Source organism: Neisseria chenwenguii (assembly GCF_002216145.1).
GTDB lineage: Bacteria > Pseudomonadota > Gammaproteobacteria > Burkholderiales > Neisseriaceae > Neisseria > Neisseria chenwenguii.
Genome location: NZ_CP022278.1, coordinates 1012202 through 1069872, shown reverse-complemented (window position 1 = coordinate 1069872; position 57671 = coordinate 1012202). Strand labels below are relative to the sequence as shown.

Sequence of the window (57671 nt, the reverse complement as noted above, 5' to 3'; positions counted from 1 at the left end):
CTGAAAAAATTATTTGGCGTTTAGGGCTTTAATCACGCTGTCGGTAATGTCGTACTGACGGTTGATGTAGATAACGTCTTGCAGAATAACGTCGTAACCTTCGCGTTTGGCCAATTCGAGAATCACGCGGTTGGCGTTTTGCTGGAGGGCGGCAAATTCTTCGTTGCGGCGCAGGTTGTAGTCTTCGGCGTAGGCGGCTTGGGCACGGCGGAAGCTTTGAATCAGTTCGCTCATGCGTTTGGCTGTTTTTTCCCGGTCTTTTTCTTTCAATCGGGTGTCGGCAAGTCTGCTTTCCAGGCTTTTGCCTTCTTTTTTCAGGGTTTCCAGCGCTTTTTGACGTTTGCCGAACTCTTTTTCAAGCTTGGCTTGGATGCCCTGCGCCTGCTTGGATTCAAGATACACGCGTTCGGTGTTGACGAAGCCGATTTTCTGCTCGGCATGGGCTTGTGCGGTTAAGCCCAGCGCTAATGCGGCGGCGAGTATGCGGGTATAGTTCATTTTTGTCCTTTATGCCCTTTGTGTTGCTTGGTAAAGCGTGAGGCCGTCTGAAAATGTGTGTAGGTATCCAATCGGCAGGATTGTAAATTATCCGACAGTAAACGCCAAAACCTTTTCGAATTTCAGACGGCCTTGTGCTTAGAACGTGGTGCCCAATTGGAATTGGAAGCGTTGGATTTCGTCGCCTTCTTTTTTCTTAATCGGGTATGCGTAGCTGAACTTCATCGGACCCAGCGGCGAGAGCCAGGTAACGGCCGCACCGGCAGAATAGCGCAGTTCGTTTTTAAAGGTGGATTTGTGGGTTTTGCCCAACCCGTAAACGTTTTGCGTTTGGCCGCCGTTGTAGTATGCGTCGCTGCTGCTGTCGTTGTAGGTTTTGCCGTCCCATACGCTGCCCGCGTCGGCAAACAGGCTCAGGCGCACGGTGCGCGAGTCTTTGATGCCGGGCATCGGGAATAAGAGTTCGGTGGACAGGTTGGCTTTTTTGTTGCCGCCGTAGCTGACTTTGTCGCCGTATTCGTCATAAACTTTCGGGCCCAAAGTGCCGCTTTCAAAACCGCGTACGGAGCCCAAACCGCCGCCGTAGAAGTTTTCGAAGAACGGCATGGTTTTGCCGCCGTAGCCGTTGGCATAGCCGACTTCGCCGCCCAGCATCAGGGTGAAGTTTTTACTTAAGGGGAAGAACCAGGTTTGGTTGTGGGTGGCACTGTAATATTTCAGATCACTGCCGGGCAGGGCGATTTCGCCGTTGATGTTGGTCTGGTAGCCGCGCGTCGGCCACAGGGCGTTGTCGGTTTTGTTACGACCCCAGCCGATGGTGCCTTTGTACAGCCAGCCTTTGAATTTGCCGATTTCGTTACCGGTATGCTCCTGCATGAATTCGCGGTAGCGTTTCGGCGCGCCGTTGTAGGTGTTGACGGTCAGGTGTTCGCCGGCCAAACCTAAGTTGATGCGGTCGTATTCGGTAATCGGGATGCCCATGCGCAGGCCGCCGCCGACCGTGGTGGTTTTATACTGCTTGGAATCGGAAGAGGATTTGCGCGGGTCGTAGGATTTGCCGTACACGTCGTAACCGAGACTTACGCCGTCGGGCGTGAAGTAGGGAGCGGTAAACGACAGCGAGCCGTTGAGGGTGGTTTTACTGCGGGAAAGTCGTGCGGATGCGGATTTGCCTGTGCCGAACAGATTGTCTTGGGAGACGCCTGCGGAAACGACGATACCGGTATCCTGTACCCAACCCGCGCTCATGTCGAGCGAGCCGGTGGAGCGCTCGGTGACTTTCATATCCAAATCGACTTGGTCGGGCGTACCTTCCACGGGTTTGGCGTCGAATTGGACGTTATCGAAGTAGCCCAACAGTTCGACACGCTCTTTGGAGCGTTGCAGCTTGGAAGTGTCGTAGGGCGCGGCTTCCATTTGGCGCAGCTCGCGGCGCACGACTTCGTCACGGGTTTTGTTGTTGCCCGTGATGTTGATTTCGTTTACATAAACTTTGCGGCCGGGTTCGACGTTGAGGACGAAATCCACGGCGCCGGTTTGCGGATTGGGCATGGGTTGGACGCTGATTTCGCTGAACGCGTAACCCGCCGTACCCATACGGTTCTGCATGGTTTCAAGGGCGGCGGCAAGCTGTTGGCGTTCGTACCAGCGGCCTTCTTTGATTTTTTTCAGCGATTGGTACAGCTCTTCTTTCGGCACTTCGCGGGTGTCGCCTTCGATGCGGATTTTGCCCCAACGGAAGCGTTGGCCTTCGTCAACGGTAACCTTGATGGTCTGCTTGGTTTTGTCCGGATTGCTTTGGATGTCGGTATTCAGAATACGGAAATTGAGGTAGCCGTTGTTTTGGTAAAACTCGTTGATCCGCTCCATGTCTTTGGTAAATTTTTCTTCGTTGAAGCGGTCGCTGCGGGTCAGCCAAGTCATCGCGCCTTTTTCGCTCAGTGACATTTGATGACGCAGTTTGCGGTCGGAATAATGGGTGTTGCCTTCGAATTCGATGTCGGTAATTTTGGTGGCTTTGCCTTCTTCGATGGCAATGTTGACATCGACGCGGTTACGCGTGAGTTTGGTTAAGGTCGGGGTGATTTTGACCGATTGGCGGCCGCGGCTTTGGTATTCCTGCTGAAGGCCGGCAATGGCTTGGTTCAGCGTGGCAGGGTTGAAATATTGCGATTGCGCCAGGCCGAAGTTGGCGAAGTTTTTCTTGATGGCATCGGCTTGCAGCGTTTTGGCGCCGGTAATGTTGAGACTGCCGATGGTGGGGCGCTCGATGACGGTAAGCAAAACCTGGTTGCCCATGGTTTCGACGCGCACGTCGTCGAAGAAACCGGTAGCGTAGAGTTTTTTGATGATTTCTTCGCTGCGCGCATCGGTGAACGTGTCGCCGACTTTGACGGGCAGGTAGCTGAATACGGTGCTCGGTTCGGTGCGTTGCAAACCTTCGACGCGGATGTCTTGGATGATGAAGTCGGCCAATGCCAGCGGTGAGAGGCCGAGTACCATCAATGCGGAAGAAATCTGTTTTAGTTTCATGCTCTTATCCAAACAAACAGTTAATATCATTAAAGAAAGCCACCAGCATCAGCATCAGCATGGCTGCGAGGCCGAAGCGCAGGCCGACGGCCTGAATGCGCTCGCTCAAAGGCTTTCCGCGTATCCATTCGGCGGTATAGTACACTAAATGACCGCCGTCTAAAACGGGTATCGGCAGCAGGTTGAGAACGCCCAAACTGATGCTGACCAATGCCAAAAATTCCAAATAACTCTGAACGCCGTGTTCCGCCGATTTTCCGGCGATGTCGGCAATCGTCAACGGGCCGGAAACGTGGCTCAGCGATGCCTGCCCCGTTACCAGCTTGCCGAAAAACTTCAGCGTCATGGTCGAATAGCCGACGGTTTTGTCCCAACCCATTTTAAAGGCTTCGGGAACAGAGGGCGTGTATTCGCGGCGGATTTGTTTGTCCCAAGCCTCGTCGGTTTGGGGCGCCAAACCGGCACGTCCGATTAACGTGCCGTCTGAAAGCTCTTTGGTATCGGGGCGCAGGCCGGCGGTAAAGGTTTTGCCGCCGCGTTCGTAAACAATGTCGATTTTCTGGCCGGGGCTCTTGCGGAACAGGTTTGCCCATTCCATCCAGTCTTTTAAAGCCTTGCCGTTGGCGGCCAGCAGCGTGTCGCCCGCTTTCAAACCTGCGGCTTTGGCGGGGCTGCCTTTTTCGACCAGCTCGAGGCGGTTGGTGATTTTAAAAGGCACAAGGCCGATGTTGCCTTTGTTTTGCGCAATTTTACCTGCTTCAGGCGTTCCCGCCGCGTCGATAATCCTGACCGCAGCCTCGCCTGAGGCCGTCTGAACAGCGACGTTCACCTTGCCCGCTTCCAGCGCCAAAACCATTTCGGTTTGCGCAGCCGGCCAGTCTTTGACCGCTTCGCCGTTGACCGAAAGGATTTTATCACCGCTTTGGAAACCCGCCTTCGCCGCAATGCTGGACGGCTCAACCGTACCGACGAACGGTTTGATTTCGGTGACGCCGAAGGAAAAACTCAGGCCATAGAGCAAAACCGCCAGCACAAGATTGGTCAGTGGGCCCGCCGCTACGATGGCAATGCGCTTGGCCGGATGCTGTTTGTCGAACGCGTAGGGCAGGTCGGCTTTCGACACGTTCCCTTCGCGGGTATCGACCATTTTCACATAACCGCCCAGCGGTATCGGCGAGAAACACCATTCCGTATCGCCGCGTTTTTTCGTGAAAAACGGCTTGCCGAAGCCGACGGAAAATCGCAGCACTTTCACACCGCACCAGCGCGCGACGATGTAGTGGCCGAATTCGTGCAGGCTCACCAGAATCAGAATGGCAACGATAAAGGCAATAAAGGTTTGCAAGGTAAAACTCCTGAGTGTGTTTTTCAGACGGCCTGTGATGAAAAGGCGGTCTTGTCCGTAAATGTGTCGGCAGACGGCATTGGTTTGATTTGAGGCCGTCTGAAAGTGATAAAGGGATTATAAATTGAGAAACGGCTGCTGATTGATTTTTTTCACTTTATTTGTATTGAGGACGGCGGGGTGGACAGGTTAGGCCGTCTGAAAAACCGTGTGTGGTGGCGGTTTTCAGACGGCCTCACAACCCCGCCATAAACGCCTGCGCCCAAGCGCGGCTTTCTTTGTCTTGCGCCAAGAGGCTGTCGGTATCGCTGAGGCAGTCTGAAAAATCCTGTTCCAAACAATGGGTGACGACGCGGGGAATGTCGGTAAACTTAATCCGTTTGTCTAAAAAGGCGGTGACGGCTTCTTCGTTGGCGGCGTTGAGGACGCACGGGGCGCTGCCGCCGGCGTGCATGGCGTCGTAGGCGAGTTTCAGGCAGGGGAAACGGTTGAAGTCGGGCACGGTAAAGGTCAACGCGGCGAGGCTGCCGAAATCCAATGCGCCGACGCCGGATTCGATGCGCTCGGGCAGACCGAGGCAGTAGGCGATGGGGGTGCGCATATCGGGGTTGCCCATTTGGGCGAGCACGGAACCGTCGCGGTAGCGCACCATACTGTGAATCACGGATTGGGGGTGGATGACGACTTCGAGCTTGTCGGGCGGACAGTTGAACAGCCAATGCGCTTCGATTAATTCCAACCCTTTGTTCATCATGCTGGCGGAATCGACGGAGATTTTCCGCCCCATGCTCCAATTCGGGTGTTTCACCGCTTGGGCGGGGGTAATGCTGTCGAACGCGGCCAAATCGGTGTGGAGAAACGGCCCGCCCGAAGCGGTGAGGATGATGGAGGCGATGCCGTGCTCGTTCAGACGGCCTGTGTAGTCGCGCGGCAATACTTGGAAAATGGCGTTGTGTTCGCTGTCGATGGGCAACACGGTGGCGCCGTTGGCTTTGGCGGTCTGCATAAACAGCGCGCCGGCGACGACCAGCGTTTCTTTGTTGGCCAAATAAATGGTTTTGCCCGCTTTGGCGGCGGCCAGCGCAGAGGGCAGGCCGGCGGCGCCGACGATGGCGCACATCACACCCGTTACCTCCGCCGCCGAAGCCACGTCAATCAGGGCCTGCGTACCGTGAAGCACTTCGGTGGCGCAGCCCGCGGCTTTCAGACGGCCTGCTAAATCCGCTGCGCATTCCGCATCGGCAACCACGGCAAACTGGGGCTGGAACTGCACGCATTGCGCCGCCAGCTTCTCAGTTTGGCGGTGTCCGGCCAGCGCGAAGATTTGGAAGGTGTCGGGATGGCGGGCGACGACATCGAGCGTGGACACGCCGATGCTGCCGGTACTGCCGAGGATAGTGAGGGTTTGTCTGGTCATGGTATTTGGGGCAGGCCGTCTGAAAGGTTTTTTCAGACGGCCTTTGGTTTCGATTGGGGTGTTGTGATGGTTGACGGCAGTAGCATGGTTTTACTGGGCTGAAGCCCAGCCTACAATGACTGCGCATTTGTTTCCCTGTTGTGTGACGATGCACCGAGGCGCATCCTATTTCGGTTTGGCAGAATATTCAGACGGCCTATGCCAGTGCCAGCACCGCCGCATACACACTCAAGACGGCGATCAGCGAATCGACGCGGTCGAATACGCCGCCGTGGCCGGGGAGCAGTTTGCTGCTGTCTTTGATGCCGGCGGCGCGTTTGAGCCAGCTTTCGAGCAGGTCGCCGCAGACGCTGACGACGGTCAGAACGAGGCCGATGAGGAGGGTGTTGGGCCAGCCGGTGTCAAACGCCAGCCAGCCGGCCTGACGGACGATGATTAGGTAAACGGCCACGCACAATGCGCCGCCGATTGCGCCTTCCCAGCTTTTTCCCGGGCTGATGGCGGGGGCGAGTTTGTGTTTGCCGAAGGCTTTGCCGCTGAAGTAGGCGGAAATGTCGGCGACCCACACCAAGCCCATGACGGCGAGCAGGGAGACGGCGGATTCGGGTGCGGGGCGCAGGGAGACGAGGGCGAACCAAAACGGCATCATCAAGAGCCAGCCGACGGTATAAGCCTGCCAGCTGCCTTTGAGCGTCCATTTTTTCACGAGCCACATCGGCATGACAATCAGCCAGAACGCCAAAACGGCGTACCAAACCAAGTTCGGCAGCGTCCAGCCGCCTGCGTAGGCGATGATGCCGAAAATCAGGCTGGCGGCGAGGTAGTGGTTGGTGCGGCGGGCGTCCAAACCCGCCATGCGGGAATATTCCCACAGCGCCAAGAGGGCGATCAGGCCGGCAAACGCCGCCCACAGCCCGTTTGGCGCGTAAAACAGCATGCCCAGCATTAAGGGCAGAAGCCACAGGGCGGTCAGGATTCGTTGCTTGAGCATGGCGTCAGCTCCGCTGCTGGTCGGCGGGAAGTTGTTCGGAAGTGCGGCCGAAGCGGCGTTCGCGTTTTTGGAACGAGGCAACGGCGTCGTTGAGGGACTGCCCGTTGAAATCCGGCCACAACGTGTCGGTGAAATAAAGTTCGGCGTAGGCGCTTTGCCAGAGCAGGAAATTGCTGATGCGGGTTTCGCCGCCGGTGCGGATAAACAGGTCGGGCTCGGGTGCGTCGCCCAGCATCAGGTGGCGGGCGATGGCTGCTTCGGTGATTTCGGTTTCGCCCTCGGCGATGAGTTTGTTGACGGCTTGAAGGATGTCCCAACGGCCGCCGTAGTCGGCGGCGATGCTGAGGGTCAGGCCGGTGTTGGCGGCGGTGAGCGCTTCGGCGGCTTCGATGCCTTTGATAATGTCGGCGTTAAACCGCTCGCGGCTGCCGATGACTTTCAGGCGGATGTTGTTTTTGTGAAGCTGCTCGACTTTCTTTTGCAGGGCTTGTAAAAACAGCCCCATCAGAAAGGAAACTTCGTCTTCGGGACGGCGCCAGTTTTCGGTGGAAAAGGCGAACACGGTCAGGTATTCCACGCCTTTTGAGGCGCAGTTGCCGACCATGTTTTCCAACGCGTCCAAACCGTGCTTGTGCCCCATCACGCGGGGCAGGAAGCGCTTTTTCGCCCAACGGCCGTTGCCGTCCATGATGACGGCGATGTGGCGCGGGATTTGGGTGTGCGCGGGGATGTTTTGCGTACTGCTGTTCATGTCTGCCTCGTGGAAGAAGGGGTTTTCAGACGGCTTGAGACCGTTGCAAAAATCAAAATGGCCGTCTGAAATTTTCACGGATGTCATTCCCGCGCAGGTGGGAATCCACGGTTAAAAACAGGCAATGCGTTGTTTTAACACAGTATCAGAAAATCGACTGTGGATTTCCGCCTGTGCGGGAATGACGGCGCTTGAAGGATTAACCGTTTCGGACGGCCTGCAAGCGCTTAAATGCCGCCTGAAAAATTTGCCGTTTCACCAATCCGTTTCCTCTCCCGCAGGAAGGGAGTAGGAGAGGGCTGTTCGGGCTTCGGCGATGTTGCCGCATTGCCCTGAGAACGGCCGAAACCTGTGCGGTAATGGCGTCCGCAAAATTTTCAGACGGCCTTCTTGATTGCACAACAGCCTCAGCCCGCCGTTTAAATCGCCATCAAATCTTCTTCTTTAGCCGCCAGAATTTTGTCGGCTTCGGCGATGTATTTGTCGGTCAGTTTCTGAACCGCTTCTTCGCCGCGGCGTGCATCGTCTTCGGAGACTTCTTTGTCTTTCAACAGTTTTTTGATGTGGTCGTTGGCATCGCGGCGGACGTTGCGGATGGAAACGCGGCCGTCTTCGGCTTCGCCGCGCACGACTTTGATCAAATCTTTGCGGCGCTCTTCGGTCAGCATCGGCATCGGCACGCGGATCACGTCGCCCATGGCGGCAGGGTTCAGGCCGAGGTTGGAATCGCGGATGGCTTTTTCCACGGCGGCGGACATATTGCTTTCATAGACTTTCACGCCGATGGTGCGCGCGTCGAGCAGGGTGACGTTGGCGACTTGGCTGACGGGCACGGGGCTGCCGTAGTATTCGACTTCCACTTGGTCGAGCAGGCCGGTGTGGGCGCGGCCGGTGCGCACTTTGGCGAGGTTTTCTTTCAACACTTCCAGCGAGCGCTGCATTTTGCTTTCGGCGGTTTTTTGAATATCGTTGATCATGGGGTTTCCAGTCGTTTGGGTTTTCGGATTCAAAGGCCGTCTGAAACACTTCGACTGCGCTTAGTGCAAGTGCTTCGGCTACGCTCGGCAGCCGAATTTCAAACGGTCAGGATAATTGTCGAATAGTACCGTTAATAGCGGTTTCCGACAAGGTAAGGGTTTCAGACGGCCTTGTTTTTAAAATAAAAACTGATGGAATAAAATACGCTCGGACACATTTTGACGGCGTTGTTTGCGGAGCGTAAGATAAAGTCTTTACAGCCGGTGCCGTTTGTTTTCAGACGGCCAATCATCAGAGAAGGAGTTTCACCATGCCAATTCCCGTTAAAGCCTATGCCGCACAATCCCCCACTTCGCCGCTCGCGCCGTATGATTTCAGCCGCCGCGATTTGCGCGAAGATGATGTTGAAATCGACATCCTTTATTGCGGCGTCTGCCATTCCGACCTGCACACCGCCCGCGCCGACTGGGGCGAGGCGTTTTCGATTTACCCCGTCGTGCCCGGCCACGAAATCATCGGCCGCGTGCGCAACGTCGGTAAAAACGTGACCAAACACAAAGTCGGCGACCTCGTCGGCGTCGGCTGCATGGTCGATTCCTGCCGCGAATGCAGCCCGTGCCAACACGGTTTGGAACAGTATTGCGAAAACGGCATGACCGGCACTTATTCCTCCCGAGACCGCCGCGACGGCAGCGTGACGCAGGGCGGTTACAGCACCGCGGTCGTCGTGTGTGAAGATTTTGTCTTGCGCGTTCCCGAAAACCTCGACACCAAAGCCGTTGCGCCCCTGCTTTGCGCCGGCATCACCACCTACTCGCCGCTGCGCCACTGGGGCGTGAAAGCAGGCAGCAAAGTCGCCGTTGTCGGCTTGGGCGGTTTGGGACACATGGCCATCAAACTCGCCAAAGCAATGGGCGCGGAAGTTTCCCTGTTTACCCGCAGCCCGGGCAAAGAGGCCGACGCGCACCGCTTAGGCGCCGACCGCGTGATTTTGTCCACCGACGAAGCGCAGATGCAGGCCGCGGGCAACCAGTTTGACCTGATTATCGACACTGTTCCCTACGACCACGACCTCAAGCCCTACGTCCCCACCCTCGCGCTCGACGGCACGCTGGTGTTGGTCGGTCTCGTCGGCGACATCGGCAATACGGTCAGCACCGTTCCGCTGATTATGGGCCGCCGCAGCATCGCCGGTTCGGTTATCGGCGGCATTCCCGAAACGCAGGAAATGCTGGACTTCTGCGGTAAACACAATATCGTGCCCGACGTGGAAATGATTGATATGCAAACCATCAACGAAGCGTATGAGCGGATGCTGAAAAGCGATGTGAAATACCGTTTCGTGATTGATTTGGCGAGCTTGAAAGGCTGATGCCGTAAAGAAGAACGGCCGTCTGAAAATTTCAGACGGCCGTTTTGTTTCCCAAACTACTCTTCCGCGGAGGCGGAGCCTTTCGGGGCGGGTGGTTCGATTTGTTCTTTCCAGCCGCATTCTTTCTGCGGGCAGACTTTTTCGACGCCCCAGCGTTTGGTGGTTTTGATGGTCAAGACCGGCCAATGGCATTTCGGGCATTCTTCGGCGACGGGCGGATTCCAGGTGGCGTAGTTACAGTCGGGGTAGGTGCTGCAACTGTAAAAGAGTTTGCCATAACGGGATTTGCGCTCGACCAGATTGCCTTTTTTGCATTGCGGGCATTCGACGCCGGTGTCTTTGGGTTTTTCCAGCGGCTCGATGTGTTTGCATTTGGGGTAGTTGGCGCAGCCGATGAATTTGCTGCCGGTGCGGCTGTATTTATACACGAGCTGTCCGCCGCATTTGGGGCATTGGCGGCCTTCGAGTTCGGCTTGTTCTTCGGCTTCTTTGGCAACGCGTTCGGCGGCTTCTTCGGCGCTTTCGTTGGCGTTGCGGGTGTAGCTGCACTCGGGGTAGCCGGCGCAGGCGATGAAGCGGCCGTTGCGCCCGAATTTGATTTGCAGCTTGTGGTTGCCGCATTTGGGGCAGGTTTCGTCCAGCTCTTCGGTAGTGAATTTGGCGCGTTCGATGCCTTCTTTTTCTTCGACCTTTTTGCTGAAGCCTTTCCAAAACTGGCTCATCACGGGCACCCATTGGCGTTTGCCGTTGGCGATTTCGTCGAGCTGGTCTTCGAGCTTGGCGGTGAAGTGGTAGTCGACGTATTGGGCGAAGTGTTCGGTCAGGAATTTGTTGACGATTTCGCCGGTGTCGGTGGGCATGAAGCGTTTTTGGTCAACGGTAACGTATTCGCGGTCTTTGAGCGTGGAGATGATGCTGGCGTAGGTGGAGGGGCGGCCGATGCCGAATTCTTCCAAGGCTTTGACCAGCGTGGCTTCATTGAAGCGCGGAGGCGGGGTGGTAAAGTGCTGCTCGCCGTAGATGTTGCCGACGGGCAGAGCGTCGCCTTCTGCCATTTCGGGCAGTTTTTTGTTGTTTTCGCCCTCTTCGTCGTCGCTGCTTTCTTCGTAAACGCTCAGGAAGCCGGCAAAGGTCTGTACTTGGCCGGTAACGCGGAAAACGCCTTTGCCGACGGTAATGTCAACGGTGGTTTGGTCGAATTTGGCGGGCGCCATCTGGCAGGCGACGGTGCGCTGCCAAATCATTTGGTAGAGTTTGAACTGGTCGGCGGTCAGAAACGGCTTGACGCTCTCGGGCGTGTGGTACACGGAAGTCGGGCGGATGGCTTCGTGCGCTTCCTGCGCGTTTTTGGATTTGGTTTTGTACTGTTTGGCCGCAGACGGCAGATAATCTTTGCCGATTTTGTTTTCGATGTAGTGGCGGATTTCGGTCAGCGCTTCTTCGGAGAGAGTGACGCTGTCGGTACGCATATAGGTAATCAGGCCGATGGCGCCCTGGCCGACGTCGATGCCCTCGTAGAGCTGCTGGGCGGTGCGCATGGTGCGGTCGGTGGTCATGCCGAGTTTGCGCACGGCGTCCTGCTGCATGGTGGAGGTGGTGAACGGCGCGGCGGGGTTGCGGCTGCGTTTTTTCTTTTCAACGGCGGATACGGCGGCTTCTTTGCCGGAAAGCGCGTTTAAAACGTCGGCTTGGGATTTTTCAGACGGCAGGGAAAACTGCTCGAGTTTTTCGCCGTCAAACTGCACCAGCTTGGCGGTAAATTTGCTGCGGCCTTTGTGGCTGTCGAGATGCACCGTCCAATATTCCTGCGCTTCGAAGGAGCGGATTTCGTTTTCGCGCTCGCAAATCAGGCGCAGGGCGGGGCTTTGCACGCGGCCGGCGGAGAGGCCGCGGCGGATTTTTTTCCACAACAGCGGCGAGAGGTTGAAACCGACCAGATAATCAAGCGCACGGCGCGCTTGCTGGGCATCGACCAGATTGATTTCCAGCTCGCGCGGGTGGGCGATGGCGTCGAGGACGGCGTTTTTGGTGATTTCGTGAAACACGACGCGCTGCGGCTTGAGGTTTTTCAGGCCGCGTTTGGATTTGAGGATTTCCTGCAAGTGCCATGAAATGGCTTCGCCTTCCCTGTCCGGGTCGGTTGCAAGATAGAGGTTTTCCGCTTCTTTGGCGGCGGTGACGATGGCATCGACGTGTTTGCTGTTGCGCGAGACCAGCTGGTATTTCATGGCAAAGTCGTTGTCGGGATCGACCGCGCCGTTTTTCGGAACGAGGTCGCGGACGTGACCGTAGGAAGCGAGGATTTCAAATTCGCTGCCGAGATATTTTTTCAGAGTCTTGGCTTTGGAGGGGGATTCGACAATCAACAGGTTTTTCGCCATCGTTGTTCTCTTCTCTATCGTGTTTCAAACTTATGTTTTCAGACGGCCTTTCAACATTTCAGGCCGTCTGAAAAATACGGTATAAAAGGTTAGTGCATGGTGGCTTTGCCGGTCAGCGCGGCCATCAGTTCGTCGCCGATTAAGACGGGCAATTCGCTTTTGTGTGCCCACAAAATCAGCAGGGTCAAGACTTTTGCCGTGTCCAGCGTGATTTCCTCGGCGGGAATGTGCATCAACGCGTGAACGACGATTTCGCGCTGTTCGTAAGTAATCGCGCGGGCATCGGTCAGATAGTGCAGCAGTCCCATCACTTCCTGCGGCAGCGTTTCGGCCTCGTCGGCGGTGTAAACGCGCAGCGCGCGGCTGTCGGTCGGATCGACGGCAAATTCGGAGCTGGTCAGCAAAACTTCCATCATCATCAATGTATTGCCGATTTCCGCCGCATCAAAACCCGCGTCTTCGAGCAGCGGGCCCAAGTCTTCCGGCGGCGGGCAGGTATCGAAATCCTGAAAGTGTTCGATTAAAAAAGCAATGACTTCGGCCATGCAGGTTCCTTAAAAATCAATACGGGGATGCCGTTGCGCGGCATCACGAAATTCTCTGATAACGCCCGCCCGGCAACGAAGCGACGATGCCGTCAAGCTCTAATTCCATCAGCACGGCGTAAACGTCGGCGGCGGGCTGCCCCGTCTGCTGCGCCAGCGTATCGGGGTGGACGGGGTCGTAACCCATCGCGTCAAGCAGCGGGTGCGCCACATTTTCAGACGGCATCGCAACGGGCGCGGGCGTTTCGGGGCGGGGCGGCGTTTCGTTTTGCACCTTTTCCCGACGTTTATTTATAGAATATGATGGATTTGCCGTGTTTTGCAATAGCTGCGGACATTCTTGGACAATATCGTCCAAACATTCCGTCAGTTTTGCGCCCTCTTTAATCAGCTTGTGGCAGCCTTTGCTGTGCGGATTGTCAATCGAACCGGGCACTGCCATCACCTCGCGCCCCATTTCCGCCGCCAGCTTCGCGGTAATCAGCGAACCCGATTCCACCGCCGCTTCCACCACCAGTGTGGCGCACGACAGCGCGGCAATCAGGCGGTTGCGGCGCGGAAAATTGCCCGCCAGCGGGCGCGTGTCGAGCGGAAACTCGCTGACAATCAGGCCGCGTTCGGCGATCTCGTAAGCCAGTTGCCTGTTGGACGGCGGATAGATGCGGTCTATCCCCGTTCCCCAAACCGTAACCGTGCCGCCCGAAGCCTGCAACGCTCCCTGATGTGCGGCGGTGTCGATGCCCGCCGCCATGCCCGAAACCACGGGAATCCCTTTTTCACTCAAAGCCTTGCCGAAATCTTTGGCAATCCGCATCGCCTGCGGCGTGGCATGGCGGCTGCCGACGATGGCGACGGCGGGTTTGTGCAGCAGCGCAACATCGCCGCGCAAAAACAGCAAAGGCGGCGGCGTGATGCCCTCGGTCAGCATCGTCGGAAAATCGTCGTCGTCCAACAGCATCAGACGGCATCCCGCCTGCGTTTCCCATTGCAGCGCCGCTTCCGCCGCCTTTTGCGCCAGCGCGCGCTTTTCCCCGTCGCGCCAAGCCGTCGCGGCCTGATTGTGGGCGGCCAGCTTGGCAATGGTGTCCGCCGGCGCGTTCAACGCGGCCGATGCGCTGCCGAAATGTTTGAGCAAAACCAAAAAACGCTCCGCGCCGATATAGGGCGTGAGCGCGAGTTGCAGCCACGCAAGACGTTCGTTGGTATCCATGATGCGTTGTTCCATTTAATTTTATATAGAGTGAGTAAAACGGTTTTTCAGACAGCCTGTTGCGTTCTGATGCCGTCTGAAAGTAATTACAAACGAAATATTTGTTTTTAAAATTGTTTGGATTCTACGCGGTTTTAAAATTGTTTTGAAACCGTGTTTGCGGGAAAGTTCAGACGGCCTTTAAACGGCATCTGTGGTTTTTACAAAAATTTCAGGCCGTCTGAAAGTTTTGTTTCGGCAGGGTATTTCTGCCAAACATAGTGGAATAACCGCAAATTGCGTAGGCTGGGCTTCAGCCCAGCAAAGGCAAGCTGACATGCTGTGCTGAGGCCCAGCCTACAAGAGACTGCCCGCCCTGCAAATATTTGCCCGGATCCGCAGTCGTTTTCCCATATCCGCCCGACCAACATCAAGGCCGTCTGAAAAATGTTCCGAACCCTGTTCGTTTGATTTTTCAGACGGCCTTTGTGCGCCAACCGGCTCAGTCGCAGCCGCGGTCCGCGGGGCGGCGGGTAACGCCGATGCCGAGCTGTTTGAGTTTGCGGTAGAGGTGGGTGCGCTCGAGGCCGACTTTTTGGGCGACGCGGCTCATATTGGAACCCTCTTGGGCGATGTGGTACTCGAAATAGCGGCGTTCCAGCTCTTCGCGCAGTTCGCGCAGCGGCATGTTGAAGTTGAAGCCGCCGATAAGTTCGGAAGAGGAGGCGTTGCCGCCTTGTCCCAGTTCGGAGGCGACGTCCTGTTCCTGCACTTCTTCGCCGTCAACGGCGAGCATCAGGTTTTTAACGGTGTTGCGCAGTTGGTCGTAGTTGCCCGGCCAGTCGTATTGGCGTAAAACGGTCAGGGCGCCGGCGCTGAATGTGACGGGCGGGATTTTCTGGCTGTCGGCCAGTTCGGTTGAAAGCCGGTTGGCCAGAAAACCGATGTCGTCGGGTTGGCTGCGCAGTGGGGGGATGTTGACAACGACACGGGAGAGTAGGGCGGGCAGTTTGTTGTCGGTACCGGCGTTTTCGGTCAGGCTTTCGACGCTTTTGCTGCTGGCGGCAATAATGCGCACACTATAACGGTCGGCTTTGCTCAGCAGGAAGGCGATGCCTTTTTGGATGTTTTTGCTGTATTGGGAAATGTCGCCGACGTATAAAACGCCGTTGGTGGCTTTTTGCAGCAGCTCGAGCGGAGTATCGACGATGTGTTCGATTTTGGCAGGCTCGACCCATGGGGTGCCGGTCTTGCGCAGGTATTGTGCGACCAGCTCGAAAGGGGAGCCGGCTTCGCCGGTCAGCAGAATCGGGCCGTTTTGTTTGGAGGCGATGTCGAGTTTGTGGTTTAAATCCTGTATCGCGGGGCTGTTGCCGAGTTTGTCGACGGTAAGGCCGGATGCGGCCTGCATTTCGCCGTGTTTGAGGGCACGGTCGACGGCGGCAAGGAGTTTTTGCAGGGCAATCGGTTTTTCGAGGAAGTCGAGTGCGCCGATGCGGGTAGCTTCGACGGCGGTATCGATGCTGGCGTGTCCGCTCATCATAACGACGGGCATGTTGAGCTGGCCGTTTTTCGCCCATTCTTTTAAGAGGGTGATGCCGTCGCAGTCGGGCATCCAGATGTCCAGCAAAACCATTGCGGGACGCGCTTGGTGGCGCAATCGGCGGGCTTCTTCGGCGTTTTCGGCCAAAGCGACCGTGTAGCCTTCGTCTTGGAGGATTTCCGAGAGGAGGTCGCGGATACCCATTTCGTCATCTACAATCAAAATATCAGTATTGCGCATCGGTTTCTACCATTCCGGGTAAGGTTATCTTAATACACGCGCCGCCGCCGCTTCGGTTGCTGATGCTGATGCGGCCGCCGTGTTCCTCAATAATTTTTTTGACTACCGGCAGACCTAAGCCGGTGCCGGTCGGTTTGTCGGTTACATAAGGCTCGAAAGCGTTATGCAGCATTTCTTTGCTGAAACTCTTGCCGTTGTTGCAGACGGTCAGGACGACCTGTCCTTCCGCCGCTTTCTGCGCCGCCACTTCCACACGCGGCGTGTCGTCGCTCTCGGCGGCTTCGGCGGCGTTTTTCAGCAGGTTGTGCAATACTTGGCGCATGGCAGTTTCGTCTATCGACACCCACAGGGCTTCGGGTGCGCCCTTAAAGTCGAATTTGCATTTGGTGCCCTCATAGAGCAGCAGCACTTCTTCGGTAAAGCGGTTCAAATCGTGTTTGACCAGATTCAGCGACGGGGCGCGGGCGTAGTTTCGGAATGCTCCGACCATTTCTTTCAGCGCAGATACCTGCTTGATGATGGTATCGGTGGAGCGCGTCAGAATCTGGGCGTGTTGTTCATCCAGTTTATCATGCAATTTCCATGCCAATCTTTCGGCGGAGAGCTGGATCGGTGTCAGCGGGTTGCGGATTTCGTGTGCCAGACGTTTGGCAACTTCGCCCCACGCGGCATCTTTCTGCGCTCTGACCAGCGCGGTAACGTCGTCGATGACCATCACGACGCCGTTGTCGTTGTCGTCGGGTAAAACGGTCGCTTTGCCGAGCAGAATCCGCGCGTCGTCAGGCGCGGCATATTCGATTTGGACGGGTTTGTTTTTGGCGGCGGCGGCGACAATTTCGGTCAGCGCATCTGTCAATACGGCGTGTTGCGGCGATTGGGCGGACCATTCCTGCAGGGTAATGCCCGAAAGCGTGTCGAGCGCCATTCCCAAAATCCGTTCGGCTGCTTTATTGTAGGTAATCAGACGGCCTTTGGCATCCAATGTAATCACGCCGGCGTTTAGGCTGACCAACACGCATTCGAGGTAGTGGCGCGCGGCTTCAAGCTGGAGGCGGCTGTGCTCGTCGGCTTCTTTTGCCAGCGCGAGCTGCTCGGTCATGTGGTTGAACAGCTGGGTCAGACGGCCGAATTCGTCGTTGCGGAACACGGGGCGTTTGCGCGAAAAGTCGCCCTGCGCCACGGCGCGCGCGCCTTCTGCCAGCGATAACACGGGTTCGACGAAGCGGCGGGCGAAAAACAGCGCCGTGACCAAAGCCAGAAAAACCGCCAGCAGCGTTGCCACCAGCAAAGTGACGAAGAAGAAAGTTTGAAGACCCTGTTTGGTGTAACTTAGTTCCGCATATTTTGCGCGGGCAGACTCAATCAGCGTGGCGTCTTGGGCAACCTCTTCGGGAATCGGCTGGCGAAAAAACAGCGCGTATTCCTGATCTTTCTGGTTACCCAGCGACAGCCAGCCCTGCGCATACAGGACATTATTGATGTTTTCCAGGCTGCGCACCGAGCCGGATTGCTGCAAAGATTCTTTGATTTGGGCGTCGGGGGAAGGCTGGTCGAGTTTTTTCGGATTGATGGATTTTTCAAACTTGCCCGTAGAGAGATTGTAAACCGCAAGCTGAGAAAATTCATTGATATTGGGTGCGGCTTCGAGCGCTTTGCCCAAGTCGGTATCGAGAGAAGAGGCGCCGAGCAGGTCGATCTGAATCGGCATGGCGTTGCTGACGGCGGTATCGACCGCCAGATTCAGCGCGGATTTGCTCAAGTTCAAGCTGCGCTCGAGTGCTTCGTAGGTGTCGTTGCCGAACCAGGAATTAATCGTGCCGGTAATAAACTGCGCCGAAATTACAAACAGAAACAGCCCGGGCAGCAGCGCCACCAGCGTAAACATGCCCGACAGCCGTTTGGCAATCTGCGAACCGAAAATCCCGCCGCGCGAATCGCGCATCAGCATCATCACATAGCGCACCAAAGCGGTTGCCAGCATCGCCAGCAAAACGGCGCAGAGCGCGATAATCCACCAAAAATAATCGGCCAGACGGCTGCTGCTGTCGGTCGCCACGGTCAGGCCGTAAAGCAGAATGACAGCCGTTGCGGCTGCCAGAATAAGGAAACGCCGCATGGTTTATTCCTGAGTAATCGTAAGAGATTTCCAGCCTGAGTCCAAATTCCAGTTTTTAGAGTTTAACGAATTGATTTGGAACGGTTTCGGGAGTTTTTCTGCAGAGAGGCGCAGGCGGATTTCGGCTTTGGTGTCTTTGGCCGAAACACCGTTCAAATCGCCTTTGGCCAGCACTCTCCAGCCCACAACCGCGCCCACCGCGCGTAGAGCGTTTTCCAGCGTGTCGTATTCAGTGGAAAACGTGCCGACGGTCACGCGGTAGCGGTTGGTCAGCGGGTGGAACGTGAGCTTGTACTGAATACTGCCGTCGTCGCCGATAAGCTGAGACAGGCGCGCTTTATAGGCGGCAACGGTCGGCTCGGAGAGCTGCCAGTTCAACACGAAATTCAGCGTCACGCCCTGCCGCAGCGCCTGTTTGAGCTGCTCGGGCAGGTCGGTTTTGAAACGGCTGCTGACGGAAAGCTGTCCGGCGCCCGTTATGGCCGCATTGGCACGGGTCGCGGCGATGCCTTCCGCCGCAGCGTTGAACGACACGGCAAGCAGAATCGGGAGCAGCAGAAGTTTATAGCTTCTGAATAAGCGCGTAATAAAAGCCATCTTGGTATTTGTTCGGTAAGAGAATATGCTGTCCGACCAATTCTGCATCGGCGTGGCGGTTGAGAAATTTTTGTAATTGCTGTTCGTTTTCTTCGACAAAAACCGAGCAGGTTGCCAACAGCATTCTGCCGTTTTTTGTCAGGGTTTGCCATAAAGCGTCCAAAAGCGACTCTTGCTGGCGGGCGGTTTTGACCGCGTCGGTCGGGCGGCGCAGCCATTTGATGTCGGGATTGCGCCGCGCTACGCCAGAAGCGGTGCAGGGCACGTCGGCCAATATCGCGTCAAACGGCCGTCCGTCATACCATTTCGCCAAATCGCGCGCATCGGCGCAATGCAGCGAGGCCGTCTGAAAACCCAAACGCTCAAGATTGCTGCGCACGCGTTCCAGCCGCGTTTCATCAATGTCCAGCGCCGTTATGTCGCAGTCGGCCAATTCAAGCAGATGGCCGGTTTTCCCACCCGGCGCCGCGCAGGCATCTAAAATGCGTTCGCCGTCTTTCGGTGTGAGCAGATAGGCCGCTTGTTGCGCACCAAAATCCTGTACCGACACTAGGCCGTCTGAAAAACCGGGCAGGCGGGCAACGGGTACGGCTTCTTCCAGCGTCACCGCATAATCGTCCAACGCCTTCGCCGCAATCCCTTCTGCCGCCAGCGTTTCCACATATTCCGCAGCCGTCGCGCGGCGGCGGTTGACGCGCAGGGTCAGCGGCGGATGGATCTGAAACGCCGCCGCAATGTTGTGCCAGTATTTCGGATAATGGTTTTGCAGATAAGCAATCCACCAACGCGGCAGATTGTGTTTCGCCACATCGTCTTTTTTGCACGAAGCCGCGAGCTTGTCGCGCTCGCGCAGAAAACGGCGCAACACCGCATTGGCAAACGAGCGGTATTGCCCGCGCCCGATTTTCGCAATCTGTTCCACCGCTTCGTTGACCACCGCGTGCGGCGCATTGCGCGTGTAATGAAGCTGGTAAATGGCTGCCAGAAGCAGGCTTTCGAGCTGCGGATTGTCGATCGGCTTTTTCAAAAGCTGCCCGAGCATATGTTTCAAACTGCCCAGATAACGCTGGCAGCCGTAAGCGATGTCTTGCAGCGCACCGCCTTCCTGTGCGCTCAATTCCGGATGGCGCGCACGAATCTGCGCCAAAACGTCTTGCAGGTTTTGGCCTTCGGCAACGGCAGCAATACTCTGTGCCGCAAGTTTTTGGGCAAGCGCCATGCTCATGGTCGGGCTTTCTTGATAGGGGTGGGATGCCGTCTGAAACTGCGTTCAGCCACATCAGACGGCCTGTTTCAAAACTTAAACGGTTTGGCACAAGGTTTGCATATTTAATTTAAAGACGGGCAAACTGTAATACCGTCTGAAAAATTCAACCTGTCGCGGCTTAAAACAGTTTTTTCAGACGGCCTCTTAGCGAACTTCTCACTCAGCCGTCTGAAAATATTTACAGTAGCGACATGCCTTTTTCCAGCGCATGACCCGCCGCAAAAGCCGCTGCCGTCATGCGTTTGCTGCCGGCGGGCTGAAGCTCGGTAATGTTCAGCGCGTTTTCGCCGCAGGCCACGGTCAGGCCGTCTGAACCGCAGGCCAAAACTTCGCCCGCCATGCCCGATTGGTTCACGACTTCGGCGCGCCAAATTTTCATCGGTTTGCCCTGATATTCCGTCCATGCGGCTGGCACGGGATTGAATGCGCGGATTTTACGCGCAAGCGTTTCGGCGGGTTCGTTCCAGTTGATTTTGGCTTCTTCTTTGCTCAATTTTTGTGCATAGGTTACACCGTCTTCGGGCTGAACCGTAGATTTCAGACGGCCTTCGCGCGCGAGAAGTTGCAAATCGGCAACAACGGCTTGTGCGCCCAAATTCATCAATGCGTCATGCACTTCGTTGGCGGTATCGGTCGGTTTGATGGCGTAACGGTGTTCGCTGACTACATTGCCCGTGTCCAAACCGATGTCCATCTGCATAATACAGACGCCGGTTTCCGCATCGCCCGCTTCGATGGCGCGCTGAATCGGCGCGGCACCGCGCCATCGCGGTAGCAGCGAGGCGTGAATATTGAGGCAGCCGTGTTTCGGCGCATCTAAAACGTCTTGCGGCAGAATCAGCCCGTAAGCCGCAACCACCATCACGTCGGCTTGCGCGTCTTTCAGCATCTGCAAGGCTTCGGCGTTGTTGCGCAGTTTTTCCGGCTGCACCACGCGTAAACCGAGTGCCAATGCGGCCTGTTTGACGGGCGATGCCTGAAGTTGCATTCCGCGTCCTTTCGGGCGGTCGGGCTGGGTCAGTACCAGCGGAATTTCAAAACCCGCCAGTGCCATGGCTTTGAGTGCGGCGGCGGCAAAATCGGGTGTGCCGGCAAAAATAACTTTCATGTCGGGGCTTTCTGTGGGTCGGATGGTTTCCCAGACGGCCCGTTTGGTTTGCTATAGTGAATTAAAATAAAAAATCTACTTCGTTGGCAGCGGCTTGGCTCAAAGAGGACGATTCACTAAGGCGCTGAAGCGCCAAGTTCATCTGTCCCGTACTGCCCGTACTGTCTGCGCCTTGCCGCCTCGTATTTTTTTATTTTAATTCACTATATTTAATAGTTAGCTATATTTAATAGTTAGAAGTATGGCGTTTGGGTGAAACGGATTTTATCGAGGCCGTCTGAAAATAATTAGTGTCGGACTAGATTATAAAGAAAAAAATCAGGTAGTCCAAAAGATTCAGACGGCCAAACAGCCTAATTATGGTGCGGTTTCGGCGCTGGAAAACGGTCAAAACCGCAAGGGATAAAGAGCAGCTGAAAATGGAAAATTTTTCAAAATTTGACAAAAATACAACGCTTTATGCGTTTAAGCTTATATTTTAAGCGATATGGATTTTCGGGGTGGAAAATACCGCGCAAGTGATTGGGTGGCGGGCATCATTTTAATCGGGTGGATGCTATAATCAGGCCGTCTGAAAATCGGAATGCCGTCTGAGAAAGTTTCAGACGGCATTTGTTGTGAGCGATATGGGAAAAAACAGTAATACCAAGCGTAATAATCAAGTCCGCATTATCGGCGGCACTCATCGCGGCAGGAAAATCGCGTTTGCCGATGCCGAAGGATTGCGGCCGACGCCGGATATGGTGCGCGAAAAACTGTTCAACTGGCTGGGGCAGAATTTGACGGGGCAGAAGGTTTTGGATCTGTTTTCCGGTAGCGGTGCGCTTGGTTTTGAGGCCGCCTCGCGCCACGCGCAACGTGTTGTGATGGTCGAAAACAACCGCGCGACGCTGCAAACGCTGCGTAACGGTGTGCGGGATTTGGGTTTGGCGCAGATAGAAACCGTGGGTTCGGACGGCCTTCTGTATCTGAAAAACCATACGGAACAATTTGATGTTGTGTTTCTCGATCCGCCGTTTGCATGGTGGCAATGGGCTGAACTGTTCCAATATCTGCAAGCGCGGCTGGCGGATGGCGCGGCAGTTTATATTGAAGCGGGTGCGCTGCCCGAGACGCCGGCATGGTTGCAGCCCTACCGTTCGGGCGCGGTGGGGAAAAGCAGGTTTGAGCTGTTTGTTTATACGCAAGTTGCTGAATAGTATAAAATTTAAGAATCATTTCTGCGGTGTAAACATTCATGCAGACAGACGGATTGGCGATTTGTTTGTGATATAATCCGCGCCGATTCGGTTTTGAATGTTTTAAGCAAAAAGGAAAAACAATGTCGCTCTTTATTACGGATGAGTGCATCAACTGCGACGTCTGCGAGCCGGAATGCCCGAACGACGCCATTTCTCAAGGCGAAGAAATTTACGAGATTAATCCTAATCTCTGCACGCAGTGTGTCGGCCACTACGATGAGCCGCAATGCCAGCAGGTCTGCCCTGTCGATTGTATTTTGATTGACGAGGAAAATCCTGAAACGCCCGAGCAGTTGATGGCGAAGTATGAGAAAATTATTCAGTTTAAGTAAGTGTGTTTAAAAATCAAACAATAAGCAGTTTTTAAGAAAATATTAAAAAAATTTCTTGACTGATATTTTAGATACAAATAGAATGACGTTCTCTTTTGGAGGGATTCCCGAGCGGTCAAAGGGGGCAGACTGTAAATCTGTTGCGTAAGCTTCGAAGGTTCGAATCCTTCTCCCTCCACCAAAATTTCTTACTTGGAGCATCGAAGTATGCGGGTGTAGCTCAATGGTAGAGCAGAAGCCTTCCAAGCTTACGGTGAGGGTTCGATTCCCTTCACCCGCTCCAAAAAATTCGCCCATGTAGCTCAGGGGTAGAGCACTCCCTTGGTAAGGGAGAGGCCGGCAGTTCAAATCTGCCCATGGGCACCATCTTCCATTTTCCTATTAATTTCCAATTTTTAGTTTAGAAGGATTCTTGCCATGGCTAAGGAAAAATTCGAACGTAGCAAACCGCACGTAAACGTTGGCACCATCGGTCACGTTGACCATGGTAAAACCACGCTGACTGCTGCATTGACTACTATTCTGTCAAAAAAATTCGGTGGTGCGGCTAAAGCCTACGACCAAATTGACAATGCGCCGGAAGAAAAAGCCCGCGGTATTACCATTAATACCTCTCACGTAGAATACGAAACCGAAACCCGCCACTATGCCCACGTGGACTGCCCGGGTCACGCCGACTACGTTAAAAACATGATTACCGGGGCCGCACAAATGGACGGCGCAATTTTGGTTGTGTCTGCTGCCGACGGTCCTATGCCGCAAACCCGTGAACACATCCTGCTGGCCCGCCAAGTAGGTGTTCCTTACATCCTCGTGTTTATGAACAAATGCGACATGGTTGATGATGAAGAGCTGCTGGAGCTGGTTGAGATGGAAATCCGCGACCTGCTGTCAAGCTACGACTTCCCGGGTGATGACTGCCCGATCGTTCAAGGTTCCGCATTGAAAGCTTTGGAAGGTGATGCTGCTTACGAAGAAAAAATCTTCGAACTGGCTGCTGCATTGGACAGCTACATCCCGACTCCGGAGCGCGCTGTTGACAAACCGTTCCTGTTGCCGATTGAAGACGTGTTCTCTATTTCAGGCCGCGGTACTGTAGTAACCGGTCGTGTAGAGCGCGGTATCATTCACGTTGGCGATGAAATCGAAATCGTTGGTCTGAAAGACACTCAAAAAACAACTTGTACCGGTGTGGAGATGTTCCGCAAACTGCTGGACGAAGGTCAGGCAGGTGATAACGTGGGCGTATTGCTGCGCGGTACCAAACGTGAAGAAGTTGAGCGTGGTCAGGTATTGGCTAAACCCGGTACCATCACTCCGCACACTAAATTCAAAGCAGAAGTGTACGTATTGAGCAAAGAAGAGGGTGGTCGTCATACTCCGTTCTTCGCCAACTACCGTCCGCAATTCTACTTCCGTACTACCGACGTTACCGGTGCGGTAACTTTGGAAGAGGGTGTTGAAATGGTAATGCCGGGTGAAAACGTAGCCATTACTGTTGAACTGATTGCCCCGATTGCAATGGAAGAAGGCCTGCGCTTTGCGATTCGCGAAGGTGGCCGTACAGTAGGTGCCGGTGTTGTATCTTCTGTTATCGCTTAAGTTTTAGAGGCCAATAGCTCAATTGGTAGAGTATCGGTCTCCAAAACCGAGGGTTGGGGGTTCGAGACCCTCTTGGCCTGCCAAATAAAAAATTAACCGGCCTTAGGTCGGTTAATTTTTTTGTATTTTTAAAATGATTTCAAAGATTGTATCTGAATCATTCTGTTTGCAATATAAGTGAGTGATAGAATGGCTGGACGAATGCCCGAAAATGAGGTGAAAAAGTCAGGTGGTTTGGTTAAGCATGAGGGGCCTGATTTGAAGCGAGAGGGATTGTTTTCCTATTTTCGCAACTCATGGATTGAGTTTAAAAAGGTTGTTTGGCCTGAACGGGCTGATGCTGTCAGAATGACTATTTTTGTCGTTATTTTTGTGGCGATATTGGCGGCATTCATTTATGTAGTGGATAGTTCGATTTCTTGGCTGTTTTTTGATGTGTTATTGAAGAGAGGGTAAGAATGTCAAAACGCTGGTATGTTGTGCAGGCTTATTCTGGTTTTGAAAAGAATGTGCAAAAAACATTGAAAGAGCGCATCGTTCGTGAAGGCATGGAGAGCTATTTCGGGCAGATCTTGGTTCCTGTTGAAGAAGTTGTGGATATCAAGAATGGACGGAAAACAATCAGCGAGCGAAAGTTTTATCCGGGATATGTGCTGGTAGAAATGGAAATGTCGGATGATTCTTGGCATCTGGTAAAGAGTACGCCTCGAGTTTCCGGTTTTATCGGTGGTACAGCAAACCGTCCTGCGCCTATCAGTCAACGAGAAGCTGATGCGATTATGCAGCAAGTGCGCACCGGTGTTGAGAAACCTAAGCCTAAAATTGAATTTGAGGTTGGGCAGCAAGTTCGCGTGAATGAAGGACCGTTTGCTGATTTTAACGGGCTTGTTGAAGAAGTAAATTATGAACGTAACAAGTTGCGTGTATTGGTTCAGATTTTTGGTCGTGAGACTCCTGTTGAATTGGATTTTGGCCAGGTTGAGAAAATTTAAGCTGTTGATTGCTTGAAAGTAAGAGGAAGAGCTTCTATAATACAGAGTTCTTTATTTTGGGGAGCAGATTTTCTGCGTTATACCCGTTTATTTAGGAGTCCTTAAGTGGCAAAGAAAATTATCGGCTACATCAAACTGCAAATTCCTGCAGGTAAAGCCAATCCTTCTCCTCCTGTTGGCCCTGCTTTGGGTCAGCGTGGTTTGAATATTATGGAATTTTGTAAAGCATTTAATGCTGCAACTCAAGGCATGGAGCCTGGTTTGCCGATTCCGGTTGTTATTACTGCATTTGCGGATAAGTCATTCACTTTTGTGATGAAAACGCCTCCTGCTTCTATTCTTTTGAAAAAAGCAGCTGGTTTGCAAAAAGGCAGTGCTAATCCTTTGACAAATAAAGTGGGTAAAATTACCCGCACTCAATTGGAAGAAATTGCAACCACCAAAGAGCCTGATTTGACAGGTGCTGATTTGGATGCGCGTGTGCGTACGATTGCTGGTTCTGCCCGTTCTATGGGCTTGGATGTGGAGGGTGTATAATGGCTAAAGTATCTAAACGCTTGAAAGCTTTGCGCTCTTCTGTTGAAGCAAATAAGTTGTATGCAATCGATGAGGCAATTTCATTGGTAAAAAAGGCTGCCACTGCAAAATTTGATGAATCCGTTGATGTTTCATTTAATTTGGGCGTGGATCCTCGTAAATCTGATCAAGTTATCCGCGGTTCGGTTGTGCTGCCTAAAGGTACCGGTAAAACGACTCGTGTTGCGGTCTTTGCTCAAGGTGCAAATGCCGATGCTGCTAAAGAAGCCGGTGCTGATGTAGTCGGATTTGAAGATTTGGCTGCTGACATCAAAGCAGGTAATTTGAATTTTGATGTTGTGATTGCGTCTCCTGATGCGATGCGTATTGTTGGCCAGCTGGGTACTATTCTTGGACCGCGTGGTTTGATGCCGAACCCGAAAGTCGGTACAGTTACGCCTAATGTTGCTGAGGCAGTTAAAAATGCGAAGGCCGGTCAGGTTCAATATCGTACCGACAAAGCAGGTATCGTTCACGCAACAATTGGTCGCGCTTCTTTTGTGGAAGCTGATTTGAAAGCAAATTTCGATGCTTTGTTAGATGCTATCGTAAAAGCAAAACCTGCTGCGTCTAAAGGTCAGTATCTGCGCAAAGTTGCAGTATCAAGCACTATGGGTTTGGGTGTCCGCGTTGACACTTCGAGTGTGAACAGCTAACAGAGCTGAATGGAATTTTCAGGTGGTTCTCGTGAGTGTTTTCTTGTGAACCACGTGAATTGGGCTACTTAAAATATTAAGTAGATGTCCAAGACCGTAGGGATCGCAAGATTTAATCCGAGAGGCCCTACGCAGACGGTAGTCCTGAAAAATTGACAAAGTAGTTTTAGATGTCTTTTTAGGTTACCGCGCTGGTGGAATGCTGTATGGCATTCTGTTTTAAAACAGTGGGAGGTAGACCTTGAGTCTCAATATTGAAACCAAGAAAGTAGCCGTTGAAGAGATTGGTGCTGCGATTGCAAACGCACAAACTCTCGTGGTTGCAGAGTATCGCGGTATCAGTGTTGCCAGCATGACCGAGTTGCGTGCAAATGCACGTAAAGAAGGCGTATATTTGCGCGTTCTGAAAAATACTTTGGCCCGTCGTGCAGTAGAAGGTACTTCATTTGCAGGTTTGGCAGATCAAATGGTGGGTCCATTGGTCTATGCTGCTTCTGAAGATGCTGTTGCTGCCGCGAAAGTGCTGCATCAATTCGCGAAAAAAGATGACAAAATCGTTGTTAAGGCCGGTTCTTATAATGGTGAAGTAATGAATGCTGCTCAGGTAGGTGAGTTGGCTTCCATTCCGAGCCGTGAAGATCTGTTGTCCAAACTGTTGTACGTTATGCAGGCTCCTTTGGCCGGTTTTGCGCGCGGTTTGGCTGCATTGGCAGAGAAAAAAGCAGGCGAAGAGGCCGCTTAACCGATTTTGTTTCATTTGAAAATTTATTTTTAATACAATACTTGGAGTTTAAATAGCATGGCTATTACTAAAGAAGACATCTTGAACGCAGTTGAACAACTGACCGTTATGGAATTGAACGAGCTGGTTAAAGCTTTTGAAGAAAAATTCGGTGTTTCTGCTGCTGCCGTTGCTGTTGCCGGTCCTGCTGGTGCGGGCGCTGCTGCTGCAGAAGAGAAAACTGAATTTGACGTAGTATTGGCTTCTGCCGGTGATCAAAAAGTTGGCGTGATTAAAGTTGTTCGTGCCATTACCGGTCTGGGTTTGAAAGAAGCTAAAGACATCGTTGACGGTGCACCTAAAACACTTAAAGAAGGTGTTTCTAAAGCCGAAGCTGAAGACATCCAAAAACAATTGGAAGAGGCTGGTGCTAAAGTCGAAATCAAATAATTTTTTGATTTTCAGGTTAAGGCTGGCAGTTTTCTGCCAGCCTTATTTTGCTTTTGTATTGCTTTAAATTTAAATATTTACATTTATTTTCTCTTGTATTGGCATTTAAGTTTAAATAAATGTAAATCATCTTTTGCAAATTCTAATAGCCGTTATCGATGTTTTCAGACGGCCTCATCTCTCAAAATCACCCTTTCGGAGTGTAGTGTATATGAACTATTCGTTTACCGAGAAAAAACGTATCCGTAAAAGTTTTGCCAAACGGGCGAATGTATTGGACGTTCCTTTTCTGCTGGCAACCCAGCTGGATTCTTACTCGAAATTTCTGCAATTGGAAAATGCCTATGACAAGCGCACCGACGATGGCTTGCAGGCGGCATTTAATTCGATTTTCCCGATTGTCAGCCATAACGGTTATGCCCGTTTGGAATTTGTACATTACACCTTAGGCGAGCCGCTGTTTGATATTCCGGAGTGTCAGTTGCGCGGAATTACTTATGCAGCCCCTTTGCGTGCCCGTATCCGTTTGGTAATTTTGGATAAAGAATCCTCTAAGCCGACGGTTAAAGAGGTTCGTGAAAACGAAGTGTATATGGGCGAAATTCCGCTGATGACACCCAGCGGTTCGTTCGTGATTAACGGTACCGAGCGCGTGATTGTTTCCCAGTTGCACCGCTCTCCCGGTGTATTCTTCGAGCATGACCGCGGTAAAACCCATTCTTCCGGTAAATTACTGTTTTCTGCGCGCATTATTCCTTATCGCGGCTCATGGCTGGATTTTGAGTTTGACCCGAAAGACCTGCTGTATTTCCGTATCGACCGCCGCCGCAAAATGCCGGTCACGATTCTGCTGAAAGCGTTGGGCTACAGCAACGAACAAATCTTAGACACTTTCTACGATAAAGAGACGTTTTATCTGTCGAAAGACGGCGTTCAAACCGATTTGGTTGCAGGCCGTCTGAAAGGTGAAACAGCTAAAGCGGATATCGTCGATAAAGACGGCAATGTGCTGGTTGCACAAGGTAAACGCATTACTGCCAAAAATATCCGTGATATTACCAACGCAGGTTTGACCCGGTTGGATGTTGATCCGGAAAGCCTGCTGGGCAAAGTATTGGCTGCGGATTTGATCGTGCCGGATACCGGAGAAGTTTTGGCTGTTGCCAATGACGAGATTACCGAAGAATTGCTGGCGAAACTCGACATCCACGGCGTTGAGCAATTTTCTACTTTGTACATCAATGAATTGGATCAGGGCGGTTATATTTCCAGCACCTTGCGTACCGATGAAACTGTTGACCAACAGGCTGCGCGCGTGGCGATTTACCGCATGATGCGTCCGGGCGAACCGCCTACCGAAGAAGCGGTGGAAATGTTGTTCAACCGGCTCTTCTTCAATGAAGACAGCTATGATTTGTCACGTGTAGGCCGTATGAAATTCAATACCCGTACCTACGAGCAGAAACTGACGGAAGTGCAGCAAAACTCTTGGTACGGCCGCTTGCTGAACGAAACTTTTGCCGGTGCGGCCGAAAAAGGTGGCTATGTATTGAGCATCGAAGACATCGTGGCTTCGATTGCAACTTTGGTGGAACTGCGTAACGGTCACGGCGAAGTGGACGATATCGACCACTTGGGTAACCGTCGCGTGCGTTCGGTTGGTGAGTTGACCGAAAACCAATTCCGCAGCGGTTTGTCCCGTGTGGAACGTGCCGTAAAAGAACGTCTCAATCAGGCGGAATCCGAAAACCTGATGCCGCACGATTTGATTAACGCCAAGCCCGTTTCGGCAGCGATTAAAGAGTTTTTCGGTTCAAGCCAGCTGAGCCAGTTTATGGATCAGACCAACCCGTTGTCCGAAGTAACCCACAAACGCCGCGTATCGGCTTTGGGCCCGGGCGGTTTGACCCGCGAGCGAGCCGGCTTTGAGGTGCGCGACGTACACCCGACCCACTATGGCCGCGTATGTCCGATTGAAACGCCTGAAGGTCCGAACATCGGCCTGATTAACTCATTGTCCGTTTATGCGCGCACCAATGATTACGGCTTCTTGGAAACGCCGTACCGCCGCGTGGTTGACGGTAAAGTAACTGATGAAATCGACTATCTGTCTGCCATTGAAGAAGGCCGTTATGTGATTGCGCAGGCGAATGCCGAGTTGGATGACGAAGGCCGTCTGATTGACGAGTTGGTCACCTGTCGCGAAAAAGGCGAAACCATTATGGCGACGCCCGACCGCGTTCAATACATGGACGTGGCGACCGGTCAGGTGGTGTCTGTTGCCGCTTCGCTGATTCCGTTCTTGGAACACGATGACGCGAACCGCGCATTGATGGGTGCCAACATGCAGCGTCAGGCCGTTCCTTGCCTGCGCCCTGAAAAACCGATGGTCGGTACCGGTATCGAGCGTTCGGTAGCCGTTGACTCAGCAACTGCCATCGTGGCCCGCCGCGGCGGTGTGGTGGAATATGTCGATGCCAACCGCGTGGTGGTGCGTGTGCACGATGATGAAGCAACTGCGGGCGAAGTGGGTGTCGATATTTACAACTTGGTGAAATTCACCCGCTCCAACCAATCAACCAACATCAATCAACGTCCGGCAGTCAAAGCAGGCGATGTTCTGCAGCGCGGCGATTTGGTAGCCGACGGCGCCTCTACCGATTTGGGCGAACTGGCATTGGGTCAGAATATGACTATCGCCTTCATGCCGTGGAACGGTTACAACTACGAAGACTCGATTCTGATTTCCGAGAAAGTGGCCGCAGACGATCGCTACACCTCTATCCACATCGAAGAATTGAACGTGGTTGCCCGCGACACCAAGCTGGGCGCGGAAGATATTACCCGCGATATTCCGAACCTTTCCGAGCGTATGCAAAACCGTTTGGACGAGTCCGGTATCGTGTATATCGGTGCGGAAGTCGAAGCCGGTGACGTTCTGGTGGGCAAAGTAACGCCTAAAGGCGAAACCCAGCTGACGCCGGAAGAAAAATTGCTGCGCGCTATTTTCGGCGAAAAAGCGTCCGACGTGAAGGACACCTCGCTGCGTATGCCGACCGGCATGAGCGGTACTGTTATCGACGTGCAAGTCTTTACCCGTGAGGGCATCCAGCGCGACAAACGTGCCCAGTCGATTATCGATTCTGAATTGAAACGCTACCGCCAAGATTTGAGCGACCAACTGCGTATTTTTGACAACGACGCATTCGACCGTATCGAGCGCATGATTGTCGGCCAAAAAGCCAATGGCGGCCCGATGAAGCTGGCAAAAGGCAAAGAAGTCACCGCCGAATATCTGGCCGGTCTGCCGAGCAAACACGACTGGTTCGACATCCGTTTGAGCGACGAAGAATTGGCCAAACAGCTCGAGCTGATTAAATTGAGCCTGCAGCAAAAACGCGAAGAAGCGGACGAACTGTATGAAATCAAAAAGAAAAAACTGACTCAGGGCGACGAGCTGCAACCCGGCGTACAAAAAATGGTGAAAGTATTCATCGCCATCAAACGCCGTCTGCAAGCGGGTGACAAAATGGCCGGCCGCCACGGTAACAAAGGCGTGGTATCGCGCATTCTGCCGGTGGAAGATATGCCTTACATGGCAGACGGACGTCCTGTCGACATCGTTCTGAACCCGCTGGGTGTACCGTCGCGTATGAACATCGGTCAGATTTTGGAAGTTCACTTGGGCTGGGCGGCAAAAGGTATTGGCGAACGCATCGACCGTATGCTGAAAGAGCAACGCAAAGTCAGCGAATTGCGTGCCTTCCTGAACAAACTCTACAACAGCAGCGGCAAACCGGAAGATTTGGACAGCCTGACCGACGACGAAATCATCGAACTGGCATCCAACCTGCGCAAAGGCGCGTCTTTCGCCTCACCGGTATTTGACGGTGCGAAAGAAGCCGAAATCCGCGAAATGCTGAACCTGGCTTATCCGGGCGACGATCCTGAAGTGGAAAAACTCGGCTTTAACGACAGCAAAACCCAAATTACACTGTACGACGGACGTTCCGGCGAAGCATTCGACCGCCGCGTAACAGTCGGCGTGATGCACTACCTCAAGCTGCACCACTTGGTTGACGAGAAAATGCACGCCCGTTCGACCGGCCCGTACTCGCTCGTTACCCAGCAGCCGTTGGGCGGTAAAGCCCAGTTCGGCGGCCAGCGTTTCGGTGAGATGGAGGTCTGGGCGCTGGAAGCCTATGGTGCCGCCTACACGCTGCAAGAGATGCTGACCGTGAAGTCCGACGACGTAACAGGCCGTACCAAAATGTACGAAAATATCGTCAAAGGCGAACACAAAATCGACGCCGGTATGCCGGAATCCTTCAACGTATTGGTTAAAGAGATTCGCTCATTGGGCTTGGATATTGATTTGGAACGCTACTGATAAAAAGTTTTCAGACGGCCTCAAAATATCAGGCCGTCTGAAACCGCTGTCAAAGCCACTGAATCCACTATCCGCCAAGCGGTAAAAAATACTTCCTTTAAGGAGCAGAAATGAATTTGTTGAACTTGTTTAATCCCTTGCAAACCGCAGGCATGGAAGAAGAGTTTGATGCCATCAAAATCGGTATTGCCTCTCCTGAAACCATCCGTTCATGGTCTTACGGCGAAGTTAAGAAACCCGAAACCATCAACTACCGCACCTTCAAGCCCGAGCGCGACGGCCTGTTTTGTGCCAAAATTTTCGGCCCGGTCAAAGATTACGAATGTTTGTGCGGCAAATACAAACGCTTGAAATTCAAAGGCGTAACCTGTGAAAAATGCGGTGTGGAAGTTACTTTGTCCAAAGTGCGCCGCGAACGCATGGGGCATATCGAATTGGCCGCGCCTGTTGCGCACATCTGGTTCTTGAAATCCCTGCCGTCCCGTCTGGGCATGGTATTGGACATGACCCTGCGCGACATCGAGCGCGTGCTGTATTTTGAAGCCTTCGTTGTCACCGACCCCGGCATGACGCCGCTGCAACGCCGTCAATTGCTGACCGAAGACGATTACTACAACAAATTGGACGAATACGGCGACGATTTCGATGCCAAAATGGGTGCCGAAGGTATCCGCGAACTGCTGCGTACCTTAGACATTACCGGCGAAATCGAAATCCTGCGTCAGGAATTGGAATCCACCGGTTCCGATACCAAAATCAAAAAAATCGCCAAACGCTTGAAAGTTTTGGAAGCATTTCACCGCAGCGGCATGAAGCTGGAATGGATGATTATGGACGTCCTGCCTGTTCTTCCGCCCGATTTGCGTCCGCTGGTACCGCTGGACGGCGGCCGTTTTGCGACTTCCGATTTGAACGACCTGTACCGCCGCGTCATCAACCGTAACAACCGTCTGAAACGCCTGCTCGAGCTGCACGCGCCCGACATTATCGTGCGCAACGAAAAACGTATGCTTCAGGAAGCCGTAGATTCCCTGCTGGACAACGGTCGCCGCGGCAAAGCCATGACCGGCGCCAATAAGCGTCCGCTGAAATCGCTGGCCGACATGATTAAAGGTAAAGGCGGCCGTTTCCGTCAAAACCTCTTGGGTAAACGTGTGGATTACTCAGGCCGTTCCGTAATTACCGTCGGCCCTTACCTGCGCCTGCACCAATGCGGTCTGCCGAAAAAAATGGCGCTGGAGCTGTTCAAACCGTTTATTTTCCACAAGCTGGAAAAACAGGGTTTGGCCTCTACCGTCAAAGCTGCAAAAAAGCTGGTCGAGCAGGAAGTACCCGAAGTATGGGACATCTTGGAAGAAGTCATCCGCGAACACCCGATCATGCTCAACCGTGCGCCGACGTTGCACCGCTTGGGTATTCAGGCGTTCGAACCGATTCTGATCGAAGGCAAAGCCATCCAGCTTCACCCGCTGGTTTGTGCCGCGTTCAACGCCGACTTCGACGGTGACCAAATGGCCGTTCACGTTCCGTTGAGTCTGGAAGCGCAAATGGAAGCGCGCACGTTGATGTTGGCATCAAACAACGTGCTGTCGCCCGCCAACGGCGAGCCGATTATCGTACCTTCTCAAGACATTGTCTTGGGTCTCTATTATATGACCCGCGACCGCATCAATGCGAAAGGCGAAGGCAGCCTGTTTGCCGACGTGAAAGAAGTACACCGCGCCTACCACACCAAACAGGTCGAGCTGGGTACCAAAATCACCGTGCGCCTGCGTGAATGGGTAAAAAACGAAGCCGGCGAATTCGAGCCTGTGGTCAACCGTTACGAAACGACCGTCGGCCGTGCGCTGCTGTCTGAAATTCTGCCCAAAGGCCTGCCGTTTGAATACGTCAACAAAGCCTTGAAGAAAAAAGAAATTTCCCGACTGATCAACGCATCGTTCCGCCTCTGCGGCCTGCGCGATACCGTGATTTTCGCCGACCACCTGATGTACACCGGTTTCGGTTTTGCAGCCAAAGGCGGTATCTCGATTGCGGTGGATGACATGGAAATCCCGAAAGAGAAAGCCACATTGCTGGCCGAAGCCAACGCCGAAGTGAAAGAAATCGAAGACCAATACCGTCAGGGCCTGGTGACCAACGGCGAACGCTACAACAAAGTCGTGGATATTTGGGGCCGTGCCGGCGACCGCATCGCCAAAGCGATGATGGATAATCTGTCCAAACAAAAAGTTATTGACCGCGACGGCAACGAAGTCGAGCAAGAGTCGTTCAACTCCATCTACATGATGGCCGACTCCGGTGCGCGTGGTTCGGCGGCGCAGATCAAACAGCTCTCCGGTATGCGCGGTCTGATGGCCAAACCGGACGGCTCGATTATCGAAACCCCGATTACCTCAAACTTCCGTGAAGGCTTGACTGTATTGCAATACTTTATTGCAACCCACGGTGCCCGTAAGGGTCTGGCCGATACCGCCCTGAAAACCGCCAACTCCGGTTACCTGACCCGCCGTCTGGTGGATGTTACCCAAGACTTGGTTGTGGTCGAAGACGACTGCGGCACTTCAGACGGCTTCGTCATGAAAGCCGTGGTACAGGGCGGCGATGTGATCGAGCCGCTGCGTGACCGTATCTTGGGCCGTGTTACCGCAGCCGACGTGGTTGACCCGTCCGGTGGCGAGACGCTGGTGGAAGCCGGTACTCTGCTGAACGAGCAACTGGTTGATCTGATTGACCAATCCGGCGTTGACGAAGTCAAAGTCCGCACTCCGATTACCTGTAAAACCCGCCACGGCCTATGCGCCCACTGTTACGGCCGCGACTTGGCGCGCGGTAAACTGGTCAACACAGGCGAAGCCGTCGGCGTGATTGCCGCCCAGTCCATCGGCGAACCGGGTACCCAGCTGACCATGCGTACCTTCCACATCGGTGGTGCCGCATCGCGTGCCGCCGCCGCCAGCCAAGTGGAAGCCAAATCCAACGGTACTGCCCGTTTCAGCAGCCAGATGCGCTATGTTGCCAACAACAAAGGCGAGCTGGTCGTCATCGGCCGTTCTTGCGAAGTCGTGATTCACGACGACATCGGCCGCGAACGCGAACGCCACAAAGTACCTTACGGCGCGATCCTGCTGATTCAGGACGGCGCAGCGGTCAAAGCCGGCCAAACCCTGGCCACTTGGGATCCGCATACCCGCCCGATGATTACCGAACACGCCGGTTTGGTGAAATTCGAGAACGTCGAAGAGGGCGTCACCGTTGCCAAGCAAACCGACGACGTAACCGGCCTGTCTACCCTCGTGGTCATCGACGGCAAACGCCGCACCGCGTCCGCATCCAAACTGCTGCGCCCGACCGTCAAACTTCTTGACGAAAACGGCTTGGAAATCTGCATTCCCGGCACCACAACGCCCGTTTCCATGGCCTTCCCCGTCGGCGCCGTGATTACCGTGCGCGAAGGTCAGGAAGTCGGCAAAGGCGACGTATTGGCGCGTATCCCGCAGGCTTCTTCCAAAACCCGCGACATTACCGGCGGTCTGCCGCGCGTAGCCGAACTGTTTGAAGCCCGCGTACCCAAAGATGCCGGCATGCTGGCCGAAATCACCGGTACCGTTTCCTTCGGTAAAGAAACCAAAGGCAAACAGCGCCTGATCATCACCGATGCCGATGGCGTGGCTTACGAAACCCTGATTTCCAAAGAGAAACAGATTCTTGTCCACGACGGTCAAGTCGTAAACCGCGGCGAAACCATCGTTGACGGCGCCGTCGATCCGCACGACATCCTGCGCCTGCAAGGCATCGAAGCGCTGGCACGCTACATCGTCCAAGAAGTGCAGGAGGTTTACCGCCTGCAAGGTGTGAAGATTTCCGACAAACACATCGAAGTCATCATCCGTCAGATGCTGCGCCGCGTGAACATTGCCGACTCTGGCGAAACCGGCTTCATTACCGGCGAGCAGGTCGAGCGCAGCGACGTCATGCAGGCCAACGAAAAAGCACTTGCCGAAGGCAAAGAGCCGGCACGTTTCGAAAACGTCCTCTTGGGCATTACCAAAGCCTCGCTTTCGACCGACAGCTTCATTTCCGCCGCATCGTTCCAAGAAACCACCCGCGTGCTGACCGAAGCCGCGATTATGGGCAAACAGGACGAACTGCGCGGTCTGAAAGAAAACGTCATCGTCGGCCGTCTGATTCCTGCCGGTACAGGTCTGACCTACCACCGCAGCCGCCATCAGAACGAGCAGGACGGCGCCGAATCTGCCGCACAGGAAAATGCAGCCGAATAAAGGCTGATGCAAAAACCGCTGCAACAGAAGTTGCGGCGGTTTTATTTTGGCTTGGCGGATTGGGTGATTTGAATTACAGCAAGAGGCCGTCTGAAAAACGTTACCAAGCATTTTTCAGATGGCCTCAACGTTTCCTCAACATTTGTTTTACGCCTCTTCCTCAAACCGTATCCGCCGCAGCCATTTCGACAAATCGTGGTCAGGGTCGAGCAGGCCGTAGCGCAGGAACGCGTCGAGCGTCACCAGTTGCGCGTCGTGCATCATTTCGCAGTTCTGCATCGCCGCCAAAAGTTCGTCCACGCCCATCAGCATAAATTCCGCCACTTCGCCGTCGCGGTTTTTCGGGCGCACGGTTGCGGGCAGGACGACATCGAAAATGTGCAGAACTTCATTGTGCAGGCCGCGCGAAACGGGACGCAGGCTGCGGATTTTGTTTTGCAGGCCCATCCCGCCGAGCAGGGCGGCGTTTAAGCCCGCTTCTTCCTCGCTCTCGCGCAAAACCGCATTGGTCGAGGTTTCCCCGCTGGCGATGCCGCCGCCGACCATATTGTCCAAGCGGTTGGGGGCGACGGCTTTATCGGGGCTGCGGCGGCCGATCCAAAACTTCCATTCGCCGTCTCTGTGGACGAGGCCGTTGAGGTGGACAGCGTGGCTCATCAGTCCGAGCGGGCGGAAGGCCGAGCGTTCCAGCGGGAAAAGCGATTGGCCGTCGGCGCTGTACACGTCGAACAGTTCGTTGCGCCAGCCGGGCAGCAGGCCGCTGTCGCGCCAGCCGGCGGCGGTTTGTTGCAGGTTTTCGCCCAGCTCGCGCCAGTTTTTGCCGTCTAAATGCAGGCCGTCTGAATTTTCGCGCAGAAAATCGGGCCAGCCGCGCAACAGCAAATCGCGCCATTTGTCGTTCAGACGGCCTAGAGGCAGGCCGTTGAGCCAAAGCGGCTGCCAAACGCCTTTGAGGCCGTAGGTTTCCTGCGCCCACTGCCACAGGCTGTCGTGTATGCCGTCGTCGAGCGGCTGGGAAAAATGGGGGCGTTCGGACATATCGTTGCCTGTTTGCAAATTAACTTTGTGATTGTAACGCCTTTAATTCAGTTTGTAACCGCAAGACTACAAAGCGTCTTTTTTTGCGATACGCGGCTGTTTGAATGATGCAACATGGGTTTGGGAGGACTGGCTAGGTACGGTTAGCCGCAGCAAGCGGCGTAACCGTACACCGCGATTTTGGGAAAACCTGTTGATGCCGTCTGAAAAAAAGAACGGTTTGCACGGGTTTGCACGGTTACGCCGCTTGCGGCGGCTAACCGTACCTACGGCTTGCTCAATCTTTCAGACGGCCTGAACCCCGCCGCAAAACCCCGCAACGAATCTCCCCCAAAGCAAGCCCGCCGCATGCGGAAAACGCTATAATGAAACTGTTTCAGACGGCTTCAATCCCATACCGTCTGAAAAATTCCCAAATTTTCCCGAGCAGCGCACCATGAACAATATCGGACTTTTCGGCGGCACGTTCGACCCGCCCCACAACGGACACCTCCACATCGCCCGCGCCTTTGCCGACGAAACCGGCCTCGACGCCGTCGTTTTCCTGCCCGCAGGCGACCCCTACCACAAAACGCAATCCACCCGAACCCCCGCACGCCACCGTTTTGCCATGACCGAGCTGGCCACCGCCGACGAGCCGCGTTTTGCCCTCAGCGATTGCGATATGGTGCGCGAAGGTGCGACTTATACCTTTGATACCGTTCAGATTTTCCGCCAGCAATTTCCGCAGGCGCAGCTTTGGTGGCTGCTGGGCAGCGACAGTCTGATGAAGCTGCACACTTGGAAAAAATGGCAGACGCTCGTGCGCCAAACCAATATCGCCGTCGCCATGCGCGAAGGCGGCAGTCTCAGCCAAGCGCCGCGCGAGCTGCACGGCTGGCTCGGCGAAGCCCTGCAAAACGGCAGCGTCAAAATCCTGCAAACCCCGCAGATCGACATCAGCTCCACCCAAATCCGCAGGCAAATCCGCAACGGCAGCCTTTCAGACGGCCTCGTTCCGCAGGCGGTCGAACGCTACATCCGCAACCACGGGCTTTACCGCCAGGCCGTCTGAAAACTACCTTAAATTCAGCCTGATAAGCTATAATGCCGCCTGAAAAAACAATTGGAAACATTATGAACGAACAAGAACTCAGCGACCTGCAAAAAATGGTCGAAGTCGCCGTCAACGCGCTTGAAGACATCAAAGCCAAAGACATTTCCGTATTGGAAACCCAAGACAAAACCTCGCTGTTTGCCCGCATGGTCATCGCCAGCGGCGATTCCACCCGCCAAGTCAAAGCGCTGGCAAACAACGTCGCCGTCGATTTGAAAGAAGCCGGTTTTGAAATTTTGGGCACTGAAGGCGACAGCGGCGAATGGACGCTGGTCGATGCCGGCGACTTGGTCGTCCACGTCATGCTCCCTGCCGTGCGCGATTTTTACGACATCGACACCCTCTGGGGCGGCGAAAAACCCGGCTTCCACGCCGGCGCCGCCAAGCCGTGGCACGCGGCGGATTGAAGATCCGACAATCCCGCAAATGCCGTTCAAGCCTTTGCAGGACTGATTCAATTTTTTGCAAATATCAGGCCGTCTGAAACTTTCAGACGGCCTTTCCGCCGGGAACCTACATGAACATCACCGTATTGGCCGTCGGCACCAAAATGCCGCGCTGGGTCGACGAAGCCGTCGCCGAATACGCCAAACGCTTCGGGCGCGACGTCGCCTACACCCTCAAAGAAATCAAACCCGAAAAACGCGGCGCCGGCGTCAATGCCGCGCAGGGTATGGCGGCAGAGGAAAAACGCATCTTCGAAGCCGTTCCGCAGGGCGCGTTTCTGGTCGTGCTCGACGAACGCGGCAAAGCCCCGACATCGGTCGAGTTGGCTGCCCACCTGCAACAATGGCAGCAAAACGGCGAACACGTCTGCTTCGTCATCGGTGGTGCCGACGGCATGACCGACGCGCTCAAGCAGAAAGCCCACCTGATGCTGCGTCTCTCCAGCCTGACCCTGCCGCACGGCATGGTGCGCGTGCTCCTGACCGAACAGCTCTACCGCGCCGTGTCGATTCTGCATAATCATCCGTATCATCGGGAGTAGGGGAATTGGGCAAACCTCTGGAAATGATATTTATAAACAACATGTTGCACTGATTTTGTGGATTAAAAGTACGCAATCGGATATAATTTCACAATTGAGTTTTTATATAGGCCGTCTGAAAACCCGATAGTGTCCGGTAAGCGTTTTTCAGACGGCATCAAAGGAGCAAAATAACATGATGACTTTATATTCGGGCATTACCTGCCCGTTCAGCCAACGCTGCCGTTTTGTCTTGTTTGAAAAAGGTATGGACTTTGAAATCAAAGATATCGACGTTTTCAACAAACCCGAAGATTTGGCGGTGATGAACCCCTACAACCAAGTGCCGGTTTTGGTTGAGCGCGATTTGATTCTCTACGAATCCAACATCATCAACGAATACATCGACGAACGTTTCCCCCACCCGCAGCTGATGCCGGGTGATCCCGTTATGCGCGGGCGCGGCCGTTTGGTGTTGCACCGCATGGAAAAAGAGCTGTTCAGCCTGGTGCAGATTATGGAAAACCCCGCCGCAACCAACAAAGAGCAGTCCAAAGCCCGCGAAGCCATCGCCAACGGCCTGACCATGCTCGCCCCCGCGTTCACCAAAAACAAATATATCTTGGGCGACGATTTCTCCATGATCGACGTTGCCCTGTCGCCGCTGCTGTGGCGTTTGGACCACTACGACATCAAGCTGGGCAAATCCGCCGCGCCGATTTTGAAATACGCCGAACGTATTTTCCAGCGCGAAGCCTTCATCGAAGCCCTGACGCCGGCCGAAAAAGCCATGCGCCGCTAAACCGCCGAAAGGAAAACCGATGACCGCCAGTACCAAGCCCTATCTGCTCCGTGCCCTTTACGAATGGTGTTTGGACAACAACCAAACGCCGCATATCGTCGTTTGGGTCAACGAACACACCCGTGTGCCCGCGCAATATGTGCGCGACAACGAAATTGTGTTGAACATCGGCCAAACCGCCAGCCACAACCTGAGCATAGACGACGAATGGGTACATTTTTCCGCCCGTTTCAGCGGCGTTGCCCACGATATTTGGATTCCCGTCGGCCACGTTATCAGCATTTTCGGGCGCGAAAGCGGCGAGGGCATGGGTTTTGAAGTCGAACCTTATCAGCCTGAAAATACGGACACGCAAGCAGACAAACCGCAGGCCGCAGCGGATAAACCTGCCGAAGCTGCGAAGCCGAAAAAAGGTTTGAAACTGGTGAAATAAATCGAAAAGCCGTCTGAAATATAATTCAGACGGCTTTTCGTTTTCAACACCGGTTTTGGGTAAAGACCGTTGCAAAATCAAAAAGGCCGTCTGATACTTTGACTACGCTCAGTGCAAGCACTTTTACGGATGTCATTCCCGAGCAGGCGGAAATCCATGTTTAATTTTCGGGAATTTAATTTTAAAACAAGATATTGCCTGTTTTGACCGTGGATTCCCGCCTGCTCGGGAATGACGCCGGTTGAGTAATTAACCGTTTCAGACGGCCTTTAGGCAGACGTTTCTTATTTTTGCAAAGTCTCAGGCCGTCTGAAAATTTTTCCGAAAGATTTTCGTCGGCATTCAAAAAGTCCGTAAAAAAAGCAACGGCCCAAACCGTTGCTTTTTCTGTTTCCCAAACCGCCGCTTTACAGGCTGCCCAAGATGATGCGTAAAACGCGGCGCAGCGGTTCGGCGGCGCCCCAGAGGAGTTGGTCACCGACGGTGAACGCGCTGATGTATTCGCCGCCCATGCCCAGCTTGCGGATGCGGCCGACGGGAACGGTCAGCGTGCCGGTAACGGCGGCGGGCGTCAGGTCGTGGATGCTGGCTTCTTTTTCGTTGGGAACGACTTTTACCCAGTCGTTCGCGCCTGCCAGAATGGCTTTGATTTCGGAGACGGGCAGGTCTTTTTTCAGTTTCAGTGTCAGCGCCTGGCTGTGGCAGCGCATGGAGCCGATGCGGACGCACAGGCCGTCGATGACGACAGGGTTGCTGCGGCCGAGGATTTTGTTGGTTTCGACGCCGCCTTTCCATTCTTCTTTAGACTGGCCGTTGCCCAAATCCACGTCGATCCACGGAATCAGGCTGCCAGCGAGCGGTACGCCGAAGTTGGCTTTGGGGTAGCCGTCGCTGCGCAGGAAATCGGAAACTTTGCGGTCAATGTCGAGAATCGCGCTGGCGGGATCAGCCAGTTCGCCGGCGACTTGCGCGTGAATCGCGCCCATGCCGCTGATGAGTTCGCGCATATTTTTCGCACCTGCACCGGATGCGGCTTGGTAGGTCATGCTGGTTGCCCATTCGACCAAGTCGTTTTGGAACAGGCCGCCCAAAGCCATCAGCATCAATGAAACGGTACAGTTGCCGCCGATGTAGTTTTTCACGCCGTTTTTCAGGCCGCTGTCGATGACGTTGCGGTTGACGGGGTCGAGCACGATAATCGCATCGTCGGCCATGCGCAGCGAGGAGGCGGCGTCAATCCAGTAGCCGTTCCAGCCGGAATCGCGCAGGGGTTGGAACACGGATTTGGTGTAGTCGCCGCCCTGACAGGTGACGATGATGTCCATTTTGGACAACTCGACGATGTCGGAGGCGTCCAGCAGGGTTTTGGCGGCCTGACCGAAATCGGGCGCCGCGCCGCCTGCGTTGGAGGTTGTGAAGAAATACGCTTCGGGGATATGGACGAAATCGTTTTCTTCCTGCATACGCTGCATCAATACCGAACCGACCATGCCGCGCCAGCCGACGAAACCTACTTTCATTGTTGTGCTCCTGGGGGAAATTGTTGACAAAATTAAGATGAAAATGAAAAAAGTGTTTTAACGCCGTATGGGGAAAATGTAAAGTTTTTTTTGGGGTTACAGTGTTTGGGCGGGCGGGGAGGCCGTCTGAAAGTTTGGGTGGCGGGGGGCAGACGGCATGAGACTTTTGCAAAAATCAGAAACGTCCGCCTAAAGGCCGTCTGAAACGGTTAACCTCTTAACCGCCGTCATTCCCGGCTGCTCGGGAATAACGTCCGTGAAAGTTCTTGAGCTGAGCGCAGTCGGAGTTTCAGACGGCCTTATTTGATTTTTGCAACGGTCTCAGCCTTTGGCCGGCAGTATTGTTTCTTGCAACGGTTTTGATTCTTAAAAAACTTCAGGCCGTCTGAAAAGCCGTTTTCCAACATTTTTTCAGACGGCCTGTTTTTAATGCAAAGAATATTTAACGCTTGCAGTAAGGGTTTTCCACACCTTCGACCAGCGTTTTCAGGTATTCGCGCAATTGCGCTTCGCCGCAGCCCATGAGGAGGGCGTCTTCGAAGGCGTCTTGGGCGAGCTGGTAGAGTTCGGTCATGTTTTCGGTCATGACTTTGACTTTTTCGGTGCAGGAAACAATCTGACCGTCGTCGCCGTACCATTTCGGCATTTCGGGCATTGGCATCGTGCGGCTCCGCCTAGTTCAGATAGCGCGACGGGTCGTTGCGTTTCACGCGGCGGGCAAATGCGTATTTTGCATTCCAATAACGGTTGCCGAGGCTGGTGATTTCGATGCGCTTGCCGGTACGCGGGGCGTGGATGAAGCGGTTGTTGCCGATGTAGAGGCCGACGTGGGAAATGCGGCCGCGCCCGCGGGTGCGGAAGAAAACCATGTCGCCGGCCTGAAGCTCGCTGCGGTTGATGTGGTAGCCCATTTTTGCCTGCTGGGCAGAGGTGCGCGGCAGGTTGACACCGAGGCTGCGGCGGAAGATGTGCTGCATGAAGCCGCTGCAGTCGAAGCCGGTACGCACGGAGGTACCGCCGTAGCGGTAGGCGATGCCGAGCAAACCCATGGCGCTGCGGATGAGGTCGTTGGTGCTGCCGGCTGCGCGCGCGCCTTGTGCGGAGTTGGTGGGAATGTAGCTGGCGGCGGGCGCGGTCGGTCGGGAAATTGCAGGCGCAGCAGGGGCACTCGGTACGACGGTACGCGCGGCAGGGCTGCTGTTGCTGCCGAACTGGTTCAGAATCTGCTGGCGTGTCGTGACCAGTGTTTCCAAGTCATCGGCGCGGGCGTTTGCGCCGGCGGTCAGCAGCAGAAAGGCGGCTGCCCACGCTGCGGTCAGTTGTTTGAAACATTTCATTGTTGTTTTTGCTTCCGTTTTCAGACGGCCTGCAAGCCGTCTGCTATTTATGTTATTCTGCTTTGAACTTCCGAAGCCGGACGGCTTGGAGCGGCGGCGCGGTTTGAAAGGGGCGCCCGAAAGATAAGGTCTGAACAGATTGTATTAAATAATCAGATACTTGGCAAAAAAGTAAAAGTTATATTGCGTTAAAATCTTGTTTCCAAACAACCTTTGTGAAGCCAAAATCCGATGATGATTCCGACTCTGCTGGCGATGCGCGATATTTCGCGGATGCGCGAAATTATTACTATCCTGACCAAACACGGCTTGGGCGGCTTTGTGCAGCGCATCAAATTGAGCCATCAGAGCGACAGCGATGATGCCGAGCCAAACAGCCGTTATTTGAGCACGCCGCGCCGTTTCCGCATGGCGTTTGAAGAGCTGGGGCCGACGTTTGTCAAACTCGGGCAGGTGTTGTCGACGCGGGTGGACATTTTCGGCTCGGAGTGGATTGAGGAATTCGAGCGGCTGCAAAGCAATGTTGCACCGATTCCGGTGGACAACATCCGCAGCTTAATCGAGTTTCAGCTCGGCCGGCCGGTTGGCGAAGTATTCAGAAGCATAGATCCCGTGCCCATCGGCAGCGCGTCGATTGCGCAGGTGCATCAGGCCGTGTTGTCCAGCGGCGAAACGGTGGCGGTGAAAATCAAACGCCCCGACATCGAGCCCGTGATTCAGGCCGATTTGCGGATTTTGAACCATCTGGCCAACCTCATCGAATCCGAAATCCCCGAAACACGCCGTTACCAGCCCTCGCAGATGGTGCAGTATTTTGCCCGTTCGCTGGCGAAAGAAACCGATTTGTCGGTCGAACTGCGCTATATGCAGCGTTTCGGCAAAACCTTTGAGAATCACGAATTTATCCATATTCCGCGCGTTTACCCCGAAATTTCCAACCGCCAGATTCTCGTTCAAGAGCAGATTACCGACACCCTTCTGAAAAACACCGACATCGAAAGCCTCGCGCCCGAAATGCGCGCTAAACTGGCCGCGCGGATTACCGATACCCTGTTTACCATGATTTTACAGCAAGGTTTTTTTCACGCCGATCCCCATCCGGGCAACATCTTTATCAATTCAGACGGCCGCATCACCTTTATCGACTTCGGCCTCGTCGGCCACCTTTCCGCCACCCGCCGCCGCGAAATCATCGACCTCATCAACGCTCTGACCCGCAAAGACCAGTTCACCATGCAATACGTCTTGAGCAACTGGGCGCAGGGCGATCTGCCCGACGAGAACCTGCTCGGCGCCGACGTTTTGGAAATGCTGCTCAACTACGAACACACCCCGATCCGCGACCTGCGCATCAGCCAAGTCATCAACGACATCACCCAAATCATGCGCAGCCACGCCCTGACCCTGCCGGGCGACCTCGTCATGCTGTTCAAAACCCTGATTACCCTCGAAGGCGTCGTCAAACGGCTCGACGGACAAACCGAACTTTTAGAACGTGCCAAACTCATCGTCGCCACCGCCTTTAAAGAACGCGCCGCGCCCGAACACATCCTGCGCAAAAGCAAAATGCACCTGCAAACCCTTTTGCAGGCCGCCGACGAACTGCCGCAAAACCTGTTCCGCCTCAGCCGCCGCCTGCAAAAAGGGCAGATGGGCGTGACCCTCGATTTCAAACGCTTCGACCAGCTCAGCCACCAAATCGACCGCGCCACCAACCGCCTCACCATGGGCATCGTCACCGCCGCCCTGATTATCGGCTCGTCCATCGTCATGAGCATAGACACCGGCCCGAAATTCATCGGCTTCATCGGCTATCTAATCGCCTTTGCCAACAGCATTTGGATCATCTGGTCGATTTGGCGTTCGGGGAAACATTGAGGCCGTCTGAAAAAACAAGGCCGTCTGAATATTCAGACGGCTTTTCTTCACTCCTCCTTATTCTCCACCCCCAGCGCCTCATCTGCGAGCCGCCTGTCCAGCCGTTTGCCTGCTTTTACCCCCAAGAGGCGCAGTTTTTCGGCGCGGGCGACGAGGTTGCCGCGGCCTTCGGCGAGCTGTTTGTAGGCCGTCTGAAACTGGTTTTGCGCCTGTTCCAGATTTTTGCCGACGCCTTCGAGCGTTTGCACGAAGCCGACGAATTTGTCGTAGAGGCGGCCGCCTTCTTCGGCGATGGCGAGCGCGTTTTGGTTTTGCTGTTCGTTGCGCCAGAGGTTGGCGACGGTGCGCAGGGCGGCAAGCAGGGTGCCGGGGCCGGCGAGCATGATGCGTTTGTCGAAACAGTCTTGCAGCAGGGTTTCGTCGTGTTGCAGCGCCAAGAGGTAGGCGGGTTCGACGGGGACGAACATAAACACGAAATCGAGTGAGTTGACACCTTCGAGGTCGCTGTAATCCTTTTGCGACAGGGCTTTGACGTGGGCGCGCACGCTGGCGGCGTGGGCTTTCAGGGCGCGCTCGGCCTCGGCGGGGTCGGTGGTTTGGGTGTAGCGCACATAGGCCGTGAGCGAGACTTTGGCGTCGATGACGATTTGTTTGCCGTCGGGCAGGTTGACGAGGACGTCGGGTTGGAAGCGGCGCGTGCCGCCGTCTTCTTTGCGCTCGGCGGCGGCTTGGACGGTATATTCGCGCCCTTTCTGCAAGCCGCTGTGTTTGAGGATGCTTTCGAGCACCATCTCGCCCCAGTTGCCCTGCGTTTTGTTTTGCGTGCCGGTGAGTGCGTCGGTGAGGGCTTTGGCGTCGCTGTGAAGCTGGGCGTTGAGGGTTTGCAGGCGTTTGAGTTCGTTTTCCAGCGTCAGCCGTTCGCGGGCTTCTTTTTCGTAGGTGTTCTGCACCAGCTCGGAAAAACCGCTGAGGCGCTCGTTTAAGGGATTGAGCAGCTGCCCGAGCTGCTCGCGGTTTTGCTCGGCAAAGCGGCGGCTTTTGTCTTCGAGGATGGCGTTGGCAAGGTTTTGAAACTGGTCGGTCAGGCTTTGGCGGGCGTCGGCGAGTAGGGCGAGCTTTTCGGCGGCGGCGGTTTTTTCCTGCGCGATTTGGGTGTGCAGCCGCTCGTTTTGCACTTCCAAAGCCTGCGCGGTTTGCTGCAAATCGTGAAACTCGGTTTTCAGACGGCCTGCTTCGGCTTCGCGTTCCTGCAAATGTTCGATCTGCTGGCAGGCGGCGGAAAAGCGGTTGGACAATTCCTGCGCTTCGGCCTGCAAATCTTGGATGTGGCGGCGGGATTCGGCCAACTCGGCCAGCGCTTCCTCGCGCAGCTCTTCGGCAAACTGCTGGCCGCGGGCGCGTTCGGCGAGTTGCTGTTGCAAGGCAAACTGCTGCGCCTGCGCGGCGTTGCGGGCAAACAGCCAAGTGATGAGCGCGCCGAAAAGAAAGGCGGCGGCGGGAATGAGCAGGGCGGTGTAGGTCATGGTCAGGCCGTCTGAAAAACGAAATTCGGGAAAACGGAAAAACGTAAATATAGCACGGCTTGCGGTGTTCAGCGTGCGAAGCCTGCCTGCGGTACGGCCTTTGGAGTATGATTCGGAAAGGCGTTTGAGGCCGTCTGAATTTCGGCAGGTACGTCGTCGGGAAAAGGTTTGACGGCTTCGCCGCTTTTCAGACGGCCTGCCTGCCCCAAAGCCCTCAATGCCGTCTGAAAATCCGTTCCTACAAATATAAAGGAAAAACTTGTGCAGTTTCTCGAATCTGTCTGGTTCGCGCTCAACGTGACCCTGCCCAGCCTGATGTTGCTGGCCGTCGGTGTGTTTGTGCGCCGTGTCGGCATGATTGACGCGGCTTTTGTCGCGCAGGCGGCGAAAATCGTGTTTTATTTCGGCCTGCCCTGCCTGCTTTTCGACAAGCTGCTTCAGGGCGAAATTCATTTGGGCGAACAGGCGCAGCTGCTGACGGCGGGTGTGGTGTCGGTGTTGGCGTGTTACCTCTTGGGCGAAGCGTTTGCGTGGAAGTTTGTGCCCGATGTCCGTGACAAGGGCGTGTTTGTGCAGAGCGTGTTCCGCGGCAATTTGGGCACGATGGGGCTGGCGTATGTCATCAACGCCTACGGCGATGTGGGCGTGGCGGGCGGCGCGATTTATACGGGTGCGATTACATTTTTGTTCAACATCCTCGGCGTCATCTGCCTGAGCCGCACCCAAACCGGCAGCTTCGGCGCCAAACTGCTCGGCACGCTGAACAAAATCGCCGCCAACCCGCTGATTATCGCCATCATGATTTCCGCGCTGCTGCAAATGCTGCATTTCCTGCCGCCCAAACCCGTGATGAAAGGAGTCGGCTATGTGGCCGATTTGGCGGTGCCGCTGGCGCTGATTTGCGCAGGTGCGGCGTTTGACTTCCGTTCGTTGGGGCGGCTTGGCGATGTTTCCATGCTCGGCAGTATCGGCCGTCTGATTGTCGCGCCGGCGGTCGCCGTTGCCGTCTGTTTGATGTTCGGACTGCGCGGAATGCCGCTGGGCATCGTGTTCCTGATGGCCGCCACCCCCGTCGCCGCCGCGGCCTATCCGATGGTCAAAGCCATGGGCGGCAACGATACCGCCGCCGCGAATGTTGCCGGCATCACCACGCTGGGCTCGGGCTTCAGTGCCGCCGCAGGAATTGTGATATTGCGCAGCTTGGGGCTGATGTAGCAGAGGCCGTATGAAAACTTTGCTGGTTGGCGGGTATGCTCAAACTGCACAGCGCAGCAGGCCGTCTGAAAACTTCCGATGGGGTTTTCGGACGGCCTTTTTTGGTTTTAAACGGCGTTTTGTTTGAGTTTGACAATGAGCGGCATAGGGATTGGCTAATTTGTTGGAAAGTAACTGATTAATCGATATTTATAACTTATTGAAAATAATGAAATTAAAAAAATATGTGTGAAAATGAGACAAAATTCCTGCCACAAAATACCGACGAGGGCGCTAAAAATCAGTGGCGTGTAACTTTTTTGTAATTCAGACATCGGTGTCATTTTGTCGGACATCGGTGTCATTTACAAAACAAAAAATTAATTATCAAAAATAAGTTTAAATCCAATAATGCATAAATTTTATTTACGAAAAAGATGGTTAATTTAACTGTTTAGGCGGTATGATGCATCCCGTCGGCAAGGCCAACCGAGCCGACAGTTTGAGAAATGTTGTAAAATAACATTGGAATGTATTGAAATTAAAGGAACTTTTAAATGAAACGCCTGATGACTTTAGCTGCTGCGTCTTTAATCGGTATGGCCGGTGTGAGCGCCACCACTGCCATCATTGCACGCAATATCGCAGCAGCAAATAAAAAATAAATCCGAACTGAAATGCACCACAAATAAAACACTTCCGAAAGGAGACTGAAAATGAAAGAACTGATGAAATTGGCCGCCGCTTCCCTTATCGGTATGTCCGGCCTGACCGTAAGCGCAACCAATGTTGCCCAAAATATGGCGGATGCCTCTAAATAATCCGATTAAATTAACGACAAACAAAGCGTTTTGGTGATACACAAAGGCCGTCTGAATGTTCAGGCGGCCTTTTCGTTTCAAACAATCCTTGTTCGGAACACTTTCTGGTCAAAGTTCCGCCGTCCCCATGCGGTCAGATACATCAGCCGCAGCAACAGCGGATAGCGCCTGCCCGCAACGCCGCTTAAGCCGTGTTGTTCCATCACTTCCCAACCCAGCGCTTCGACGTCGGCCGCATCCGCTACGTCCCATTTGAACTCGGGCGGCGTGCCGCCCATTTTGCGCAGGGCGTCGTGCTGTTTTTGGCGGCCGACGAGCTTGACCGGCAGCGTGTCGAACGCTGCTTCGGCGTTTGGAAGATGACGTTTTAACAGCGAAATCCAGTTTTTCAGACGGCCTTCGTCGAAATACATCAATACGCCCTCCGCCAGCAGCAAAACGGGTTGCCCGTGCGCGGCGGCGGTCTGCATCCAATCGGTGTCGAATATTGACGCGGCCAAGTAAATATTCCCCGATTCGGGCAGCAGCGTGCGGCGCAGTTCGATTACTTCGGGCAAATCCAAATCGTACCAAGCGGTAACGGGCGGTCTGCCGAGCCGTTCGTAACGGGCATCCAACCCCGCTCCGAGCTGCACCACCACCGCATCGGGATGTTTCCCTAAAAAACGGCGCGTGATGCCGTCCAGCAGCAGCGTGCGGGCGCAACAGCCGACCTGCGAGGCCTTCGCCGTTTCAAATATGGAAAAGTCGAAATCAATCTGCGCCACCATGCGCGACGCTTCTGCATCGCGCAACAGCGGTTCGGGCTTGAGCGTCTCCACCGCCTTTGCCCACAGGGTAATCAGCATGGTGGCTGAAAGGGCGGAAACGGCGGCAGGGGAAATTTTTGCGGTGTCCATCTTGTTCTCCTAAACAATCAAACAGGCGCTTCGGATAGCGGATACATTTTTTCAGACGGCATTAACGCTTGTTTTATATAAATATTATCGGACAACATCACTTCTTGATCAAATACTTGGGGCCGTCTGAAACGGCCGGCGCCCCAAACGGTGTTGTTCCCGCACAGGCGTAAGTTTCAGACGGCCCAAGCTGTTGCAAACGCCGCTGCTTTTTGTTCAATCCCCCCGCAAACCACCCTACTTTCCCGCCCAATCCTGTGCAGCCGCACAATGCGTTTTCTTCCGCCTCTGCTCTATGATGGCAAAAAACAAAAATCCGAAAGGACACGCCATGACCACCGATTCCAAACCGCTGTATATCAAAGTCCACCCCACCGACAATGTGGCGATTATCGTCAACAGCAACGGCCTGCCTGCGGGCGCACAGTTTTCAGACGGCCTCACGTTGGTGGAACACGTTCCGCAGGGGCACAAAGTGGCGCTGTCGGATATTGCCGAGGGCGCGGAAATCGTGCGTTACGGCGAAGTCATCGGCTTTGCCGCGCAGCCGCTGCCCAAAGGCTCGTGGATAGACGAATCCAAAGTCGTTCTGCCCAAAGCGCCGCCGCTCGACACGCTGCCGTTGGCTACCCGCCCCGCTCCCGCGCTTGAGCCGCTGGAAGGTTTTACGTTTGAGGGCTACCGAAATTCAGACGGCAGCGTCGGTACGCGCAATCTGCTGGGGATTACCACCAGCGTGCATTGTGTGGCGGGCGTTGTGGATTATGTCGTCAAACTGATTGAGCGCGATTTGCTGCCGAAATATCCGAATGTGGACGGCGTGGTCGGGCTCAACCATCTCTACGGCTGCGGCGTGGCGATTAATGCGCCCGCGGCGGTCGTGCCCATCCGCACCATCCACAACATCGCGCTCAACCCGAATTTCGGCGGCGAAATCATGGTCATCGGCTTGGGCTGCGAAAAACTGCAACCGACGCGGCTTTTAGACGGTACAAGCGATACGATTCCGATTAAACCCGAAAACGCCAGCATCACCAGTTTGCAGGACGAACAATTCATCGGCTTCAAGGCCATGGTCGATTCGATTCTGCAAACCGCCGACCGCCACTTGGCCAAACTCAATGCGCGCAAACGCGAAACCTGTTCGGCTTCGGATTTGGTGGTCGGTATGCAGTGCGGCGGCAGCGACGCCTTCTCGGGCGTAACCGCCAATCCCGCCGTCGGTTTCGCTTCCGATTTGCTGGTACGCTGCGGCGCAACCGTGATGTTTTCCGAAGTGACCGAAGTGCGCGACGCGATTCATCTACTCACGCCCCGCACCGTTGACGAACACGTCGGCCGCCGCCTGTTGGAAGAAATGAAGTGGTACGACGACTACCTCAGCGCCGGCCAAACCGACCGCAGCGCCAACCCCTCGCCCGGCAACAAAAAGGGCGGCCTGGCCAATGTGGTCGAAAAAGCCCTCGGCTCGATTGCCAAATCCGGCCAGTCGGCGATTGTCGAAGTTTTGTCTCCCGGCCAGCGCCCGACCAAAAAAGGGTTGATTTTCGCCGCCACCCCCGCCAGCGATTTCGTTTGCGGCACGCAGCAACTGGCCTCGGGCATCACCGTGCAGGTGTTTACCACCGGACGCGGCACCCCCTACGGCCTCGCCGCCCTGCCCGTGATCAAAGTCGCCACCCGCACCGACCTGGCCGAGCGCTGGTTTGACCTGATGGACATCAACGCCGGCCGTATCGCCACGGGAGAAGCCACCATCGAAGACATCGGTTGGGAAATCTTCCGCTTCATTTTAGACGTTGCCAGCGGCAAAAAAGAAACTTGGTCGGATCAATGGGGGCTGCACAACGCGCTCTCCGTATTCAACCCCGCGCCGGTAACCTGACAACGCTCCACAGGCCGGCAACCCGCATTTACGCTTTTCCACTCTTCCATTGGAGCTTGGGGCCGTCTTTTCAGACGGCTTTTTTTTACGGCGTAACACGGCAAAACGGACATAAAGATTAAAAAATCCAAAAAACATCCCATGCCGTCTGAAAATAGTGGGGGTGGTCGGGATTTACACTATGCTGTGTCGTGTTACACCCGCTTAAGGTGGGCTAACACGACCTGTACCTGATTCAACCAGCCTTCCAACTGCTTTCTTTGTTCAGGATTCATATTCCCCCTACTTGAGTGAGGCCGTCTGAAAAGTTTTCAGACGGCCTCATTGTTACATTACGTGCGTTCGGGATAAGAAATATCTTAAACTGATTGAAAATGCTGAAATCACCTGCCGTAGGACGGGGTTGCGACCCTGTCGCTCATCCGCAGAATGAGATAAACGTTTGAGTGGGTAATTCTCTGCCTTCGGGCAAAGCGGCGGGGTGGCAACCCTGCCCTACGCGGCTGGAATATCAGGCATTACTCAAATCGCTTATCCCGAATTCACGTTGCATCAAAAAAACTTACGCTTCGGGCGGTACATACCCTGCACTTTATCCGCGCCGTCGCCGAAGAAATACTGCTCCATCTGCTGCGCCAGATATTCGCGCGCGCGGGTCGGCGAGGCTGAGGCGGTTTTCGTTGATCAGCATGGTCTGGTGGCGCGTCCACGCGTTCCATGCTTCTTGGGAAACGTTTTCAAAAATGCGTTTGCCCAATTCGTTGGGCAGCGGCGGGAATTTCATGCCTTCGGCTTCTTTGCCGAGTTTGACGCAGTTCACCATGCGGGTCATGGTTTGTTCCTTTGTGTGCGGGTTTCAGACGGCCTTATTTTAAGGTCTTGCTTTCGTCATGGATTGTTATTTTGTCGGCATTTACTGCCTGCCGCATCCTGAAAAAAACGCCTCGGCAAAGAACATCTCCGCAAGGAAAATCTTTGTTGGGCAATGCTATAATTGCTGTCTGAAAAATCCTAAAAAACCTTCAAAACCCGCCATGAACGCCGATTTCCGCCGTCCGACGCTCGCCGTCGATACCAGCACTTCCTACCTCTCGCTCGCCCTCTCTGCCGGCGGGGAAACCCGTCTCTGCCATTTGGAAGCGGGCAATAAACAGTCTGAGCTGATTTTGCCGCAGATCCGCGCGCTTTTTGCCGAAGCGGACATTACGGCGGCGGATTTGGGCGCGGTAGTTTACGCGCAGGGGCCGGGGGCGTTTACGGGGCTGCGCATCGGTGCGGGCGTGGCGCAGGGCTTGGCGGCGCCGTTTGCCGTGCCGCTGGTCGGTGTGCCCTGTTTGGACGCAGCGGCGCATCTCGTGCCCGGCCGTTCGGGTGTGTTGGCGGCGATCGATGCGCGCATGGGCGAGGTGTTTTACGCTTGGTTCGACACGGCAAACCACCGCCGTTTGAGCGCGTATCAGGTCGGTAAGGCGGCGGAAATCACGTTGCCCGAAGGTGCGGAATTTTCAGACGGCATCGGCAATGCGTTTGCGCTGAGCGAGCCGCCGCCGTTTGCGGGCAAACCCGATATGCCTACCGCCGCCGATTATTTAAACCTCGCGCAAACGGGGCGTTATCCCGCCGTCGGCGCCGCGCAGGCGGGACTTTTGTATGTGCGCGACAAAATCGCGCTGACCGCCGCGGAGCAGGCCGCGCGCAAGGCGACGTCATGAACATCCGCACCGCTGTTGCCGCCGACTGCGCGCGTTTGGCTGAAATCGACGCACAATCCAACCCGTCGGCCTGGTCGAAAAAACAGTTTCAATCCGCGTTAAACAGCCGCACGGATACGGTGCTGGTGTGTGAAAAAAATGATGTAATACAGGGGTTTATCGTGTGGCAGAGTGTGTGCGGCGAATCGGAACTGCACCTGATTGCCGCCGCGCCGGAATGCCGCCGTCAGGGCGTTGCCTCGGTTTTGCTGGAACGCTGGTTTCAGACGGCCTCAAGCGAAGCGCTGACGAGGCTTTTTTTGGAAGTGCGCGCGGCCAACGGAGCCGCGCAGCGCCTTTACCGCAAATACGGTTTTCAGGAATGCGGGCGGCGCAAAGATTACTATCCGCTGGCAAACGGGCGTGAAGACGCTGTTTTGATGGAGAAAATATGTTAAGCAGCCGCTATTTGCACCTGCACGAAGCCTTAGGACTGGGGCCGATGTGGCTCAACCGCGAGGCGCGGTTCAGGCCGTCTGACACTTCGACTACGCTCGGCAACCGTGTTTCAGACGGCATTCCGCGTGCACCCGACCATGCCGAAACGCCGCAGACAGCGGCCAAGCCGATGGCCGAAGCCGTTCGGGCCGTGGCGCAAAACCATATGACGAACGCCGCGCGTCAGGCGGCGGTTGAAGCGGTGAAAAATCATGCCGTGAAAACTGCAAGGCCGTCTGAACCGCCGCCCGCCGTCGCGCGCAGTCAGGCCGAAATGCCGCAAACTGCTGTTCCGAGCGATCTTTCAGACGGCCTCGCGCCGCTGCCGCAGGCCGAAGTCAGGCCGTCTGAAGTCATGGTGGTCAGCATCTGCCCCGCCGTGGAAGACGGCGCGGTCGGCAAACTTTTCAGCGGCAGCGTCGGCGTGCTGCTCGACAACATGATTGCCGCCGTCGGCCTCGCGCCCGAACAGGTGCACAAAACCTGTTGGGTCAAAACCCCGAGCGCGTCCAACACTATGCCCGACACCGCGCGGATTGAAGCCGCGCTGCCGCAGATGTGTGCCGAACTGGCGCAGGCACAGCCCAAAGCGGTCTGGTTTCTCGGCCAGATTTTCGAGCAGCCGCAACAAGTGGCGCTTATGGAAATGCTCTGCGGTGAAACGCCGTATTTCACCACCTCCCACCCCGCCCGCCTGCTGCGCCAGCCGCAGCTCAAAGCCGCTGCATGGGCGGAGTTGAAGAAATTGAAACGGCTGCTCGGGCATTAAGCGGGGTGATTGGCGGAGAAGTGCGAAGACAGGGACATTTGGAGAAATAAAAAACACCTGCCGGAAAGCCGTCTGAAAACCCTGAAATGCTGATGATTTCAGGGTTTTCAGTTTTGGTCGGACTCAAAATCGCCAATGGTCGGCCTGCGGCAATCCGCTCCTTCTCCCGTGCTTTATGCGCTTGCCCTCGAAGGAGGAGGGTTGGGGAGGGGGTAGTTCTTTTTCTGAAATGGTAAATTTTTCAGAAAACCAAGCAGAACGTGCTTCTACGAAGCCCCGCCTTCTCCCTAACCCTCTCGCCCCCCTTTGAGGGCAGGCGCGCAAGGCGCAGGAGAGGGGGGCAGATTGTAGAAACTTCAAAAGTTGACGTCGAAAATCAGCTGTTTTTGCGGATTTTAGTTCAGCTGACTTTTTGATATTTCGACGTTTTCATTTTCTGAAATGTCAATCTTGTAACGATTTGATATTGATATTTTAGAGAAATTTATTTCGGACAGCCGTGCGCGCCAAGCGGGAATCTACGTTTGGTTTTCTGAAACTTATTTAAAACAATCTATTGTCTGTATTCGGCCGTGGATTCCCGCCTGCGCGGGAATGACGTCGGTTGTGGGATTAACCGTTTCAGCCGGCATTTAGGCGGACGTTTTTTATTTTTACAAATATTTGAGGCCGTCTGAATTTTTCAGACGGCCTCTGCTTTGCTTACGCTTTCCATGCCGGATTTCCGGCTTAAAGCGGGTAAACGAAGATTTTCGAGTTCCGTCCGCCTTCTACATGGTCGCGGCGGCGTTCTTCGGGAAGGTCGTCGGCGGAGGCCGTCTGAAAGCCGCGTTCGGCAAACCATTCGCCGGCGTGGGTGGAGAGGGCGAACAGGCGGCGGATATTTTTGCGGCGGGCTTGGTCGGTGATGTGTTTGAGCAGCATTTCGCCGTAGCCGCCGGCTTGGGCGTCGGGGGAGACGGCGAGGCAGGCGAGTTCGGCGGATTGGGGATCGGCGAAGGTTTTGAGGGCGACGCAGCCGTAGAGGCAGCGGTCGTGTTCCAATACGGAAAAACTGCCGATGTGGTCTTCGAGGTATTCGCGGCTGCGGCGCAGGAGGATGCCTTGTTCTTCGAGCGGGCGGATGAGCGACATGATGGCGGGGATGTCGTCGTGGTGCGCTTGGCGGATGCGGACGAAGGCATCGCGGGCGACGGAGGTGCCGGCGCCGTGGCGGGTGAAGAGTTCGCGGATCAGGCTGCCGTCGTCGTTGCCGTTGAGGATTTGGGTGCGGCCGACGCCGTGGCCGACGGCGTTGACGGCGTATCGGAGCAGCCGCTCTTGGCGGGGGGCGGCCTGGTTTTTCGCCATCATGCGGCGGGCTTCTTCGGCAGAAAGGTTGGTGATGAGGCGGCCGTCTGAATCGAGGATGCCGTCTTGTTCGATGAGGTAGATGAGTTTTTCGGCTTGGAGGGCGACGGCGGCGGCTTCGGCGATGTCGCCCATACTGAGGTTGAAGGTTTTGCCGCTGAGGGTGTGGCCGATGGGGCTGATGAGGACGATGGCGCCGTCGTCGAGGCGTTGGCGGACGGCTTCGGTGTCGGTTTTGCGCACGAGGCCGGTATAGCCCATGTCGGTGCCGTCGATGACACCCATGGGTTTGGCGGAGATGAAGTTGCCGGAGGCGACGCTGATGGGTTTGCTGCGTTGGGGGGATTGGGCGAAACTGCTGTACAGCGCGGCTTCGATGTCGCTGCGGAGGATGCCGGCGGCCTGTTTGGCGTATTGGAGGGTGGCTTCGTCGGTGATGCGGCGGCCTTGGTGGTATTGCGGGGTCAGGCCGTCGGCTTGGGCGAGGCGGTTGATTTGGCTGCGCGAACCGTGTACGACGACAAGGCGCACGCCCAAGCTGGCGATGAGGTTGAGATCGGCGGCGAGCCGGCGGAGGGGCGGCCCCTGCAAAAGGCTGCCGGCAATGCCGATAACGAGCGTTTTGCCGCGCAGGTGGTTGATGTAGGGAGCGGCTTCGCGGAAGCCGCCGACAAAGCCGTCGGGTGGATTCATAGCAGTAAAACCAGATAAAAGAGCTGCATGATTAATACGGTCAGTGCAATCATCACGGCCAATGTCCAGTTGACGCCTTCTTTTTCCTGAACGGCGGCTGCGGCGTTGGCCGCGTTGGACGTAGTAATCACGTTGTCGAGCAAATCGGCCAATTCGTTGCGCGAGAGCCGGCGCTCGGGTGCTTTGGGCGGGGTGTGTTTTTCCTGCCGTTTGTCGTTGGTGGCGCTGGGCAGGGGCTTGGTTTGGATTTGGCCTTTGAGGTCGGCCAGATTTTCTTTGGCTTTAAACAGTCCTTCGCATTTGGTGCAGACAACGAAGCCTTTGGCGACGGAGAGCTGAGAATCGTTAACCCAGATGTTGGTGGCGCAATGGGGGCAGGTACATGCCGGCATGATAAACTCGTTTCGTAATGTATGGCAAAACCACTGAACCGCGCTCTTCGGGCGGATTTCCTGATCGGCTTTGCACTGATTTTTAAAGTGAGGTTTTGAGGGGCAGGCGCGTTTTCACGCCTTGATGGCCGCGTAAAAAACGGAAGCCCCGAGGCCGTCTGAAAGATTGTGTTTGTTGTTTTCAGACGGCATTAAAACGTTTTTCAGACGTCCTGTTTACGCCACGCCGTATTTTTCGCGATAGGCGCGCACGGGCTCTAAAAAACCGCCGAATTCGGTGTTGTTTTGCAGAAGCGCAAACAAATCGTTGAGATTGGCGACGGCGATGACAGGCAGGCCGTATTGCTGTTCGACTTCCTGAACGGCAGACAGCTCGCCCGTACCTTTTTCCATGCGGTCGAGCGCAATGGCGACGGCGGCGGGCGTTGCGCCTTCTGCCTCAATCAGCTTCACCGATTCGCGCACGGACGTCCCCGCGGAAATTACGTCGTCGATAATCAAAACACGGCCTTTGAGCGGTGCGCCGACCAAAACGCCGCCTTCGCCGTGGTCTTTGGCTTCTTTGCGGTTGTAGGCAAACGGCACGTTGACGCCCTGTTCGGCCAGCATCATCGCCGTCGCGGCGGCCAGAATAATGCCCTTGTAGGCCGGGCCAAACAGCATATCGAATCCGACCTTGCTCTCGATAATCGCGTGCGCGTAAAACTTCGCCAGCTGCAGCGTGGAAGCGCCGTCGTTAAACAGGCCGGCGTTGAAAAAATACGGCGACTGC

General features: G+C 54.8%; 48 protein-coding genes, 4 tRNA genes and 1 pseudogene (1 of these 53 cut by a window edge). 27 read left to right on the top strand and 26 right to left on the bottom strand.

From position 1 onward, the window contains the following. Positions 1 to 9: 9 nt before the first annotated feature. From BG910_RS05265 to frr, 7 genes are all read right to left on the bottom strand, one after another. Entirely contained in the window at positions 10 to 498 is a 489-nt protein-coding gene (locus tag BG910_RS05265) for an OmpH family outer membrane protein (RefSeq protein WP_089035937.1), read from the bottom strand. Positions 499 to 636: 138 nt separating this feature from the next. Continuing rightward, entirely contained in the window at positions 637 to 3030 is a 2394-nt protein-coding gene (gene bamA, locus BG910_RS05260; protein WP_089035936.1) for an outer membrane protein assembly factor BamA, read from the bottom strand. A 4-nt stretch (positions 3031 to 3034) separates the two neighbouring features. Further along, positions 3035 to 4375: an RIP metalloprotease RseP gene (gene rseP / locus BG910_RS05255; RefSeq protein WP_089035935.1), complete on the bottom strand. Its 1341-nt coding sequence runs from the start codon at positions 4373 to 4375 to the stop codon at positions 3035 to 3037. Positions 4376 to 4610: 235 nt separating this feature from the next. Next, a complete protein-coding gene (gene ispC, locus BG910_RS05250; protein ID WP_089035934.1) occupies positions 4611 to 5792 on the bottom strand; it encodes a 1-deoxy-D-xylulose-5-phosphate reductoisomerase in 1182 nt (393 codons plus the stop codon). Positions 5793 to 5988: 196 nt separating this feature from the next. Further along, positions 5989 to 6783 carry a phosphatidate cytidylyltransferase gene (locus BG910_RS05245; RefSeq protein WP_089035933.1) on the bottom strand — a complete coding sequence of 265 codons (795 nt, stop codon included), beginning with the start codon at positions 6781 to 6783 and terminating at the stop codon, positions 5989 to 5991. Between the two features lie 4 nt (positions 6784 to 6787). Further along, the gene (locus BG910_RS05240; protein WP_089037150.1) at positions 6788 to 7534 is read right to left on the bottom strand and encodes an isoprenyl transferase; all 747 of its coding nucleotides are present in this window, start codon (positions 7532 to 7534) and stop codon (positions 6788 to 6790) included. A 419-nt stretch (positions 7535 to 7953) separates the two neighbouring features. Beyond that, positions 7954 to 8511: a ribosome recycling factor gene (gene frr / locus BG910_RS05235; protein WP_089035932.1), complete on the bottom strand. Its 558-nt coding sequence runs from the start codon at positions 8509 to 8511 to the stop codon at positions 7954 to 7956. Between the two features lie 311 nt (positions 8512 to 8822). Here frr and BG910_RS05230 point away from each other — a divergent pair, with 311 nt between their 5' ends. Continuing rightward, on the top strand, positions 8823 to 9884 hold the full coding sequence (locus tag BG910_RS05230; protein ID WP_089035931.1) for an NAD(P)-dependent alcohol dehydrogenase: 1062 nt from the start codon (positions 8823 to 8825) through the stop codon (positions 9882 to 9884). Between the two features lie 56 nt (positions 9885 to 9940). Here BG910_RS05230 and topA read toward each other — a convergent pair whose 3' ends face one another. From topA to fmt, 8 genes are all read right to left on the bottom strand, one after another. Next, entirely contained in the window at positions 9941 to 12265 is a 2325-nt protein-coding gene (topA, locus tag BG910_RS05225) for a type I DNA topoisomerase (protein WP_089035930.1), read from the bottom strand. A gap of 89 nt (positions 12266 to 12354) precedes the next feature. Next, positions 12355 to 12810, bottom strand: coding sequence for a DUF494 family protein (locus BG910_RS05220; RefSeq protein ID WP_089035929.1), 456 nt, complete (start codon positions 12808 to 12810; stop codon positions 12355 to 12357). Between the two features lie 43 nt (positions 12811 to 12853). Beyond that, complete coding sequence (gene dprA, locus BG910_RS05215) at positions 12854 to 14020, bottom strand: DNA-processing protein DprA (RefSeq protein WP_089037149.1); 1167 nt, start codon at positions 14018 to 14020, stop codon at positions 12854 to 12856. A gap of 481 nt (positions 14021 to 14501) precedes the next feature. Next, positions 14502 to 15782 carry a sigma-54-dependent transcriptional regulator gene (locus tag BG910_RS05210; RefSeq protein WP_089035928.1) on the bottom strand — a complete coding sequence of 427 codons (1281 nt, stop codon included), beginning with the start codon at positions 15780 to 15782 and terminating at the stop codon, positions 14502 to 14504. Beyond that, complete coding sequence (locus BG910_RS05205; RefSeq protein ID WP_089035927.1) at positions 15769 to 17898, bottom strand: sensor histidine kinase; 2130 nt, start codon at positions 17896 to 17898, stop codon at positions 15769 to 15771. Before BG910_RS05205 ends, BG910_RS05210 begins: the two co-directional genes overlap by 14 nt. Before the next feature lie 3 nt (positions 17899 to 17901). Continuing rightward, positions 17902 to 18495 carry a DUF4390 domain-containing protein gene (locus BG910_RS05200; RefSeq protein ID WP_089035926.1) on the bottom strand — a complete coding sequence of 198 codons (594 nt, stop codon included), beginning with the start codon at positions 18493 to 18495 and terminating at the stop codon, positions 17902 to 17904. Then, positions 18461 to 19720: a 16S rRNA (cytosine(967)-C(5))-methyltransferase RsmB gene (gene rsmB / locus BG910_RS05195; protein WP_089035925.1), complete on the bottom strand. Its 1260-nt coding sequence runs from the start codon at positions 19718 to 19720 to the stop codon at positions 18461 to 18463. The genes BG910_RS05200 and rsmB overlap by 35 nt, the downstream gene beginning before the upstream one ends. Before the next feature lie 220 nt (positions 19721 to 19940). Beyond that, positions 19941 to 20870 carry a methionyl-tRNA formyltransferase gene (gene fmt, locus BG910_RS05190; RefSeq protein WP_089035924.1) on the bottom strand — a complete coding sequence of 310 codons (930 nt, stop codon included), beginning with the start codon at positions 20868 to 20870 and terminating at the stop codon, positions 19941 to 19943. Between the two features lie 626 nt (positions 20871 to 21496). Between fmt and rsmD the strand changes: the two genes are divergently transcribed. The 15 genes from rsmD (at position 21497) to rpoC (ending at position 36113) form a co-directional block, all read left to right on the top strand. Further along, complete coding sequence (gene rsmD, locus BG910_RS05185) at positions 21497 to 22069, top strand: 16S rRNA (guanine(966)-N(2))-methyltransferase RsmD (RefSeq protein ID WP_089035923.1); 573 nt, start codon at positions 21497 to 21499, stop codon at positions 22067 to 22069. Between the two features lie 122 nt (positions 22070 to 22191). Next, positions 22192 to 22443 (top strand): YfhL family 4Fe-4S dicluster ferredoxin, encoded by a 252-nt coding sequence (locus tag BG910_RS05180; protein WP_089035922.1) that lies wholly within the window; start codon positions 22192 to 22194, stop codon positions 22441 to 22443. A 97-nt stretch (positions 22444 to 22540) separates the two neighbouring features. Then, positions 22541 to 22624, top strand: a tRNA-Tyr gene (locus BG910_RS05175). A gap of 28 nt (positions 22625 to 22652) precedes the next feature. Continuing rightward, positions 22653 to 22726 (top strand) — tRNA-Gly (locus BG910_RS05170). 8 nt (positions 22727 to 22734) lie between these two features. Then, positions 22735 to 22809, top strand: a tRNA-Thr gene (locus tag BG910_RS05165). Between the two features lie 51 nt (positions 22810 to 22860). After that, positions 22861 to 24045, top strand: coding sequence for an elongation factor Tu (gene tuf / locus BG910_RS05160; protein WP_089035815.1), 1185 nt, complete (start codon positions 22861 to 22863; stop codon positions 24043 to 24045). Between the two features lie 7 nt (positions 24046 to 24052). Then, positions 24053 to 24128: transfer RNA gene (locus tag BG910_RS05155), tRNA-Trp, on the top strand. Positions 24129 to 24246: 118 nt separating this feature from the next. Then, a complete protein-coding gene (secE, locus tag BG910_RS05150) occupies positions 24247 to 24501 on the top strand; it encodes a preprotein translocase subunit SecE (RefSeq protein WP_232462241.1) in 255 nt (84 codons plus the stop codon). A 2-nt stretch (positions 24502 to 24503) separates the two neighbouring features. Then, positions 24504 to 25037, top strand: coding sequence for a transcription termination/antitermination protein NusG (gene nusG, locus BG910_RS05145; RefSeq protein WP_089035920.1), 534 nt, complete (start codon positions 24504 to 24506; stop codon positions 25035 to 25037). 105 nt (positions 25038 to 25142) lie between these two features. Next, on the top strand, positions 25143 to 25574 hold the full coding sequence (gene rplK / locus BG910_RS05140) for a 50S ribosomal protein L11 (protein WP_089035919.1): 432 nt from the start codon (positions 25143 to 25145) through the stop codon (positions 25572 to 25574). Then, positions 25574 to 26269 carry a 50S ribosomal protein L1 gene (gene rplA, locus BG910_RS05135; RefSeq protein ID WP_089035918.1) on the top strand — a complete coding sequence of 232 codons (696 nt, stop codon included), beginning with the start codon at positions 25574 to 25576 and terminating at the stop codon, positions 26267 to 26269. The genes rplK and rplA overlap by 1 nt, the downstream gene beginning before the upstream one ends. Before the next feature lie 241 nt (positions 26270 to 26510). Further along, the gene (rplJ, locus tag BG910_RS05130) at positions 26511 to 27011 is read left to right on the top strand and encodes a 50S ribosomal protein L10 (protein WP_089035917.1); all 501 of its coding nucleotides are present in this window, start codon (positions 26511 to 26513) and stop codon (positions 27009 to 27011) included. A gap of 57 nt (positions 27012 to 27068) precedes the next feature. Next, positions 27069 to 27440: a 50S ribosomal protein L7/L12 gene (rplL, locus tag BG910_RS05125; protein ID WP_089035916.1), complete on the top strand. Its 372-nt coding sequence runs from the start codon at positions 27069 to 27071 to the stop codon at positions 27438 to 27440. Positions 27441 to 27651: 211 nt separating this feature from the next. Beyond that, on the top strand, positions 27652 to 31830 hold the full coding sequence (gene rpoB / locus BG910_RS05120) for a DNA-directed RNA polymerase subunit beta (RefSeq protein ID WP_089035915.1): 4179 nt from the start codon (positions 27652 to 27654) through the stop codon (positions 31828 to 31830). A gap of 110 nt (positions 31831 to 31940) precedes the next feature. Then, complete coding sequence (gene rpoC, locus BG910_RS05115; RefSeq protein WP_089035914.1) at positions 31941 to 36113, top strand: DNA-directed RNA polymerase subunit beta'; 4173 nt, start codon at positions 31941 to 31943, stop codon at positions 36111 to 36113. 147 nt (positions 36114 to 36260) lie between these two features. On the opposite strand, the gene BG910_RS05110 is transcribed toward rpoC, so the two are convergent. After that, positions 36261 to 37151, bottom strand: coding sequence for an NUDIX hydrolase (locus tag BG910_RS05110; RefSeq protein ID WP_089035913.1), 891 nt, complete (start codon positions 37149 to 37151; stop codon positions 36261 to 36263). A gap of 436 nt (positions 37152 to 37587) precedes the next feature. Here BG910_RS05110 and nadD point away from each other — a divergent pair, with 436 nt between their 5' ends. The 5 genes from nadD (at position 37588) to BG910_RS05085 (ending at position 40449) form a co-directional block, all read left to right on the top strand. Further along, positions 37588 to 38205, top strand: a complete 618-nt coding sequence (gene nadD / locus BG910_RS05105) for a nicotinate-nucleotide adenylyltransferase (protein WP_089035912.1) — start codon at positions 37588 to 37590, stop codon at positions 38203 to 38205. A gap of 62 nt (positions 38206 to 38267) precedes the next feature. Next, positions 38268 to 38654, top strand: a complete 387-nt coding sequence (gene rsfS / locus BG910_RS05100) for a ribosome silencing factor (RefSeq protein ID WP_089037148.1) — start codon at positions 38268 to 38270, stop codon at positions 38652 to 38654. Between the two features lie 110 nt (positions 38655 to 38764). Beyond that, the gene (gene rlmH / locus BG910_RS05095; protein WP_089035911.1) at positions 38765 to 39235 is read left to right on the top strand and encodes a 23S rRNA (pseudouridine(1915)-N(3))-methyltransferase RlmH; all 471 of its coding nucleotides are present in this window, start codon (positions 38765 to 38767) and stop codon (positions 39233 to 39235) included. A 175-nt stretch (positions 39236 to 39410) separates the two neighbouring features. Next, the gene (locus BG910_RS05090; protein WP_089035910.1) at positions 39411 to 40016 is read left to right on the top strand and encodes a glutathione S-transferase N-terminal domain-containing protein; all 606 of its coding nucleotides are present in this window, start codon (positions 39411 to 39413) and stop codon (positions 40014 to 40016) included. Positions 40017 to 40035: 19 nt separating this feature from the next. Next, the gene (locus BG910_RS05085) at positions 40036 to 40449 is read left to right on the top strand and encodes a ClpXP protease specificity-enhancing factor (RefSeq protein ID WP_089035909.1); all 414 of its coding nucleotides are present in this window, start codon (positions 40036 to 40038) and stop codon (positions 40447 to 40449) included. 407 nt (positions 40450 to 40856) lie between these two features. Here BG910_RS05085 and asd read toward each other — a convergent pair whose 3' ends face one another. The 3 genes from asd to BG910_RS05070 form a co-directional block, all read right to left on the bottom strand. Then, complete coding sequence (gene asd, locus BG910_RS05080; protein WP_089035908.1) at positions 40857 to 41969, bottom strand: aspartate-semialdehyde dehydrogenase; 1113 nt, start codon at positions 41967 to 41969, stop codon at positions 40857 to 40859. Positions 41970 to 42411: 442 nt separating this feature from the next. Next, the gene (locus tag BG910_RS05075; protein WP_089035907.1) at positions 42412 to 42630 is read right to left on the bottom strand and encodes a hypothetical protein; all 219 of its coding nucleotides are present in this window, start codon (positions 42628 to 42630) and stop codon (positions 42412 to 42414) included. A 13-nt stretch (positions 42631 to 42643) separates the two neighbouring features. Further along, complete coding sequence (locus BG910_RS05070) at positions 42644 to 43306, bottom strand: C40 family peptidase (protein ID WP_089035906.1); 663 nt, start codon at positions 43304 to 43306, stop codon at positions 42644 to 42646. A 231-nt stretch (positions 43307 to 43537) separates the two neighbouring features. On the opposite strand from BG910_RS05070, the gene BG910_RS05065 reads away from it, so the two are divergent. Beyond that, positions 43538 to 45184 carry an ABC1 kinase family protein gene (locus BG910_RS05065; RefSeq protein WP_089035905.1) on the top strand — a complete coding sequence of 549 codons (1647 nt, stop codon included), beginning with the start codon at positions 43538 to 43540 and terminating at the stop codon, positions 45182 to 45184. Positions 45185 to 45231: 47 nt separating this feature from the next. Here BG910_RS05065 and rmuC read toward each other — a convergent pair whose 3' ends face one another. Both rmuC and BG910_RS12195 read right to left on the bottom strand, forming a co-directional pair. Beyond that, positions 45232 to 46707 carry a DNA recombination protein RmuC gene (gene rmuC, locus BG910_RS05060; protein WP_089035904.1) on the bottom strand — a complete coding sequence of 492 codons (1476 nt, stop codon included), beginning with the start codon at positions 46705 to 46707 and terminating at the stop codon, positions 45232 to 45234. 68 nt (positions 46708 to 46775) lie between these two features. Beyond that, positions 46776 to 46916, bottom strand: coding sequence for a hypothetical protein (locus BG910_RS12195; protein WP_157694032.1), 141 nt, complete (start codon positions 46914 to 46916; stop codon positions 46776 to 46778). Between the two features lie 52 nt (positions 46917 to 46968). Here BG910_RS12195 and BG910_RS05055 point away from each other — a divergent pair, with 52 nt between their 5' ends. Continuing rightward, positions 46969 to 47922 (top strand): AEC family transporter, encoded by a 954-nt coding sequence (locus BG910_RS05055; RefSeq protein WP_232462240.1) that lies wholly within the window; start codon positions 46969 to 46971, stop codon positions 47920 to 47922. Positions 47923 to 48799: 877 nt separating this feature from the next. Here BG910_RS05055 and BG910_RS05050 read toward each other — a convergent pair. After that, positions 48800 to 49621, bottom strand: coding sequence for a class I SAM-dependent methyltransferase (locus tag BG910_RS05050; protein ID WP_089035903.1), 822 nt, complete (start codon positions 49619 to 49621; stop codon positions 48800 to 48802). A 331-nt stretch (positions 49622 to 49952) separates the two neighbouring features. On the opposite strand from BG910_RS05050, the gene garD reads away from it, so the two are divergent. Then, positions 49953 to 51506, top strand: a complete 1554-nt coding sequence (garD, locus tag BG910_RS05045; RefSeq protein ID WP_089037146.1) for a galactarate dehydratase — start codon at positions 49953 to 49955, stop codon at positions 51504 to 51506. A 552-nt stretch (positions 51507 to 52058) separates the two neighbouring features. On the opposite strand, the pseudogene BG910_RS05040 reads toward garD, so the two are convergent. After that, a pseudogene (locus BG910_RS05040) lies at positions 52059 to 52338 on the bottom strand (oxidative damage protection protein). 202 nt (positions 52339 to 52540) lie between these two features. On the opposite strand from BG910_RS05040, the gene tsaB reads away from it, so the two are divergent. The 3 genes from tsaB to BG910_RS05025 are packed head-to-tail and all read left to right on the top strand — an operon-like array spanning position 52541 to position 54464. Further along, positions 52541 to 53218 (top strand): tRNA (adenosine(37)-N6)-threonylcarbamoyltransferase complex dimerization subunit type 1 TsaB, encoded by a 678-nt coding sequence (gene tsaB, locus BG910_RS05035; RefSeq protein WP_089037145.1) that lies wholly within the window; start codon positions 52541 to 52543, stop codon positions 53216 to 53218. Continuing rightward, the gene (gene rimI, locus BG910_RS05030; protein WP_089035902.1) at positions 53215 to 53655 is read left to right on the top strand and encodes a ribosomal protein S18-alanine N-acetyltransferase; all 441 of its coding nucleotides are present in this window, start codon (positions 53215 to 53217) and stop codon (positions 53653 to 53655) included. Before tsaB ends, rimI begins: the two co-directional genes overlap by 4 nt. Continuing rightward, positions 53649 to 54464 carry a uracil-DNA glycosylase family protein gene (locus tag BG910_RS05025; RefSeq protein WP_089035901.1) on the top strand — a complete coding sequence of 272 codons (816 nt, stop codon included), beginning with the start codon at positions 53649 to 53651 and terminating at the stop codon, positions 54462 to 54464. Before rimI ends, BG910_RS05025 begins: the two co-directional genes overlap by 7 nt. Positions 54465 to 55193: 729 nt before the next feature. On the opposite strand, the gene argA is transcribed toward BG910_RS05025, so the two are convergent. The 3 genes from argA to pyrE form a co-directional block, all read right to left on the bottom strand. Continuing rightward, positions 55194 to 56507 (bottom strand): amino-acid N-acetyltransferase, encoded by a 1314-nt coding sequence (argA, locus tag BG910_RS05020; RefSeq protein WP_089035900.1) that lies wholly within the window; start codon positions 56505 to 56507, stop codon positions 55194 to 55196. Then, positions 56504 to 56899, bottom strand: a complete 396-nt coding sequence (locus BG910_RS05015; protein ID WP_089035899.1) for an MJ0042-type zinc finger domain-containing protein — start codon at positions 56897 to 56899, stop codon at positions 56504 to 56506. Before BG910_RS05015 ends, argA begins: the two co-directional genes overlap by 4 nt. 216 nt (positions 56900 to 57115) lie before the next feature. After that, positions 57116 to 57671: the 3' portion of an orotate phosphoribosyltransferase gene (pyrE, locus tag BG910_RS05010; protein ID WP_089035898.1), read on the bottom strand. It continues 86 nt past the right edge of the window; 556 of the gene's 642 nt are visible here — the last part of the coding sequence; its start codon lies beyond the right edge, outside the window; its stop codon occupies positions 57116 to 57118.

Excerpts from the sequence above, each read along its gene's own strand:
- BG910_RS05265 (WP_089035937.1), bottom strand. The coding sequence starts at position 498 with ATGAACTATACCCGCATACTCGCCGCCGCATTAGCGCTGGGCTTAACC.
- bamA (WP_089035936.1), bottom strand. The coding sequence starts at position 3,030 with ATGAAACTAAAACAGATTTCTTCCGCATTGATGGTACTCGGCCTCTCA.
- ispC (WP_089035934.1), bottom strand. The coding sequence starts at position 5,792 with ATGACCAGACAAACCCTCACTATCCTCGGCAGTACCGGCAGCATCGGC.
- BG910_RS05245 (WP_089035933.1), bottom strand. The coding sequence starts at position 6,783 with ATGCTCAAGCAACGAATCCTGACCGCCCTGTGGCTTCTGCCCTTAATG.
- BG910_RS05240 (WP_089037150.1), bottom strand. The coding sequence starts at position 7,534 with ATGAACAGCAGTACGCAAAACATCCCCGCGCACACCCAAATCCCGCGC.
- frr (WP_089035932.1), bottom strand. The coding sequence starts at position 8,511 with ATGATCAACGATATTCAAAAAACCGCCGAAAGCAAAATGCAGCGCTCG.
- BG910_RS05230 (WP_089035931.1), top strand. The coding sequence starts at position 8,823 with ATGCCAATTCCCGTTAAAGCCTATGCCGCACAATCCCCCACTTCGCCG.
- topA (WP_089035930.1), bottom strand. The coding sequence starts at position 12,265 with ATGGCGAAAAACCTGTTGATTGTCGAATCCCCCTCCAAAGCCAAGACT.
- BG910_RS05220 (WP_089035929.1), bottom strand. The coding sequence starts at position 12,810 with ATGGCCGAAGTCATTGCTTTTTTAATCGAACACTTTCAGGATTTCGAT.
- dprA (WP_089037149.1), bottom strand. The coding sequence starts at position 14,020 with ATGGATACCAACGAACGTCTTGCGTGGCTGCAACTCGCGCTCACGCCC.
- BG910_RS05210 (WP_089035928.1), bottom strand. The coding sequence starts at position 15,782 with ATGCGCAATACTGATATTTTGATTGTAGATGACGAAATGGGTATCCGC.
- BG910_RS05205 (WP_089035927.1), bottom strand. The coding sequence starts at position 17,898 with ATGCGGCGTTTCCTTATTCTGGCAGCCGCAACGGCTGTCATTCTGCTT.
- BG910_RS05200 (WP_089035926.1), bottom strand. The coding sequence starts at position 18,495 with ATGGCTTTTATTACGCGCTTATTCAGAAGCTATAAACTTCTGCTGCTC.
- rsmB (WP_089035925.1), bottom strand. The coding sequence starts at position 19,720 with ATGAGCATGGCGCTTGCCCAAAAACTTGCGGCACAGAGTATTGCTGCC.
- fmt (WP_089035924.1), bottom strand. The coding sequence starts at position 20,870 with ATGAAAGTTATTTTTGCCGGCACACCCGATTTTGCCGCCGCCGCACTC.
- rsmD (WP_089035923.1), top strand. The coding sequence starts at position 21,497 with ATGGGAAAAAACAGTAATACCAAGCGTAATAATCAAGTCCGCATTATC.
- BG910_RS05180 (WP_089035922.1), top strand. The coding sequence starts at position 22,192 with ATGTCGCTCTTTATTACGGATGAGTGCATCAACTGCGACGTCTGCGAG.
- tuf (WP_089035815.1), top strand. The coding sequence starts at position 22,861 with ATGGCTAAGGAAAAATTCGAACGTAGCAAACCGCACGTAAACGTTGGC.
- secE (WP_232462241.1), top strand. The coding sequence starts at position 24,247 with ATGCCCGAAAATGAGGTGAAAAAGTCAGGTGGTTTGGTTAAGCATGAG.
- nusG (WP_089035920.1), top strand. The coding sequence starts at position 24,504 with ATGTCAAAACGCTGGTATGTTGTGCAGGCTTATTCTGGTTTTGAAAAG.
- rplA (WP_089035918.1), top strand. The coding sequence starts at position 25,574 with ATGGCTAAAGTATCTAAACGCTTGAAAGCTTTGCGCTCTTCTGTTGAA.
- rplL (WP_089035916.1), top strand. The coding sequence starts at position 27,069 with ATGGCTATTACTAAAGAAGACATCTTGAACGCAGTTGAACAACTGACC.
- rpoB (WP_089035915.1), top strand. The coding sequence starts at position 27,652 with ATGAACTATTCGTTTACCGAGAAAAAACGTATCCGTAAAAGTTTTGCC.
- rpoC (WP_089035914.1), top strand. The coding sequence starts at position 31,941 with ATGAATTTGTTGAACTTGTTTAATCCCTTGCAAACCGCAGGCATGGAA.
- BG910_RS05110 (WP_089035913.1), bottom strand. The coding sequence starts at position 37,151 with ATGTCCGAACGCCCCCATTTTTCCCAGCCGCTCGACGACGGCATACAC.
- nadD (WP_089035912.1), top strand. The coding sequence starts at position 37,588 with ATGAACAATATCGGACTTTTCGGCGGCACGTTCGACCCGCCCCACAAC.
- rsfS (WP_089037148.1), top strand. The coding sequence starts at position 38,268 with ATGAACGAACAAGAACTCAGCGACCTGCAAAAAATGGTCGAAGTCGCC.
- rlmH (WP_089035911.1), top strand. The coding sequence starts at position 38,765 with ATGAACATCACCGTATTGGCCGTCGGCACCAAAATGCCGCGCTGGGTC.
- BG910_RS05090 (WP_089035910.1), top strand. The coding sequence starts at position 39,411 with ATGATGACTTTATATTCGGGCATTACCTGCCCGTTCAGCCAACGCTGC.
- BG910_RS05085 (WP_089035909.1), top strand. The coding sequence starts at position 40,036 with ATGACCGCCAGTACCAAGCCCTATCTGCTCCGTGCCCTTTACGAATGG.
- asd (WP_089035908.1), bottom strand. The coding sequence starts at position 41,969 with ATGAAAGTAGGTTTCGTCGGCTGGCGCGGCATGGTCGGTTCGGTATTG.
- BG910_RS05075 (WP_089035907.1), bottom strand. The coding sequence starts at position 42,630 with ATGCCAATGCCCGAAATGCCGAAATGGTACGGCGACGACGGTCAGATT.
- BG910_RS05070 (WP_089035906.1), bottom strand. The coding sequence starts at position 43,306 with ATGAAATGTTTCAAACAACTGACCGCAGCGTGGGCAGCCGCCTTTCTG.
- BG910_RS05065 (WP_089035905.1), top strand. The coding sequence starts at position 43,538 with ATGATGATTCCGACTCTGCTGGCGATGCGCGATATTTCGCGGATGCGC.
- rmuC (WP_089035904.1), bottom strand. The coding sequence starts at position 46,707 with ATGACCTACACCGCCCTGCTCATTCCCGCCGCCGCCTTTCTTTTCGGC.
- BG910_RS05050 (WP_089035903.1), bottom strand. The coding sequence starts at position 49,621 with ATGGACACCGCAAAAATTTCCCCTGCCGCCGTTTCCGCCCTTTCAGCC.
- garD (WP_089037146.1), top strand. The coding sequence starts at position 49,953 with ATGACCACCGATTCCAAACCGCTGTATATCAAAGTCCACCCCACCGAC.
- tsaB (WP_089037145.1), top strand. The coding sequence starts at position 52,541 with ATGAACGCCGATTTCCGCCGTCCGACGCTCGCCGTCGATACCAGCACT.
- rimI (WP_089035902.1), top strand. The coding sequence starts at position 53,215 with ATGAACATCCGCACCGCTGTTGCCGCCGACTGCGCGCGTTTGGCTGAA.
- BG910_RS05025 (WP_089035901.1), top strand. The coding sequence starts at position 53,649 with ATGTTAAGCAGCCGCTATTTGCACCTGCACGAAGCCTTAGGACTGGGG.
- argA (WP_089035900.1), bottom strand. The coding sequence starts at position 56,507 with ATGAATCCACCCGACGGCTTTGTCGGCGGCTTCCGCGAAGCCGCTCCC.
- BG910_RS05015 (WP_089035899.1), bottom strand. The coding sequence starts at position 56,899 with ATGCCGGCATGTACCTGCCCCCATTGCGCCACCAACATCTGGGTTAAC.